The following is a 57671-nucleotide window of genomic DNA, read 5'->3' as shown; positions in this document are numbered from 1 at the left end:
CCACTCAAGGTGTATACGATAAAGTTACTTATACTCCGTTGGTTCAATTCCCTTCTAACAAAAGGTTTGCATTGCTCGATTCGAACGGACATGCGTATCTTGCAGGCATTGAGAATTGGTATGATCAATTAAATAAGATCACTCGAATCGATCTTACGATACCGCAAAAGACTACCGTTAACTTAAACACTAATTCTTATTCTATTAGAAGCGATCAACCGATAACGGATTGGACGACCACGGACAATTCTCCTTACATCTATGCCATTGTGGCAAGCACCAACGAACTTGTTGTTATTCGTAAGGACGATATGAGTGAAGTTAAGAAGATGTTCATCGGTTCTAATCCGAGAGAGATAAAAATTTTTAATAACAAGGTTTATGTCATCTTTAAAGGCGAGAACCACATTAATGTTATAGATTTGGAAAACGGGATGCCATCAGAAGCGGCCACTGCCCAAATCACCACGAAGAACTACCCGCTTAATGTCTTTCCCGATAAGAACAATCGGATATTGTACAATGGCGGGAGATCTGGTGGAGGTATTAGCGTGACATCGGCTGTCTATACCTCTGTTACGGATGCGGTTTATAATGAAAAGAGCACAGGAATCTATAGTCCAGACAACTATGTATTGAATCCGGATCAAGAGATTCTCTATGGTGGAGATGGTTCCAACCTCTATAGATACAATAGTCAAAATTTTAGTTTGCTTGAAAGAAACAACAAAGCAAATGGATATTACTATTCCAATATGTTTCTTGATGAAAACTATCTATACTATGGCAATCTTAGGTTCGATGCGAACCAACCTTCTATACTATATGGGACTTATCCAGAAAGGATTATTTATGCGCGCGGGAGTCTCGTGTTCAGTAATAGTGCCGTCTACGACAGAGATAGTTTTACAAAAACATACGAATCTTTAGTGAGTATCAAAGATGCCTATGTTGATGCAGATCATACCATTTTCATATCAACTGATAACCGTTTATATAAATTTAAAAACTTTGAAGAGATGCAAACAGTCATGAATGAGACTCACCTGCCTGCTAATGCTGTTTTCGTGGATGAAGATTTGACCTCCGGTATGATTGACGGGTATTTGTCCATTGAACCACCGGTCGATCAGGATGGGATTAAGGGATATGCCGCGTACTATCTTGATCGGTTAGGCAATAAACTTATGCAAGTTGGAATATATAAGAAGACAGAGTTATCGACAGATTCGCTCTTTGTTTATGAAATATCAAATTCGACCCTGCCCGAAGGAGCAGTCAGTATTGGGTTGTATCCGGTCATTCGTTATGACACTTACGGCAGCGAACGTACGCTGGACGTTCATCTATCGGTTCCGATTTATGATGCACCGAAATATCTGCCTGTAGACTATTCAGCGACAGATACGAATTTGGACATAAACAAATTTTCGGGTTCGGTGACATGGAAACCGGGAACAAATGAAATACCCGATGTCCGTTATTACTTGTATTTTATAGATGCACATAGTGCGATTGGAGATGAGATAGCCGTTGTGAATGGTGGGAAAGGAACGTATTCCGTTACTATTCCAGAGATGGATGTGCCGGAGAAAGCTTTTGGAATCGGCGTTTTCATGGAAAATGATGATTTCACATCGCCATTCTTTAGCAGAATACTATTCGAAGATAAACGGACTCCTGCTATCCCGGCATCATCCATTTCCGTACAAAAATTCATGGTTCAAGCGGATAAGATCATTGTGAATAACCTTGTAGCTGGAGATATAATACGTGTTTACAACGAGAATCAAGCCTTCATCAAAGGGGGCGGGATCGTTAAACCGAATCAGAGCACAATTACGATTACCATCAGTGATATTGGATTTCCAGGCAATAAAATTTTCCTTACACGAGAAACAAGTAATAGAATGGAAAGCACGGGTACTTTAGTTGTTATTCCTCCAATTACGGATGACAGAGGCAGCGGTGGAGGAACACCAGGCGGCGGAGGTGGAGGAACACCAGGCGGCGGAGGTGGAGGAACACCAGGCGGCGGAGGTGGAGGAACACCAGGCGGCGGAGGTGGAGGAACACCAGGCGGCGGCGGTGCAGGAACACCAGACGGCGGAGGTGGAGGAACACCAGGCGGCGGAGGTGGAGGAACACCAGGCGGCAGTGCTGGAGGCCCAAATGCTGAAGATTCCAAGATAGTGACCACAACCAAAGAAAACACAGATGGAACTTATTCGTCTATGACAGATGTGTCATCGGTATTTATTTCAAATGCAATTAGCGATTCCGACTTTAAGAAAAATCCAATAATTATTATTAAGGCTGATGAAAAAAATGCAACTCAAAACAGTCAATTCCAGATAGATTCAAATACAATATCAAGTATTAATAATAACTCGAAGGATGCAATACTTATTTTTGAATCAACATCTGGCAAGCTTCAGCTTTCGGTGAATTCCTTGTCCTCGTCAGGTTCACGAGTTAGTGGTTCGGAACAGAAGGTAGTCATTACGATTACCCAAGCGGCAAGCGACTACAAGACTAAATTGAGTGCTCAACTCAATAGCACTACCAATGTTCCGTTGGGAGTTCCTGTGGAATTTGAGGTTAAGTTGACAGGAAGCGGTCAGGATATCGTTCTATCAAATTTCTCTGAATATGTTGGTCATACGATGAATTTCAAATCAACAAACAAAGCAGATGCCGTTTATGCAGGCTTAACTTATGATCCGATTACTCAAACATACGTCCCGGTTCCGACCACGTGGGAGTGGAAGGATGGGATCCTGCAGGTAACATTAAAGCGTAAGGGGAATTCCGTATATACCGTTGTTCAAAATCATGTTGAATTTAATGATTTGGATAACAGTAATCCATATAAAGACAGTATCTTAGCGTTAGCAAACAGGATGGTTATTAATGGCTATCCTGACGGAAGTTTCAAGGCAAAATCGGTTGTCACGCGTGCTGAATTTGCTGCCATGCTCAATCGGGCTTTAGGTATTTTGCCTAAGGTGCAGGCTTCTAAAAGTTTTAAAGATATTACGAAAGAAGTTTGGTATGCACCTCAGATTAATGCAGCCGTCGACGCTGGTTTGATTAATGGCTATACCGACGGTACTTTCCGCCCGAAACAAGAAATTACGCATCAAGAAATGATTGTTATGTTGGTGAATGCACTGAAATATAGCGAAGCGAATGTAGTAATAAAAAAGACCTCTTCGACAGAGTATCCCGACAAATTGCCAGATTGGGCAAAACCATATTATACTGCTGCCTTGGATAATGGAATATTGCTGACAAACAGTCCATTCCATTTCCAGACTGGTAAGAACACGCAACGTCAAGAGAGTGCCCTTTTATTGTACCAATTGATGAAGGTATTGAAGCTTACCAACGCGTAGTAAAATGGAGGTGAATTGTGGATTTGCCATACCACAGTTAGCCTCTACCAAACTCATGAGAAAGAGCATCGTATTAGGTGCTCTTTTTTGCTTATTTAATGTGAATAACGGAATGTAAACGAATAATAATAGTTACTTTACTAACACAGTATCGAATGGTCTATTTATCTAAGATTCGGCTATTGCTTGTCTTGTTCGACTGGATAAAATAGAATTATATAATTAATTCCAGAAAGCAGGGCAACGGAATGAAGCTGAATCAGATTGAGGATCGTATAGATCCGATTATTCTTGAGCGTGGGAAAGCCGTTCGAGAAAACGGTCAAATCCTTTCCATTAATGAAATCGAGCCACGGGTTTATCATGCTGAAGTTGAGGGTAGTGAGCTTTACGATGTGGAAATTCAGCTTGGTTCACATGGTGAAGTGGTTTATACATTGTGCGAATGTCCTTACGATAAAGGTCCAATATGTAAGCATACAGCAGCTGTTCTTTTGGAAATCAGAGATGAGCTTTCCAGCATAGAGAAGGCTCCGTCTGCCCCTAAAAACAAGTCTGTTTCAAAAAAGAATATAGCTGACCATTTGTCTAAGCTCAGTAAGAGCGAGTTGATCACGCTGCTTGTCCAATTTCACAATGAAATCAAAGAAGTAGAGCAAGCGCTTACTTTGAAGTTTATTGATGTCGACAAAAAAGAGGGTCTAAACCAATTTAAAAAAGTGATTCGTTCCTCTATTAAGCAAAACGCTGACCGTCATGGCTTTGTTGCATATCGTAATGTTCCCTATGCTATTGCTGGTGCTGAAAAAGTAATGGAGAAAGCAGAGGAAGCATTAAATAAAGGAAATCATCTTCGTGCCGTTGAAATTAGTTTTTGCATTATGCACGAGATGGGTGATTTATTGCAGAGGTGTGATGATTCTGACGGATATGTCGGAGGTCTCATTCAGGAATGCTTGAACGGTATAGATAGTACAGTAAGCCAATTAGAAGATAGCTCCTTCAAGGATAAACCAATCCTTTTTCAACTGCTTCTAAAAGAGGTGCTTCATCCAAGCTTAGTGGGGTGGAATGAGTGGCAATTGTCTCTGATGGGAAGTGCCTCTTATTTAATTAATAATGCTGCGGAAAAGGATTTGTGGAATAATTTGTTAGACGGATTGGAAAGTAATGAACGTAATACATCATCATACAGTTCCTTTTTTACTGAGGAAGCAGCAAAGCTACGGTATCATGTTATTCAAAAGCTTGAAGGCGAAAGCCAAGCTTTGACGTTTTTACAGGAGCATCTCGACATTACGGCTTTTCGCAAAATGGCAATTGAAGATGCGATAAAGAATCTTCAATTCGACAAAGCACTGGAGCTAGCCGAGCAAGGAGAACAGATAGATGCGGCTAAAGGTTATCCTGGCCTTGTTGATAAATGGAAAAAGTGCCGCTACGAAGTTTATGAGCTTACTCATCAAGTGGAGCATCAAATACTACTGGCAGAGGAATTCGCAGCAGCTGGCGATTATAATTATTACTTGAGATTAAAGGAATTATTTAGCAAGGATGAATGGGAAGCGGCATACGAGGGGTTTTTAGACAAGTTAGAAACGAATTGCGATAGGAAATGGAACGCAGCTTCCTTATACACCAAAGTGCTTATTGAAGAAAAGGAGACGCTGAGACTGCTGAAATATGTTCAAAAGCACAAACGAACCTTAGAGGACTTCTACCCTCATCTTGTCGGCGAACATGCAGAAGATGTTTTTCTTCTGTTTACACAAGTGATATCCGAGGAAGCTGCTCGCTCATCGAATCGAAATGAGTATCGGAAAGTATGTGGAACTATTCGTCATCTCATTAAGGCAGGTGGGGGAGTCCATGCAATAAAGATCATTGAACAGCTATGTCTCACTTACCGGAATAGGCCTGCTCTTATGGACGAGCTGCAAAAAATTAAACTTATTTAAAGCTTCGGGCGGCATCAAACATTAATTTGAGTCTTGACACATTCCTAAGATCTAATCGATCTTTAGGAACGTGTCACGAAAAGAAGACGGGAAAGTTAGTTGAATTCATTGAAGCATGGAAGTGTAACAAAGAGGGTGCTGCAATGCAGCAATTCATGTTTAATCGTATACAAAACATGTGGTATGATGACGAGGTTTTAAATCGTAGTTAAGGTTAAAGCTCCAAAGCTTCGTTGGTAATTTTTTTAATATCAATCGGACAATTGGAGCTTTCATGAACGATGTCGGGTAAAATATGCTTTAGAAAATAATCTACGCAATGCAGCTTAATCTTTTTGATTTTGACAAGCGCTTCGCGGTACATAATGACAAATTCCTTCTCTCTGTTGCCTCTTTGCAATTCAGTAAGCGCCTCGTACACCTGATCAAGCTTATCGGCCACTTCAAGAATGAGACCTTCGACAGAATCGTCCTTGCCCTCGCGCAGCTGTTTGAAAAAAATAGGCTTGAGCTCCTCTGGAATATTCTCCTCTATAAAAAGCGTAATCATGCCTTCCTCTACCTGCTGCAGCATGCCGCGCAGTTCCAGCGAGTAGTGCTTAACGGGCGTTTTAATATCCCCGATAAATATTTCACCATAGTCATGGCTGCTCGTAATCTCATAGAGCTTCTTCCAATCGATCGTGACGCCGTTGCGTTCCTCAATATCTGCCAACGTTTTGGCGTATTGTACAACCTTCCAAGAATGAGCCGCTACGCTGTGCTCTTCAAACTTAAACTTACCTGGGCAGCGAATAATACGTTCGAGATCGTTTAGAGATTGAAAATAAGTATGAATTCCCATAGCATGTAATTCCTTTCCATATTTAACGTATAAATTGTTGAATTACAGTAAGTATAATGATTATTTGTTAATGGACGATTAATTTAAAATAGGTAATATATGAAAATATAAACCCCGACCGCATGGCCGAGGTTTTTACTAGCTAAGACAGGCTAGCCGCTATGATTAGCTTGATTCAATTAAGGGCTCTAATGACAGTGATTGAATAATTTCCTCTTGGGTAAAAGGTTGGTTCCTGCCTAATTGTCTGACCCTAACCATATAGGGGCTTTCAGGATTTTTCATATGGTAAAAGCCAGGTACACGCATCACTCTTGATAGATTGGTTATCATAGGATCTGAACTGAATTTTTGGGCTAAAGCTTTTTGAATAGGAACGAATTTGCTTACGGATCCGCCTTGAAGAACCCAATAGATATGATATCCGTTTTTAGTTTCGATTATCATCGTATCCTTAATTTGGCTTCCGTATTTTTTTATAAATGCAATCTTCAATTTTGTTACTCGCTGCTTGGTTCGCAAAGCTAAAAGATGGTATTGACCTTGTTTATTTTTTTTGACTGTAATGGATTGAAGCTGCTCTGCAGGGTCGGATTGAATGGATTTAATCGCTTGCTTGACTTGTTCTCTTGATGGTAAACGCAAAGAAATCTTGTTTAGATCGACGTCGATGAACTGAGCTCGGATTTTTTTGAAGTCACTAGCCTTTGTTTCCCGGTAATTGATCTCCATAAATACGGCATAACCTCTAATATTATGTCTGAGTACATGTATGCGTTTATTTCTCTTGGAAAAGAGTGTAATTTTTGGCGTGAGCTTTTCAAGTAGATTTAGAGGTTTATGCAGCGTCATCGCGGGGTGATTAGAAGAATTGCTGAAGCTCCGTTTTTTGTTTTTAGGGTCATGGACTAAAATAAAATGCAATTGCTCGTTCTGCTGACAGCCTAGTTTTTTGATGAAATGGCGTGCGTGACCGGCGTATTTTCGCAAATTTCTGGTATATTTCACTGAACTTAAACGTTGTGCCACTGAACCACATCTCCTTTAAAGCATGTGTCACCCTTCATTCTTTTCTAAACAATCATATTCGGGCGAGATGTCACAAGTGTGTATCGCAGTACCCATTTTTCAACATGAGATATGTTAATCAAACATATATGTAAAATATATGGTAAAATTCTCGCTCAAGGAAAGGAGGAGATGAGAAATGGAATTTATTATTATCATTTTAGCTGTAGGATTCATCTGCATAATAAGTTATCTTCGAGCGATACATCATTCTCTTCAGAAAATGATCGAAGTGATGTCTAGCGAAAAAGAGAATTAGAATACACCTAGAATGATAACGAACAGGACATTAAAGCAGTTGCTTTTAAAAATATTCCGGATATAAAGGGTATCGATAAATTTAAATTTTCATTTCGGTATCTTGTTAATTTCTTCATGTTCATTGTACAATTTATTTAACTAATTATTGGCTGTTGTGTTAGATAAAAGGTGCATGTCCACGTCATACAAATGGACGGTAAGGTGGCGGCGTTTGAGCATTATAAAAGACTTCTTGCTGCAGTTATCATTAGTCGTTGTGCCTGTTGGCATTTATCAAGCTTATTTGTTAAGCCATATTCGAATCAGAAAAAATATTAATCTTTTTCTAGCTATGCTTTGGGGGAGCTCCATTTTACTATGTATGTCATTTCCAATAAGCTACGGAAACGGCTTGCATCATGACTTCAGAATCGTTCCCTTGCTAATCGGTACATTGTATTGTGGTAGAAGGATTGGTGTATTTTTATCCGTATTGATCATTCTATATCGTTTATATTTAGGCGCAGATGCAGGCTTTTACAGCACACTGCTAAGCATCATCTTTGGATATTCTGTTATCCTTTATTTTCAGAAGACATTTGTAAGTGTTTCAAAAGACAAGCGAATTAAAATGGCAGTCATGCTTTCGTCGTATTATTGCTTCGTGGGTGCTGCATTCGTCGCGATACTGAGGGGCGTTACAACAGAGAGTCTAACCATACAGTTTTTTCACTTCGGATGTGCCGCTGGTTTAGCGTGGTTGATGACCGTTTTAAATGAGAACATGGCAGAGATCCATACGATGCGTAAAGAACTTCAAAATGCGGAAAGGCTGCGGTTGATTGGAAACTTAACCGGTGTATTTGCCCATGAAATCCGTAATCCCATGCAGGTAGCCCGCGGCTTTCTTCAACTGCTCGATACACCCGATCTGCCTGATAAGAAGAAACAGTATATTAAGCTGTCTATTGAAGAATTGGATCATGCAAACAATATTATTCACAATTTTTTGAACTTGGGGAAGCCGGTCTCGGAAGGTAATGAGAACGTGGACGTTGGCGATCAGCTAAGACGAGCTGTGACTCTGATGCAGAACTATGCGCTGACCAGAAATGTCACGATTCAAACCAACATTGAGAATGACTGTTTTGTTTACGGAAATGCGCAAAAAATGAGCCAGTTCCTGATCAATATTATGAAAAACGCAATTGAATCGATGCCTGTTAGAGGGACGATTTGGGCTACTTGTATATCCGTGGATGGTTCACAGGTCGAAATACGCGTGAAAGATGATGGAATAGGGATGTCGGAGGAGGAAGTAGAACGACTCGGTTCTCCCTATTATTCCTTGAAGGAAAATGGCACTGGATTAGGTATGATGGTTTGCTTCCAGATTATTAAATCCTTTAAGGGAAAATTAAAGGTGTTCAGTGAACGAAATGTTGGAACAGAGGTCGTGGCGAGGCTTCCGAAGGCTTAATGGTGCCACGGCTGCTCTGTATTACGCATTTTGTTTGCCGGGAAGAGGCTGTCGGCATGGTCGGCAGCCTTTTTTGTGTATATATCGCAACGCCGATTTAGCGGCGGGCGCATGCGGCATCCTTCGGCCTCTTCATGAGGTAGAGGGTTTTTTTCGCTTATTTGGGCTGTAGCGGTTATAGACAATTAGTTCGAATTCATGTATAGTTGAATACACAAGTAACCAACCATTCAACGTCACAATCGTTCTTAGAGAAAAGAGGTCCTTGATGAAACCGACATTGGATGAATCCCAACCCATTTTTCAACAGATTGCACAAATGATCATGGACGAGATTGTGGGGGGCGAATTGAACGAAGAGGAACAAATTCCTTCCGAAAATGAATTGTCGCGCTTCTATAACATCAATCGGGCGACAGTACGCAAGGGTCTCCAGTCTCTGGTGGATGCAGAGATTATTTATAAACAGCGAGGGATAGGCATGTTTGTAAAGAGCGGAGCGAAGCTGCAATTGTTGAAGGAACGTCAGCATCACTATCGCGAACAGTTCGTCCTTCCCTTGTTGGGAGAAGCGAAGAGAATTGGATTAAGCAAGGAGTCGGTCGTTCAGTTGATTCTGGAGGAGGAGTAATGATGATATGCGTAAACGAAGTGGCATATTCGTACGATAACGTTCCCGTTCTCGAAAAAGTATCGTTTGAGGAGAAGGAGCCGGTAATCGCGGGGCTGTGGGGGCGCAACGGGGCCGGCAAAACAACGCTGATGAGACTACTGGCCGGTCATCAACGGCCACACGGCGGAACGGTTCAAGTTATGGGCTTGGAACCTTACGGTAACCCGGCGGCAGTTCGGCATGTTTGCTACTTGCAGGAGGATCATCCTTTCAGCACGATATGGACGGTGCAGGATACACTTCGTTTCGGTAGATATTTCAATGCCAATTGGGATCAAGCTACGGCAGACCGTCTGGTCGAAACTTTCAAATTGGACCGCAAGAAGAAAGTACGCAAACTGTCCAAAGGGATGAAGTCTGCGCTTCAGTTTATTATCGGGTTATCTAGCCTCGCCGACGTAACGATACTCGATGAGCCGACGAACGGCCTGGATGCCGGAATGCGGAGAAAGCTATATGAGGCATTAAGGGAAAGCCATGAGGAATCGCCTCGACTCATTCTGATTTCGACACATCATATTGAAGAAGTCCAAACGCTCTGTGAATCGTTGATCGTTATGCACAAGGGCAAGTTGCTGCATCATCAACCGATCGACGAGTTCCGCGAGCAAGGCATATGGTTGGCTGGCGAACGGAACGCGGTGACAAGCGTTATTGACGGTCATAAAGTGCTGGAGCAAAGCGCGATAGGATCAAAAATCAGGGTGATGCTCGACGCCCCATATTCGAAGCAATGGAAAGAGCAAGCGCATGCCTATGGACTTTCCATTGAGAAAGCGGACTTGCAAAATTATTTGCTGAATATAACGGAAGATGCGGAGGTAAACGTATGAACGCACAGAGCGCGGTATTCCGATTGTTATACGAGGATGTGAGCTGGTATTTTGCCAAACTTATGCTGCTGTTCATTACCGTTCCGTTGACGATCGTATGGATCATCGTCGGCTTGGTCTTTGACCTCGATCGGGAAACGATAGCCGCGATATCCGGGCCAGCGTACTTCTTTATCGCCGGTTTCGGACTCTTAGGATTCAAGTCCCTCTTTTCAATATCGATCGGAATGGGAAGCACGCGCGAGCACTTCCTTAAAGCTTACTACGGCGTGGGCATAGGGGGCGTTATTTTCAGCGTCTTGTGTCTGAACATCTGCCAATACGCGTTAGTCACGCTCTATCAATGGAATTCGGTAGAAGCCGGCATTCTGCATGCTGCAAGGTTGTTTCTGGAAGAGTACCATTTCTTCGGCTATTTGTGGATCGATCTGATGGTGGGCATGGCATGCTTCGGTCTTACTTTTTTCGGCTATGCCATCGTGTATCGGGTAGGATTTATCCGCAGCGTTATCATGCTCATGATCGTAACGGTCGCATGCATATTTCTTTATTATGGCGGCACTATTTCCGCCTTGTTCGACTGGATTTCGAATTTCAAGATGAGTACGATGGCGACCGCTTCATGCGTCGGGGCGGTGAGTCTGGCTGCGTTATTCGCAACGTATCCGATGCTTCGCCATGCGCCATTGCATCCGATGCCGAGAAAGGGATAACGAATAAATGGATGGACCGCTATCAATAACACATAGCGTCCTGTCCGGATCGAGTGTACGAGCGGCATTCGAGAAGCGCAAACGGCAGAAATGCCGTTTTTTGCTGTTTAGGAAACTATACACATCCCGAAACTATGGATAACTCTGATGTAATTAGAGCTTGCTGAACGACATGAAAAGCAGTTCAAAACCTTGTCATAACAAGGGATTGGAGCTGTCATCGCGTTCACACCAACAATTTACCCACGCCGAGTCTCTGGCATCTTTGCTTGGCGGAGGTATATGATATGGATATAAATTGAATGGGAGGATGAAATCACTGATGAGTTATGAAACCTATTTTCAAGATTTAAGGGAACAGCAGTTGGACGAGCTGAAGCAATGGTTGTCCATCCCGAGCATATCTGCCCTGTCCGCGCATAAAGCGGATATGAACAAAGCAGCCGATTGGCTTGCGGACGCACTCACCCGCGCGGGCCTCGAGAACGTGGAAGTACATCAAACCGACGGCAATCCGATCGTGTATGCCGATCATCTTCATGCTCCCGGAAAGCCTACCGTACTTGTTTACGGCCATTATGACGTGCAGCCAGTCGATCCGCTGGACTTATGGACTACGCCGCCCTTCGAGCCCGACATCCGGGACGGCAAGCTGTACGCGCGGGGCGCGACGGACGATAAAGGCCAGGTGTTTCTGCACATCAAAGCGATAGAAGCCATATTGAAGCAGGAAGAGCGGCTTCCGGTCAATATCAAGCTGTGCATTGAGGGCGAAGAAGAGGTTTCCAGCCGGAGCCTTCCCCCTTTCTTGACGACGAATCGGGACAAGCTGGCCACTGACGTCGTCCTGATTTCGGACACGTCGCTGCTCGAGCCAGACAAGCCTGCCATCAGTACGGGACTTCGGGGACTGTGTTCGCTTGAGGTCACCGTGAACACCGCGAATACCGATTTGCACTCCGGATCATACGGCGGGGGCGTTCCGAACGCACTTCATGCCCTTGTCTCATTGCTTGCGACTTTGCACGATGATCGGGGCCGCATAAGCGTCGACGGATTCTATGAAGGCGTGCCGGAGCTTTCGCCGCTCATGAGAGAAGAGTTCGCCAAGCAGATGCTGGATGAAGATCAATTGAAGGCAGGTCTTGGTCTTGACGCGTTGTACGGCGAGGAAGGCTTCTCCTTTGTGGAACGCGTCGGAGCGAGGCCGACGCTTGAACTGAACGGCGTTTACGGCGGATTTCAGGGTGAAGGCACGAAGACGGTCATTCCGAAGGAGGCGCATGCCAAGATCACCTGCCGCCTAGTTGGAGACCAGGACCCGCAGGACATTCTGGACAAGATCAAACGGCATTTGCAGAAGCATGTTCAGCCCGGCACGAAGCTGCAAGTCAAAGACGGCGAGAAGGGCAGCGCTTTCAACATCGATCCTTCCGACCGGATGCTGCAGTTGGCTGCGGATGCTTACGAAGACGTCTACGGCACGCGAGCGCTGTTCACGAAAGATGGAGGATCGATTCCGATCGTCGCAACCTTCTCCCGCGAACTGGCGGCTCCTGTCGTTATGATGGGCTTTGGTCTTCCGGACGAGAATCTGCATGCGCCGAACGAACATTTTCATCTGTGCAATTTCGACAAGGGTCTTCTGACGATCGTATCGTTTCTGAAGCGGTTATAGGTATGAAAAATCGCGAAGCGGCCGGCTTCGCGATTTTTTTTTTGACCATCAAATCAATAGAACGAGGCCTAAATAAGAAGCGGCACCTGTACAAACGGACACAATTACACTAAACTGGAAAGCTACGGATGTAATTGGAAGTCTGTTCGGTTAGTGTATATTCCGCGTAAAGATTTTGAGTAACTCGTCGCGTTAAGGAGTTTTTATGAAGAAAAAAGTATTTTTACTTACTGGGCTTTTCGCTGGCATTTTAGCAGTAGGTGGAGTCGTTTACACTTATGTTTCGCAAGAGGAGTGTACCGAGATTCGCTCTATCCCAAGCGAAGAGCTGCATAAACATCCGGATATTTTACAATATATCGAGGAGCACGAAGAGCAGTTAAGCGTAAATAGCGGTTCTGTAGAACAAGACCATTCCGAGAAAGAAATAGACGAAGAGACCAGGAATAGATTAATGGAGTATTATGGTTTAACCGAGACTCCAAGGAGAAGCCAAACACATTTTGACGTAATCGTGGAGCAAGCTTGCCGGAAAGGCGAATAAGACCTGCTCAGCGACATAGCTAAAGGGATAAAGGAGGCAACTATGTTAACCGCGCAGCAATTACGAGATATTGAACAACTGCAAAAGGATTGCGAAACTTACGATCAATTACAATTGAAGCTGAACTGGGAAATGCTGAAAAAACGAGATTCTACTCAGCTAGACTTTCTATATTACGAAAATGGCGAGCTAGTTGCGTTTTTAGGTTTATATGCTTTTGGTTCTACAGTAGAAATATGCGGCATGGTGAAACCGAGTGATCGTAGGAAGGGACATTTCCATCGTTTGTTCCAACAAGGAATCGCAGCAGCTAAACAAAATGGGTATAGTAGAATCTTATTGAACACGCCAGCGGGATCTGATGCAGGTAAAGCTTTCTTAACAAAACAAGGCGCTGAATATGCTTTTTCAGAACATCAAATGGAGTGGCAGCAAAAAAAACTGGAAGAGATTGATGATATTATTTTGCGACAAGCAAAAGAAGAGGATTTTGACATGCGAGTCCGATTGTCTGTTACAGCGATTGGTTTGAGCGAGGAAGATGCCAGAGCGACGGAGAACAAGGTCAATGAGGACGAAGACACGGATATGTTCATGATCGAAGTGAACGAAGAAACGGTAGGGAAAATTCGTGTGGATCTACAAGATAAGCAAGCTTGGATATATGGATTTTCTATTTTGCCGGAGCACCAAGGCAAAGGAATCGGCAGAAAAGTATTGAACAGAATTATAAAAGAGCGTAGCTCAGCCGGTCATTCGGTACACCTGGAAGTGGAAACGAAAAATGACCATGCTCTGCGGTTATATGAATCAGTGGGCTTCAAAGTGGTGCATGCGCAAGATTACTATACGTATTCATATTAAATACATGAACATACATGAACATACATGAACATATAAATTCTGGGAGCGTGTGCCGATTTCAATCGGTACGCGCTCTTTTCCGTTTGCCTTGAATGCTATGGTCGTTAGCCACCCCATTTGCACGCTCATGTGATCGAAAGATTATAGAATTTGTTATATCAACTCGAAAAAAATCGAAAAATTAAACCTATATCAGGAAATTCTCATCCATGGATGTCCCGATCGAATCGAAACCCGAACGGCTAAGCCCGCGACCGGGTAAATTTACAGATGTCAAAAAACAGCTGAAACGGAATGTTGGGTTGTACATTATTATTTCTCCGGCCGTGCTCTACTTCTTGATCTGGCATTATTGGCCGATGTACGGCGTTCAAATCGCCTTCAAAGACTTTACGCCCGGCGTCGGCATATGGAACAGTCCTTGGACGGGATTCGAGCATTTCGAGAGGCTGTTCAACGCTTACTATTTTTGGACAATTCTGAAAAATACGCTTGGTATTAGTGTTTACGGACTGCTTATCGGCATTCCAGCCCCCATTCTGCTCGCGCTTCTGTTCAATAAGATCCGGAGCAAGAAGTTCCGCTCGTTCGCTCAGACGCTATCCTACGCTCCACACTTCATCTCAGTCGTCGTCGCAGTCGGCATCCTGTTCTTCTTCATCTCGCCGACAAATGGCGTCATCAACTCGGTTCTCGTTTGGCTCGGCGGCGAGCCCAAAGATTTCTTGGCAGAGCCCAAGAGCTTCTGGCATTTGTATGTTTGGTCCGGCATTTGGCAGGGAATAGGCTGGTCATCGCTCATCTACAGCGCAGCCATCTCCGGCATATCCCCAGATTTGTATGAAGCGGCTTATATGGACGGTGCCAGCAAGGTTCGCCGGATCTGGCATGTCACGCTGCCGGGCATCGTGCCGACGGATGAGGAAACGAATACGACAAGCGCGATACTGACGGACATCAATAAATATATCGAAGAGATGCGGGTGAAGTTCGTAACCGGCAAAGCAAGTCTGGATACGGATTGGGACGGCTTTGTGAAGACGCTCGACAAGATGGGCGGTTCTAAATATTTGGAAATTAAGAAAGCGCAATATGAGCGTTATATGAACGTCAAGTAAAGCCTATACATGAGATTTCGGGGCAGGCCGCTTCCGAGAGGCGGCCTGCCCTCATCCCTTGCCTAACCCAGTCGGTTTACACACAGAAGATGGAAACGCTATAATCTAGTAAACGAGAACGAGACTGGGAATAAGAAAGAAGTTGGGATAGGATGGGAACGAAGTTGACCAGAGATAATAAACCGCTGTACAGCGTAATTATGGATGAGCTTAAGGCGCAAATTTCTTCCGGCGACTACCTCCCGGAGGCTCAACTGCCGACGGAAGCGGAGCTGAGCTCCCGGTATGGCGTGAGCCGGATTACGACTCGACGAGCGTTAGAGGAGCTGGAGCGGGACGGGTATATATACCGAATCAAGGGCAGCGGCAGCTTCGTCAAGTCGAGAAGCAGAGCGCAGGCCGAGAAGCGGGAGAGCGCGGCGGGGAAGATGGTATCGCTCATTCTTCCATCGGAGGATGACCGCGGGACAATGGGCTATATTCGTGGCACTTCGGACTGGTTGAACGCCAACGGCTATTATTTGAGCCTTCACCAGAGCGACTATGATTCACAGAAGGAGCGGGATTTGCTCGAGATGCTGACCCGCGACGGCATTTCGGGCATTATTCTATATCCGAGAAATGATCAGACGAATTACGATATCCTTCACCGGTTATGCTTGGAGAATTATCCGATCGTGACGATTGACAAATATTACGACAGTCTGCCGCTCGGGGCAGTCGTGTCGGATAATCTTGATGGCTCCTATCGGGCAGTATCCCGTCTCATCGAGCTGGGGCACCGGAAAATTGCCTTTTTGACCGCCGTCAGCATCGAATCGACCTCATCGGTACGCGATCGGTACTTCGGGTACTGCAAAGCGCTTAAGGATCACGGGCTCCCGATCGACAGCCGGTATATCCGGCTGAACATGAAGGGATACAGGGAAGAGATCGGCGTAGAGCGGTTTTATAAGGAGCTGCTGGATTCGTATCAGAACGAGGGGGTTACTGCTGTTCAGACAGAGAACGATCTGATCGCCGCCAATCTGCTGAACCTTTGTCTGGACCGCGGCATTCGCATTCCGGAGGACTTCTCAATTATCGGCTTCGACAACAATCCCGTTACGGAGCATGTTATCATTCCGCTTACGACGGTCGAGCAGCAATTCTACGAGATCGGACGCAGAGCAGCCGAGATCGTCGTGCTTTGGCTGGAGCGGGGAATGCAGACGCCGGGACGGGTGCTTGTACCCGTTAAGCTGGTGGAGCGAGGAACGACGGGACCGGCTCCCAAATAAGGATGCTAAGAAAAATCGGCATCACGGCCATTCCTGGCTGCGAGAGGGTGTAATTAACCCGTCGCGGTCAGGTTTTTTTGAGGTGCAGTTTTTCACGCTCTACCGTTGCTTGGCGGCAACAATCTGTTGATTTTGAACGAGGCAGGTTATGTCCAAATGTGTAATGTTTTCTAATTTTCAAACTTTTTGTTTACCTCACAAAAGTTATTTGATAATATAATTCCAACATTCAAATGCGATGAAGAGATGAGTAAATAAAAGAATTCTTTCACAGAGAGCTCCGTTAGCTGAAAAGGAGTAAGAATTCCTTATTGAAAAAAGACTCTGAGCAGCACATCGGAGCCCAAGATAAAGGGGGATGGTGTGACAGGAGCTCCTGTTATAGAGCTAGAGTATAAGCATTACCTGGTAATGCCGTACTTGAAGAGGCTAATATGGCGACATATTGGCGAATTTGGGGTGGTACCACGAGTATACAAATCTCGTCCCTGAGACTGATTTTAGTCTTGGGGGTGGGATTTTTTTTATTGGGACAAAAGGATTGCAGCTTATTTTTAACATCATGCACACCAAATCAGACGGTATGAATAATTATTTAGGAAGATCATCCGACATTGAAAGGAATGGAATATCATATGACGGCAAAATTAAAAGTTGGTATTGTAGGCGGAACAGGCATGGTGGGCCAGCGGTTTGTAGAGCTGCTCGACCAGCATCCTTGGTTTGAGGTAGCGGCTATTGCGGCAAGCGCAAATTCGGCAGGTAAAACGTATGAAGAATCTGTGCAAGGCAGATGGAAGCTGTCTAGCCCGGTTCCGGAAAAAGTGAAAAGCATCGTCGTTCAGGATGCTTCGAAAGTAGAGGCGTTTGCCGCTCAGGTCGATTTTATTTTTTGTGCAGTGGATATGAAAAAAGGTGAAATTCAAGCCTTGGAAGAGGCTTATGCTAAGACGGGCACGCCTGTTGTTTCCAACAATTCGGCTCACCGCTGGACGCCTGATATCCCAATGGTCATCCCGGAAATCAACCCAGGGCATATTGAAGTAATTGCTGCGCAAAGAAAGCGGCTTGGAACCTCTACCGGATTTATTGCGGTTAAGCCTAACTGTTCTATTCAGAGCTATGTGCCGGCACTTCACGCCTTGCTTGATTACAAACCAACAAATGTAGTGGCATCGACGTATCAAGCGATATCTGGCGCAGGCAAAAACTTTACCGACTGGCCGGAAATGCTGGATAATGTTATCCCTTATATTGGCGGCGAGGAAGAGAAAAGCGAGCAGGAGCCTCTGCGCATTTGGGGCAGCATTGAAAATAATGAAATCATTAAAGCAAGCGCACCGTTGATTACAACGCAGTGCATTCGCGTTCCGGTATTGGATGGACATTTGGCTACCGTATTTGTATCGTTCGAGAAAAAACCTTCGAAAGAAGAAATTCTCGATCGCTGGCTGCAATTCAAAGGCCGTCCGCAGGAGCTTGGCCTGCCTAGCGCTCCAAAGCAGTTTATTACTTATTTTGAAGAAGAGAACAGACCGCAGACCAGACTCGATCGCGACATTGAGAAGGGCATGGGCGTTTCGGCGGGTAGATTGCGCGCGGATTCACTATTCGATTATAAATTTGTAGGACTATCGCATAATACATTGCGTGGAGCGGCGGGCGGTGCCGTTCTGATTGCCGAACTGCTTAAAGCGGAAGGGTACATTCAGGCAAAGTAGAAGCCTCCGCAATCATCCGATAAGCTAAACTGAGCAGCACAAAATGAAAAAAAAGGTGAGAGATTCAAATGCAAACATTTGTTATGCTCGGTAGTATATTGATGGTGCTCGCGGTCGCTATTGGTGCGTTCGGTGCACATATGCTAAAGAGTAAATTAGCGCCGGATAAGCTGAAGGTATATGAGGTAGGCGTGCAGTACCACATCGCACATGCATTAGGTTTGATTCTGATCGGACTGCTCGCAGGCCAATATCCGGATGCTCAGATTATCGTTACGGGAGGTTGGTTTTTGGCAGCGGGAATTATATTGTTCTCGGGAAGCCTTTACGTGCTAAGTGTTGCAAAAGCCCGGTTTCTTGGTCCGATTACACCGCTGGGAGGACTTTCCTTTATGATTGGCTGGGTGCTGGTCGCTGTGGGTGTTCTTTAGGATTTATAATTTTTAATACTGGCTGGAGGTTCGACATGTCTTGCCTCCAGCATGGAAATCCCCAACCTCATGAGGTTGGGGATTTTTGACTAGACTACCCAAGAGTGAAAAAATATGATATATAAATATACAGTCATATGTATAAATATACATATTTTTTTTATCATGGGAGGCCGTTATGAACGAATTGATTTAAGAAAGCTTGGCATCATTAGACACCCAGCTATCCATTATTGAAACAGCTATCAATCGCTTGTCTGAGGAGGATATTTGGAACAAGTCCAAAGAAGAAATGAATAGTATCGGGAATTTATGCTTGCATCTTGCTGGCAGCGAATATGCCTGACCGGTATTGTATATATCACAAAGCTTTTGCAAAGCAGCGGGGAACATGTATTAAAATGGCGGCATTAGGCCCAACCAAAATAGAAATAACGAACATTAAATTCTAGCCATGCTCCTAGCTGCTCTGGTATTCGCCAAGCGCTTTCTCGAATGCCATCGCGTAGTAGTATGGTTTGGGTAGAGATGGGGGAACCTAAAAGCTGGAAAAGAGGGTATCGGAGGGATCGCACTTATGGATTTTTTCAAAAGCCAAGAGTCTTTGACGACAATGGGGTGGATTTTGCGCAGTATAGTCGGGTTTTTATTTCTTCTATTTGCTGCCAAAATGATGGGCCAGCGCTCCATATCGCAGCTTAGGTTTCTTGATTTCATTATCGCTCTGACGCTTGGCAATATTATTGCTCATCCGCTCTCCGACGAGAATCTTGGGCTAAAAGGCTCGATGATTACGACTGTTTCACTTGTTGTCTTGTACATAGCTGCGATTTGGTTTAGCCTAAAGATCCCGCTGCTCAAACAATTTTTTGACCCGCCAGCGATTACGCTTATTCAGGATGGAAAGCTTGACTACCAGAACCTCTCGAAAGCGAAGCTGCCTATTGAGTTTTTGTACGTAGAGCTGCGAAAATCGAATGTAGAGGATATCTCGAAGGTTGCCTTTGCAGCGTGGGAGCCAGGCGGCACGTTATCCGTCTTCGTAAATACGGCTTATCAGCCCATAACTCCGGCGGACCTGAAGCTGCCCACGCAGCCCTTCAACCTGACCAAACCGATCATTACCGATGGACACATGGAGCATGCGCTGCTGCGCGAGATCGGCAAGGACCAGGCATGGCTGGAGACGGAAATACAACCTCTCGCACTAAAAAACATTATCTTAGCAACAGTAGACAGCAAGCTAACGGTGCAGGTACATCTGGTTCGTTAGGCAAGGCAAGCCTCAGGAGGGAATGTCGCTTGCAATGTCTGATTGCTAGAGCTAGCTAGTAACAAATAAAATCCGGTTCTTCTTGCCATAGTGCAGAAGAACCGGATTTTTTTAACCATAAAAAGGATTTTATCGAAATTTGTAGAAATATTGTTTGAACAAATGCGAATAAAGAGAGAGTCCACCACCCGTAGAAGGAAGTGTTGTATGAATTTATTTTGGTTGTCTGAGCAATTGATTCGAAGGTTGAGGTATGTGTATAAGTTTATCGTCATCGGTTTGTTGATTTTTATTCCAATGGTAGTGATGTCATATATGTATCAAGGACAATCCAGCGATCTGATTTCATTTAATGCGAAAGAGAGAATAGGCGTAGAATATATTGCTCCGTTGCAAGTGGTCATCACGAATATGCAGCATGGCCGAGGGCTGTATCATATCTATTCATCCAATAATGACGCTTCTGTAAAAGAACAGATAGACAAAAACAATGCTGAAATTGAACAAGCCTTTCAACAGGCTTTTGCAGTAGAGGACAAGCTGGGAAAAGACTTAAAGGTTGAAGGCGCTATGCGTGAAATATACGGGGATTGGCAAAAGATCAGCTCAACCGATGGTTTGGACAGCTATACCAGCTTAATAGACCGAGGCATCAAGCTCATTGCGAAGGTTGGGGACTCCTCGAATTTAATTCTTGATCCCGATCTGGACAGCTACTATTTGATGGACGGAATCATTAATAAAATCCCTTTTGCAACGGAAAAGCTGGCGCAAATCCGTGATTCAGGGGCTGAATACTTGATGGTTAAGTCCATGACACAGGAGCAGCGTGATCAGCTATTGTCTTTGATTTCGCTGCTGAGTTATTCCACGAATGATATTAGCAACGGGATCAAATCGGTCATCGAGCAAAATCCTTCTTTAAGTACGGAGCTTGAAGCATCTAGAATAAAGCTCGAGGAGGAAAGAGACAAATTCACTGAGCTCGTTAATAAAGAGCTGCTGAATGCAGCAGCACTGGAGCTTCCGGCGAGTGATTATTTTCAAATAGCTACGGCGTTTATTCAAAATAATGCAGAGCTATATCATTTGGAGTTAACGTTATTGGACGGGTTAATCAAGAATAGAGTAGATGCCTATGAAAATAAAGCAATGCTATTTAATATTGCCGTTATTATTGGATTTATCATTTTATTATACATATTTATAGGCTTTTATATTTCCGTCAAGAAGTCGATTACGTATATAAATACGTCTCTCATTCAAGTTAGCCAAGGCGACTTAACCAATCGACTTGTTCCCTATACGAACGATGAAGTTGGGGACATCATTAAGCCTATCAATACGGTTATTCATGAGTTTAGAAATATGATCAGCGCAAGTAAAGCTGCGAGCAGTAAGGTTTCTCTATCCTCATCCGAATTAACGAAGGAGATCACGAAATCGGTAGCAGAGATGGATAATATCAATAATAAGATGGTCGAGCTAAGCAGTGGAACGCAAACACAATTCGTCAATTCGGAAGAAAGCTCGATAGCCATGAATGAAATTGCGATTAATATACAGCGCATAGTTGAATCTGCCCAAGACGTTCTTAATGAATCGGCTCATTCGCATCAACAAGCTATTCAGGGCCAGCTTGCGATTGAAGATGCTTTTAACCAGATGAACAAAATTAATCATTCCGTTATAAGCTCTAGTGAATTAGTAGAATTCCTAACAAGCCAATCCGAACAGGTGCAAGGCATGGTTGCCATAATAGCAAAAATCTCAGCTCAAACGAACATCCTCGCGCTTAACGCTTCCATCGAGGCTGCGCGTGCCGGGGAACACGGGAGAGGCTTTGCAGTAGTCGCTTCAGAAATTCAAAAGCTGGCCAGTCAATCGAAGCTGTCTACAGATGATATATCTGAAAAATTAGTGGCGATTACGAATAAAATTAATAGGTTAGGCGAATCGATGAATGACGAGAAGCTAGAGGTGGATAAAGGAATCGAAACGATTAATGGCGCAAACGACATATTCTCTAAAATTTTAGCGTCATCTCAGAAATTAGTAGATCGTGTGCAGCAGGTAACGAATTTAACGGAGCAAATCTCAGCAAGCTCAGAGCAGGTCACCGCATCCGTCCATGAAGTAGCTGATATTGCCAAGCAATCAGCAGAGAATACCAATTACGCATCTGAATCGGTAACTACCCAGGCACGGATGATGAAAACGTTATTAGAGTCTGCGGATGAGTTGCTCCATATGACGAATATCTCCAGAGAGCAGCTTAGTCATTTTAGGATGTAATGCGCTCATGCTTTCGATTTGCCCATGAACCTGATGAACGGGGAGGGGGCTGTCCCAAAAGTGTTCGCACAGTATGGGGACATCCCAATTCTGCTCGTTAACTTGTTCCTAACTATATGCAATTTTTTATCCAGTTAGCTGAGAACCAAGGAGCTCCTGTCATTCGCTCCTTAACCTTACTTTCCACAGGCTTTTTCGCTTATTCCAGCGCTCATTGTTATCGCCGGGACCGATTGCCACCAATATGGCTATTATGATTGTTTATAATGAGAAGGGCTTGCTTGGAGCCCTTATTGCAATGCTTGGAACAGTTCTGCCGTCCATCATTATTATTATTTGGTGTAGGCAGTCTTATCTATAAAATTCATAAAAATGATAGGGTGAAAGCCTCCTTCAATGGCTTGCGGACGATCATTGCCGGGCTGATCATATATACGGGCATTATGTTTGCGATTAATAACGGGATGCTGTCTTCGATGTCCTGGTTTACCTTCAGCCAGATTGTTATTTTTGCGGGATCGCTTTCTGCTTTTCTTTTTTTTCGCAAGCATCCCGTTTCCGTTATTATTGTATTAGGATTAGTAGGTATTGCTTTGTATGGATAGTGCAAGTCATCGTAACGGGAGGAATATAGCGGAAAGGGAGCAAGTGCCGCTAGACGGCGGCGAGTTCTATATGGGATCTAATTCGTACGTGTTTCATTTGCTGGCATCCGAGGCAACCAAGGAGCGTGTTAGGGATGTCCCTCAGCAGGTTCCTTGGTGGCTAGTGGTGGAGGGTGCTTACTGGGCGAAGCCGGAAGGTCCGGATTCCTGCGTAACGGATAGAATGGACCATCCCGTTGTCCATATTTCCTGGCGGGATGCCGAGGCATTCTGTCAATGGTCGGGTACGAGGCTGCCTACAGAAGCGGAATGGGAGTTTGCAGCGAGGGGCGGCCTATCGCAAAAAACGTATCCTTGGGGAGATCTGCTGAAAGTAGACGGCAAGCATATGTGCAACATTTGGCAGGGCAAATTTCCGGTCAAAAACAATGCAAGCGACGGTTTTATTGGAACCGCGCCGGTTCACGCCTTCGAGGCGAATGGCTATGGCCTTTATAATATGTCAGGAAACGTATGGGAGTGGTGCGCGGATTGGTTCAGCCCCGGCTATCATAGACTTACATCGGCCAGCGATCCAATATTCGAGCAGCCCTCTGGTAAACGTTCCATGAGAGGCGGGTCCTATTTATGCCACCGTTCCTATTGCAACCGTTATCGGGTAGCGGCTAGGAGCTCAAATACACCGGACAGTTCAACGGGAAACGGCGGGTTTCGTGTAGCCGCGAGTATTGGTGAAGTATGATAGGCGATTCATCTTAAAAATCCCATGTGTCCTCGACCTTTGAGTTACTGGGTACGATATTAAACAATAAATGCGATTTCGCTAGTAAACGAGTCATTGCGAGCGAATTCTACCTTTGTTAGAGGGGCAAAGACGACATTAAAACCTAGTGTTCTACATAAATATACGTTCTGCATTTATTGCGCTTTGTACACCCTTGCTGCTGCGAAATGGTCCGCATAGAAATAAAATATACGGCTGTTGACTTCCCTCAATCAACAGCGTATTATATTTTTTACAACAATGTATACGCTTACATTCCTATATATACCGGACGTTTAATTATCGGAAGGAGAGGCGCGGATTTAATTATCAGAAAATTCTCTCTATTAAAATCAAGGACGAAATCTTTAATTGTGGGGAGTGAGCCGATTGCAGAAAAAAGAATGTGTAGCCATGCTGCTTGCAGGCGGTGAGGGTAAGAGACTAAGCCATTTGACGTCTAAGTTGGCAAAGCCTGCTGTACCCTTCGGCGGTAAGTACCGGATCATCGATTTCCCTTTAAGCAATTGCAGCAATTCAGGTATTCATACCGTTGGGGTGCTGACTCAGTATCAGCCAATGGTACTGAATGCTTACATTGGGATAGGCAGTTCATGGGATTTGGATCGGAAAAACGGCGGTGTCACCGTCCTTCCCCCTTTTATGGAACAAAGAGGAGGCAGCTGGTATAAAGGAACGGCTCATGCTATATACCAAAATATCCACTATCTTGAGCAATATGATCCCGAATATGTGCTCGTTATTTCCGGCGATCATGTTTACAAAATGGATTACGCCCTCATGCTGCAACAGCACAAGGAAACGCAAGCCGATGCGACCATCGCGGTTATAGAAGTGCCTCTGCAAGAAGCCAGTCGATTCGGCATAATGGATGTGGACAAAGAAGATCGGATTATTGAATTCGAGGAGAAGCCGAAGCTGCCGAAAAATAATCTGGCGTCCATGGGCGTTTATATTTTTACCTGGGATGTGCTCAAGAGGAAATTAATTGCTGATGCCGAGGATCCAACCTCAAGCAATGACTTCGGCAAAGACATTATTCCATCAATGCTGGATAGCAGTAATGCGCTATTTGTCTACCGTTTTAACGGGTACTGGAAAGATGTTGGAACGGTTGAAAGTTTGTGGGAAGCCCATATGGACCTGCTCAAGGAAAATCCTCCATTTACGCTTCATGACCCGAAGTGGCGAATCTATGCAAAAAATCCCAACAAGCCCCCGCATCATATCGCTTCAACTGGCAAAGTTACGGGCTCTCTAGTGAATGAAGGATGTATGGTATTTGGGGAGGTTGACCATTCTGTCCTATTTTACGGTGTACATATCGGTGAAGGAAGCCTGATAAAGGACTCGGTCATTATGCCAGATGCTCAAATCGGGGAGAACGTCACGATCCATAAGGCGATCATCGGCTCGGGTACCGTCATTCAGGATGGCGCATCTATCGGAAGCCCGGAGGATTCGGCGGAAATCACCTTAATTGGCGACAATATGGTCATCTCTTCTCAATTGATATAGGAGTGAATGCGATGAATAATGTGTTAGGAGTCATCAATCTCAGCATCAACCAGCCGCTCTTGCATGAGCTGACATATTCACGGGCTACTGCCACGGTACCTTTCGGCGGCAGATACCGACTGATAGACTTTGTTTTATCCAATATGGTGAATTCGGGGATTAACAATGTGGCGGTACTCGCCCATAACAATTACCGTTCCATCATCGACCATTTGGGCTCAGGGAAGGAATGGGACTTGGATCGAAAATACCGAGGGTTGTTCATATTGCCTCCCAACAATACCAATGTCCCAGGCTTTAATGGCGATTTGCAAAATTTTTACGGTTCCCTCGAATATTTTAACCGCAGCACGGAAGAATATGTTGTCGTTTCAAGCAGTCATATGATCTGCAATATCAACTATACCGAGGCGGTGGAAAACCACAAAAGGACAAACGCGGATATTACTGTGATCTACAAGGAAATGGACGATGGCAGCGAGGACTTCTCGAACCTCATTACGCTTGATTTAGCGGGCGATGGACGGGTCGTACGCATGATGGAGAACCGCCAAACGAAAAGAAGCAACAAAGCATACATGCGCATGATCATAATTAAGAAAGAGCTGCTCATGGATTTGGTCAAAAAAAGCGTGAATCAAAACTACTATGATCTGGTGCGGCATGTCATTATTCGAAATTTAAATGAACTAAAAGTGTATGGTTATGAGTACAAGGGGTATTTGGCCGTCATCAATTCCGTTCAAAATTATTATAAGTACAGCAAGGAGCTGTTAAATCCTGAAGTATGGAAATCCCTCTTCTACCAGCCTGGGGTGATCTACACGAAGATCAAGGACGAACCGCCCGCCAGATATGCGAATAGCGCCGTCGTAAAGAACTCACAGGTAGCTAACGGCTGCATTATTGAAGGGACGGTGGAAAACAGTATTTTGTTCCGGGGCGTTCGAATTGGTAAAGGAGCGGTTGTCAGAAACAGCATTCTGATGCAAAAATGCGTAATCGAAGAGGACTCTTGCCTGGATCACGTTATCCTCGACAAAGAGGTATACGTCACACGCGGAAATAAGCTTTCAGGAGAGGAAACGTCGCCTACGGTTTTTTCCAAGAAGAGCAGAATTTAAATACGGATAGTTAAGGAACAAGAGAGTGCCCCGTGAGGTGCTCTCTTTCTTTATGCTCCTTAGGAGTCTTACTAATGCTTTTTATTTTGTTTAAAATCAAGCACACCTTAACATAACAACAATAATATAATTTTAATCGGTAATTATATATTGTAAAACGATAAATCGTATGTTAAAGTCAATTTAACAATAAATGAGTGAGGTGCTTTTTATGGAACGAGGAACAACACTTTTTTTAAAGATAGCTGTTATTCTTATTGGAATCCCAGTTCTTGCTTTGTGCATATTTTTGGTGCCGGAGATAGGGGATTTTGCAGCAGAACTGTATCCAGATCATGCTTATCTGAAATATCTCGTTTTTATTGATTTCTATGCAGCGGCGATACCTTTTTACTTTGCTTTGTATCAAGCTTTTAAACTTTTAAGCTATATTGACAAGAACGAAGCTTTCTCCGAATTATCAGTACGAGCTTTAAAGATTATAAAATACTGTGCAATCACAATTAGCGGCTTGTTTGTGGTGGGCATGCCGCTCTTTTATCTCGTGGCGGAGAAAGACGATGCCCCAGGAGTCATCGTAATCGGACTGATCCTGATTTTTGCCTCCATGGTGATTGCCGTTTTTGCTGCTGTTCTCCAAAGGCTTTTAAAAGTGGCTATTGATATAAAATCAGAAAATGACTTAATAGTCTGAGGTGATAACATGGCGATAATAATCAATATTGATGTGATGTTGGCTAAAAGGAAAATGAGCGTAACAGAACTTTCGGAGAGGGTTGGAATAACGATGGCTAACCTTTCTATATTGAAAAACGGCAAGGCAAAAGCGATTCGATTATCAACTTTAGAAGCGATTTGTAAGGCTTTAGAATGTCAGCCTGGAGATATATTAGAATACAGAAGTGACGAAGATATCCAAGGATAATAAAGCAGGGATAAATAGCATTGTGAAGAAAAGGAATTGGATATTAGTTTTGTACCATATCACCAGAACGAGGCTGCCGGCATGGAACGGCAGCCTCGTTGAGCTAACTGGTAGTAGTGTTGAACGGCCTGGTGTCACATTTCCTTCTTATCAGTAGCATCTAATTAGTTTATTATCTAATTAGATACTTATCAAAGGAAGTGACCTGTATGATCATTAAAACACTTCCAGACTTTTGGAAATCCTCCAATCTTGAATTCAACAAAATGTTAGAGAATGAAATTGCTGAAGTGCAGCATTTATATTCAGGTAGTCGATATATGAACCAATGGGATGGTAATGAATATGACCCAAAGCATATTGAACACTGTTATTATTCTGGGGATTTACCACCTGAAGGGGACAAGGAGAAATATCGTATTTTTACAATAAGGCACAGCGAAAATAAAGAAATCATAGGGATTTTAAGCGTATACCACGGATATCCAACACTTGATTCTATTTATATTGTTTTTATGTTTATTAGTACAAAATTACAAGGACAAGGGTTTGGAAAAGAGACAGAAGCTCAATTGTGCAAAGAGATTAATAATCTAGGATTTAAGTATGTAAGAGCAAATGTTGCTGTTAAAAACTGGCAAGCGATTAGGTTCTGGACAATGGCAGGCTTCAATGGAATAAGCGGTATATATGGTGACAAAGTGCATTCAGAAAGTACATTTGCTAATATTGAATTAATCAAGACGATATAAAACGAAGTAATTATGTGGAAAAATCATAACGTTAACGGGAAACGATAGTTGAATAACACACATAGAGGAGCAGTCGCTGAGGTGGCCTGCTCATTTTATTTTTGCTTTGAAAATAAGGGTATGGAAAATAAGTGGTAAAATGATGTCTAGTATGAGGGGAAGAATTGATGGACAAAATATTAGTTTTGTTGTATGTACTAGTACTTACTTCTTGTTCAAGTATGCATCTACAAAATGTAGAAGAAGTCGATATATCTAGTGTAATAGACATACCTGATGATGACATAGTAATAATTTTGAATGCGGCCAAGGATAAGTTGCTTCCTGGATTTGCAGGTGTGTATAAGAACAGTGCTGACCAACTTATAATTGGATTGGTCGAGGGTAGTGAAGAAACTCGTCAAATGATATTGAATATGACAATGAAAGATGACAAAATTCAATTCTTTTCAGCGCAGTTCACGAAAGATGTACTAGAACTCCAGATGGAGCGTCTTAACGAAGAACTACCTAATTTACAAAAGAAAGGGTTAGTGTTTAATGATTTTGGTATTTCCACTAAGGATAACAGACTGGTAGTTAATGTACCGCGAGATGATTTAAAAAATTTCGAAATAATTACCGAGGTAATTGAAAAGAAATACATCCTTTTTAGGGTTACAGAAGAATGGAGGGAATTTTAAGCAAGACTTTTTCAATGAGTTGATTTTGTCTCGCTTTGCGATTTAAACTTCATAGTAGAGCGTCCTCCTGGATGATGGGATTTAAAGGGCTATGACCCGTTGCGTACTCCCATCGTACCAAGGCGCTCGTTTTTATGCAAAGCAGAAATTTAACGCTCTACAGAAATGCTAACGAGGAACTATAGCTTAACAATCACAAGGCTGCCGGCATAGAACGGCAGCCTCGTTAAGCTAACAGGCATAATATAAATATAGTTATTTATTCCAACAAAACACAACAAGCAGCTGTTACAATATAAATGATGTACTAGACCTTGAAGGAAGTAGAAAAGTGTTGTGATAATTGAAGCTGAGAAAGTATTATTGCACTATTCGTTCATCGAGCCGATTATTGAATTCATTAGACATAATGAAAATATTACATTTAGAGTGACAAACAAACCTGACAACAGGAAGTACTTGTTACGAATACATAAACCAATATCTGAGGGGCTTTCAGGAATACAACATACTCGAGATGGATTACAGTCAGAAATGGTTTTTCTTCGAGAATTAGATCGAAAAAACATACTGATAGTTCAGAGACCTGTAATAAATCAAGAAGGTGAATTGGTTACTGAATATACTTCTGATCAATTTGGTACCAGCTTTGCAACTCTTCTAGAATGGATCGAAGGTTTGACTCTTACCTTAAATGAAGACAGCATAGATCAAATTATCTATAGATTAGGGGAAAACCTCGCCAGTTTACATGGATTTTCACAAACGTTAAAGCCATTGGAGTTACATAGACCAGTCTACAACGCCAAAAGAATTGATGAAGCGTTAACAGAACTTCGACAGGGTACAAAGAATGCTGTCCTCAATCAGGAGGATTATGAAGTTATTAATAGCGTTCTATCCATAGTAAAAGAACAGTTAGCAGAATTGGATTCAAGGGAAAACTCCTGGGGATATATTCATGCTGATTTTCAACTGGGAAATGTCATTTTGTCAGAACAAAATCCTTCCCTAATAGATTATTGCTTATTTGGTTACGGATACTACTTGTTTGATTTGGGCAGTGCTTCTTCAATGCTTAAAAGTGAGTTAAGAAAAACGTTTTTGGAAGGTTATGCTTCTAAAACAAGCTTTTCGTTTGATGAGATTCGGTATATTGAAGGACAAATATTTATGGATATTTTCATCAGTTATGTATTTTTTATTAATGATTCTGAGAAGAACGGTTGGATAAAAGACCACGCTTCAAAAATATGTAGCACGCTGTGTCGTGATTTCCTCGAAGGAAAAGAGGTATATTATTCGTTCTAGAGAATTAGGAACATATATACTATCTATATATTAATTATACAAATCCTGTTACTAATATGTATTCCTCTATTAACGCTGTTTCAATAGAACCAAACTCTAGTAACTCGATAAGCATAAATGTTAAACCAAGACCATCAGATCAAAAAAGTGAAAAAATATTTTATATAGAGGCAAAAGAGTAATCATTAAAAAAAATTATCCTTAATGGCGAGGAGATTAACACTTCATCAATCCCTTCTATACAATAAGAAATGAAAAAAGGAGACGAAACAAACTAAACCAGCAAATGAGATTGTAATGTTAGAAGAAAGCTCAGAGTGAGAGGTGGGGTGACAGTTTGAATGAAAAGAATCTTAACTCTTGTATTAATAACATGTTTAATAGTTAGTTTTAGTGTACTAAGCCCTAATAAGGTGTTCGCATGTAGTTGTGGTCATTCAAGCATTGAACAAAAATTTGAGGGATCTAGCGTCATATTCACAGGTAAGTTGGTTAGTAAAGATAAAGAAGGCGGGAATATTTTTAATGTGGAGAAGGCCTGGAAAGGCAATCTTGCTGATGGTTATGTATTTAGTGGTTTTAATGGTATGTGTGGGACTGAATTTGAAGTAGGAAATACATATTTAGTTTATACCAACCATGTTAAAGGCAAAGAATTAACCGGTCTTTGTAGCGGCAATAAACTGATTAATGAGGCGAGCAAAGATATTCAAGCCCTAGACCGATTATCTGAACCCGAATGGAAAGATAAATATATACTGATATTACTTTTTGCATTTGCATTCGCAGCAGCAATCTCAATAATATTTTGGAGAGCTAAATTGCGGTTTAAAAAATAACGTTCACTAAATTAACGGAGATTGATAGCATTACTACATAAAAACGGCAACCGACATATGGGTTGCCGTTTTCTCGACTAACGGGCAGTAATGTGAGTGGGAAATGATAGAAGAGCAATCCATAAGAAACTTTCTTCAATAAAGCATAATATACTAAAATAAATGATAACCGTTTGGAACAAATCGTGCGATGGATATACAGAAATGAAAACAACTCCCTCTTGTAGAAGGGCTTAAGAAAAGGAGAAATAAAAATGGCAGCTTCAAATAAAACTTTAAAAACTTGCGAACATGGACACCAATTTTATAAAAGCAGCGATTGTCCTTCCTGCCCGACTTGTGAGCAAGAACGCAAACCTGACAACGGATTTCTTTCCCTTCTTTCGTCGCCGGCAAGACGCGCATTGGAACACAAAGGAATAACTTCTTTGCAAGAGCTCTCAAAATATAGTGAAAAAGAGATCTTGCAAATTCACGGTATGGGGCCCAAATCTTTACCTATACTTAGGACGACTTTAAAGGAAAATGGATTATCATTCAAAAACTAAATGATGACCATTGGATGCCAGTAATTCTACCTTCAATTCATGCCGCAGGATCTAGGTATACTCGGTGCTTGCAATTAAGAGATCTCGATCGCTGGATTCGTCGTGTACACGACTGGGAAATGATCGCCCTGAAGAATATCACCGGCCTTCACGTTCACATAATCATGCATCGGATGGTTCTCGGACGGTTCGTATCGGGTATGGCCAGGCATGTAGTGGACCGCAATTGCCCGACGATGCAATTCGGAACGGTTATGCGGGCTGCCGTGCCAAGTCATGCAGTGGTGGTAGCCGACTTGACCCTTCTTGATCTCGAATGGCACAGCCTTCACATCGGTGCCTACCGGCAGCAACTCGGGCTGCTTATGGAACGGCATGAAGTTTTTGTCGCTGGCCAAATATTTCTGATGGTTGCCCCATTTGTGGCTGCCGGGAACCATCCACATACAGCCGTTTTCGATTATGGCATCGTCCAGCGCCACCCATGCACTGACGAGATCGGCTGGTTGTATGATTGGCCACAGAGGATGATCCTGGTGCCAGCCGGTCGGTCCGCCGGATACCGGGGGCTTATATTGGACCTGGTCATGCCAGATTCGAACGGTGTCGGTGCCGGATAGCTGGGCGATTTCGAAAACCGTCCTGCTCAAACTGATTCACTTGCGCTTTCGTTAACATGTCCCAACGCACCCCCACTAAAATGAAGTTGATTTTGTATGCGCTTTAAATATACATTAGGTGCAATGAGTCGTATTTAGACAAATAACGAAGAGATTTACGTTTTTTCAAGATTTCAATTTACAGGAGGGCTGATCTGTATGCATCTGGGGTCGCTGTTTGACTGCAGCCCGACGGTGAATTTCGCCAGCCGCGACGCAGCCAATCCGAACGTGCAGTGGGGACCTCGGTTCATCCCTGACTGGCAATTTTTTTATGTCATATCTGGTGTTAAATCCGTTGCCCAGGTAGTTTTAAGTTGGCTAACACATAGAGAAGTCGTTGTAATTCCAAAGTCGGTTCGAAAAGAAAGAATTATCTTCGATTTGCTGGTTGAAAGGGTGTGTTATTTTAGAGAAGTAACGGCCAAGAGTCCTATTCAGTTCCAAAAAACAACTGAGACTTCAGGAAGCCCGTCGCCTGCTGTTAACCGAGTCAGCAGATGCCACTGATGTGGCATTCCGAGTAGGCTATGAAAGCCCCTCGCAACCGAAACCAGATAAGGGAGATATAAAAAAGATGACCCTGATGAATTCAAGGGTCATCTCCTGGCAGCATACTCCGCAGTGGTTTGTTTAAACTGTTCACAATCCGGTCAGTGTTAAGCTCTGCCGGAGGGCAACAAAAAAATAAATTGAACGCAAAATAACGCTATGATATAATCAATAGCGTTACTGACAAATTATTATAAGGAGCGTATTCAGTTTTATTCCTACTTTAATTGTACATCCGGAACTTTAATTTGTCAATGCTCTTTTTTGTCCCAGAAAAAGGAAAAAGGAGTGTGTTCAGGGAGATGGAAGCGAAGGGTTGGCGGCAGGAACAGGAGCGGCTGGAACGGGTCAGGAACAAGCTGCAGGCAAGAATCGCTGAACTGGAGCCGGAGGTTGCCGGACTGCACGATCAGGCTACGGACATCCGCAAGCGGTTTTGGGAAGAAGTTACGATCAACACAAGCACGTACGAAGATTTCGAAGAGACCTTCTACACGATTAACCAGCAGTCCGCGGTATTAGCCGAACGGGAGCGCGGCCACAAGCTGTTGACGCAGCAATGGAGTGGCATGAACCGTCTGCTCCCGTCTCCTTATTTCGGACGCATCGACTTTCATGAGGATGGCCTGGACCTCAGCGAGCAGATCTATATCGGCGTATCTTCCTTCGTCGACGAAGAAGGATTGAGCTTTCTGATCTATGACTGGCGTACGCCAATCGCCAGCCTGTACTACGACTACTCCCCCGGCCTGGCGTCATATGTCACGCCGGCCGGACGAATCGAAGGGACGATGGAGCTCAAACGGCAGTTTCAGATTCAAAACGGGCAAATCCGCAACATGTTTGATGCGAACGAAACGATCGGAGACGAATTGCTGCAGCAAGTGCTCGGCAAAGGTGCGGACTCGCAAATGAAGAGTATTGTGGCAACCATCCAGAAGGAACAAAACGCCATCATTCGCAATGACAAAAGTCGGATGCTTATCGTACAAGGGGCAGCCGGCAGTGGTAAGACTTCCGCGGCATTGCAGAGGGTGGCATACTTGCTGTACAAACACCGCCAGACGATCAGGGCGGATCAGATCGTTCTTTTTTCACCGAATCCGATGTTTAACAGTTATATCTCCACCGTCCTTCCGGAGCTCGGTGAAGAGAATATACAGCAGACGACTTTTCAAGAATATCTCGACTATTGGCTAGGTTCTTCGTTAAGGTCGGAGGATCCCTTTGATCAGATCGAATATGTACTGACCGCACAAGGAGCGCCGGGGTATGAGGCTCGTCTTCAGGGGATCGAGTATAAAGCTTCCGAGGCTTTCCTGCAAGCCCTGCAGAACTATGGAATGTGGTTGGGGCGGGAAGGCATGCGATTCAACGGTATTCGTATTCGGGACCGCGATTTGATTACCGCGGAGCGAATGAGAGCGAAATTTTACGGTTATGACCGTTCCCTGACTTTGCTCAATCGTGTCGTTCTGTTGCAGGAATGGCTGCTCAATGAACTGGCTTCGCTGGAACGCATGGAACGGAAAGCGCCTTGGGTAGAGGAAGAGTTGAATTATCTCGACACCGAGCAGTATGCGGAAGTCTTCGGAATGCTGCATAAAGAGAGGGAAGTATTCGACGTTGCGGAACAATTCGCCACCGTTCGCGAGAAAATGAACAACAAGCGCCGGGAAGATGAAGGCGACTTTAACTTCTCCCGGAGGGAGGAAGATCTGCTCCGCCGAAGGATCGTGAAGGAAAGCTTTAAACCGCTAAGGAAAAGTGTGAAGAAACTCTCGTTTGTAGATGTCATAGGCATATATGGCCAATTGTTTGTCGATGAAGCTGCTTATCGGGAGAAAACGAATGGGGCTGTCATCCCCCCGCAGTGGCCTGAAATATGCAGGCAAACCAAGGAAACGCTGCTCCGGAACGAGTTGTTCCACGAGGATGCAACTCCGTATTTGTATGTAAAAGAACTGATTGAAGGCGTCCGGACGAACACGGAAATCCGGTATGTCTTCGTTGATGAGGGTCAGGATTATTCGTCGTTTCAATATGAATATCTAAAAAAGCTGTTTCCCCGTGCCCGGATGACGGTGCTCGGCGATTTCGGGCAAGCGATCTTCATGCAGGCTACAAGTTTGGACGCATCCGATTCGCCGCTGCTCCGCCTTTTCGGCGAAGCCGAAACAAGCCTTGTCTGCCTGGTACGCAGTTATCGTTCAACCAGGGAGATTGTTGCATTTACGAAATCGATGCTTCCAGGCGGAGAAGAAATTGTACCGTTTGAAAGGGGAGGCCAAAAGCCCATTCTGAAGAGACAGGACAGCAGGGAGAAGCGTGATGCGCAGATTCTGGCAGACATCGCGGCGCTCATGGCCGAGGGCTTCGATTCCATCGCCGTCATTACGAAGACCGCAGCCGAAAGCCGTGAGGTCCATGAATCGTTACGGATTCATGGAGGTGAAGCTCTGCAGCTCATTACGAAGGAGACGCTGGGTTTTGAAAAAGGAGTGATGGTCATTCCTGTCTATCTCGCCAAGGGTGTCGAGTTCGATGCAGTCCTGGTCTATGACGCTTCGCTCGAAGCTTACGGCCGGGACAACGAACGCAAGCTTCTTTATACGGCGTGTACGCGGGCCATGCACCGGCTTCATCTTTACACGACAGGCGATTGGTCGCCGTTCGTGCAGGCATTGCCTGCGAATTTGTACGAGAAAGCGCCAAATTGACGGATCGGGATGACGTCGGCCGTGATCAGCTGCTGCTCATGATTCAGCAAATCTTCGGAGCCGTCATCAAGGGCGGCTGTAAGCAAGAATCCCGCGACGACTCCTTTTTCTGCGTGCCTGTGTCCACCTGCGACCAGATCAATTTGTTCCAAGACCATTATTTTTATCCATAAAACGCTCGATGAGCAGAAAGCAGGGACATATGTCAGCCCCTATGCAAACAAAACCGATTCCAGTCGGCGGTGACGACTTCTCGCTAAAAGCCATTCTGCCGCAGCTCATGGCGATTATTGTCGCCATGATCATGGTTATTCTGGACAGCACCGTCGTCAATAATGCCATTCCGAAACTTGTTGAATACTTCGACACCGATCTGAAGACGATCCAATGGACCGTTACGGGCTATACGCTGGCCTTATCCGCCGTTATCCCGCTTGCAGGCTGGATGACCGATAAATTCGGCTCCAAGCAAATTTTCATGATTACAATCGTCCTGTTCACAATCGGCTCCGTGCTGTGCGGCATCGCGCAAACGCCGGAACAGCTGATCATTTACCGCATCATTCAAGGCTTGGGCGGCGGCATGGTGGGTCCGATCGGGATGGCCATGGTGTTCAAGCTCGCGCCACCAGGGCGCCTCGGATCCATCATGGGGGTACTCGGCATCCCAATGCTGATGGCGCCGGCATTCGGTCCGGTGCTATCCGGCTGGCTGGTCGATTCTGTCAGCTGGCACTGGATTTTCATCATCAATCTGCCGATCGGCATTATCGCCTTCATTCTCGGATATAAATATTTGCCGAAATCCGATCGCCATGCGGCGCCGCATCTGGACGTCATCGGCATGTGCCTCGCGCCGATCGCCTTCTCCATGCTGGCGTACGGTGTAAGCGAAGGCGGTACCAGCTGGTCCAGTGCTTCGACGATCACGGGCTTGACCGTCGGCGGCATTGCACTCATCCTCTTCATCTTCGTGGAACTGTCACAGAAGCAGCCGCTGCTGGAGCTGAAAGTGTTCAAGTCGTCCGACTTTACACGCAGCATCATCTTGACGTGGATCGTACAGCTCGCGCTGTTCGGCGCAATGCTGATCGTGCCGCTGTACCTGCAAAGCGTCATGCACTACACCGCGCTTGAAACGGGTTGGATCCTGATGCCTTATGCGCTATGCGCGGCAATCGGCATGCCGATCAGCGGCCGGTTGTTCGACAAGATCGGCGCGCGTCCGCTCGCCTTCGCCGGTCTTGCCGTCGTATCCATTTCCCTGTTCATCTTATCAGGCATATCGGTGGATACCTCGCTGTGGGTTGTCATCCTGTGCATCAGCATCATGGGTCTTGGCATGGGCTTCTCCATGATGCCGCTCAACACGCATGTCCTGAACTCTGCGCCTCGCCGTCTGGTGAGCCGCGTTACACCGCTGACAACAGCAGCTCAGCAAGTCGTCGTCTCGTTCGCGGTTGCGGGCCTGACGGGTTATCTGACGACGCAAATCACTTCCCACGCCGCAGGCGCGGGAGCGGACGCAAATCCGCTGAACGCAGTCGTCGCGGGTTACGGCGACACGTTCTTCTTGTCCGCCTGCCTCACGACTGCGGGCGTCGCACTGACGCTCCTTCTGCGCAAACCGAAGCAGCAGAAAGAAGATGTAACCGCCAGCGGGGACAATCCGGACCCGGCGACGATGCTGGGTCACTAGGCGTCTCCGTTTGGTTGACGAAATACCAGATAACTAGAAAGTAAGCTCTTCAGCCCTTTCACTTCCCAATTGGAAGTTGGAAGGGTGTTTTTGTGTTTCGGGACTTTTCCCATTTGAAGATTATTATGAATGCATTTGTTTATTTTTTGTAAATAGGATTGAATGAGAATGAAAGATAAAGATAGAATAAAATCAACTTTCGATATCATATTCAAATTCATATCCTACACCATGCCAGCGGTGATGCTTTATTTGGATCTTGGAGCGCTTAGAAACCTGTTTCAGAATGTGAAGAAGGAAAAGGAGCAATCAGTCTAAATGGATCCTAATCAAAAAGAGGCACAAAGAGATGTGAAAAAGGGGAAAGTTGTAGATCTTCTAGAAGTGTTACGTGTATCCACAAAACTGGGGCTCACCTCATTTGGGGGACCGATCGCACATCTTGGTTATTTCCATAACGAGTACATACGCCGTCGAAAATGGATGGATGAACGAAGTTACGCCGATTTAGTTGCACTTTGTCAATTTCTCCCGGGACCGGCCAGCAGCCAGATTGGAATCGGTATCGGTATTGTAAGGGCAGGACTGCTGGGGGGGATAATAGCATGGTTAGGCTTTACACTGCCCTCAGTCATCGCATTAGTAGCGTTTGCTTTCCTGATTCAAGGCTACGATATTGGCAGTGCAGGTTGGATTCACGGACTAAAGATTGTAGCTGTTGCGATTGTAGCCCATGCTATTTTAGGAATGGGGCAGAAGCTTACACCGGATCGAGACAGAGTCACAATAGCTGTAATCGCTGCAGCGATTACATTGTTATGGCAAACCGTCTACAGCCAAGTGTTTATCATTATTGCTGCAGGTGTTATAGGGTTGATGCTATATCGGAAGAAAGCAGCGGAGGGGACTCCTGAGCTTCAAATTGCAATCAGTCGAGTTATTGCCGTCATATGTCTAGTTTTATTTTTTGGTCTCCTAGTTGCACTTCCGCTTCTTAGACAATCGGTTGAAAACGGCTGGCTGGCGATGTTTGACAGCTTCTACCGCTCTGGCTCTTTGGTGTTCGGTGGAGGTCATGTCGTGCTTCCGCTTTTAGAGCGTGAAGTCGTTCCTACGGGTTGGGTTAGCCAGGAGGATTTTTTGGCAGGGTACGGGGCCACGCAGGCTGTCCCAGGTCCAATGTTCACATTCGCAGCCTACCTTGGGGCGATGGCTGGAGGCATATCAGGAACGGTCGTTGCGACGGTAGCCATATTTTTGCCAGCATTTCTTCTTGTTGTCGGTACGCTCCCGTTTTGGAATGGACTAAGGAACAGTCCGAAAGTACAAGGAGCATTAGTGGGAATTAATGCCGCTGTGGTTGGTATTTTATTAGCTGCTTTATACGATCCGCTATGGACTACCGCGATCTTGGATCCAATGGATTTTGTACTAGCAAGCGTTTTGTTTGTAATGCTGGTTTTTTGGAAGCTCCCCCCATGGATAATAGTGCTGACAGGTGCTGCAGGGGGAATGTTGATGGGGCTCTTGTAGCAAAAGAACGGGTAATGGAACGGGCAACTGTTCATTATCCGTTTTTTATTTTGTACGGACTAAAGCTTTAGAGAAGTGAAATCGGACTGATACCGTTTCTAGCAGACGGACATACTGAAAAGAATCGCTGTGCTCCCCTTTTTAAGCAATTGTCCCAAACTTATTTTTTGCAGCGTGAAAAATAACGGGCTCCTCAATTGTATTACTAATGAAAGGGGGACATCAGGTGAACGATTCATATGAGCTCAATGAATCCGTCCGCAAAGCAGTGGTCAACTAAAGCTGCTAGCAGACCAACCGCATTCTCATAGGGATGCGGTTTTTATAAAAATGTCCACAGAATGTTCACTTATGTGGAGGTTTCCATTATCGCTATAATAGCAGGGGTAATTAGAAAGGATGATGGAAAATGCCAACAACTAAGAAAGAAGATTTTTATTTTGGGCTAATGATGTGCTGTGGGATGGTTGTATTCATGACTTTTTATAATTTATTTACACACGGCTTGATTGGTACGGTATCCTTGAAAGAAATACTTACTCAACTTGTTCTAGTCTTTATTATTGCGTTCGTACTGGAATTATTTATTGTCGGCCCAGTGGCCAAAAAAATCGCTTTTTCATTACCATATGACAAGTCTAAGAAGGTATTTGTAATTCTATCCCTTGCCTTTTTTATGGTGAGTGGAATGGTACTTTGTATGTCTCTTTATGGATTGGGGAGTGCTTACTTTTCCGACAGTCTGATTGGAGAATCCTTGCTTGCCAGTTACTTTTCTTTAGTGTTAAGAAATTTTATTTTTGCTTTTCCTCTTCAGCTCATCGTTGTGGGCCCGATTGTTCGGTATTTATTTGTTAAATTCGTTAAAGATAAAGGCGTTTCGGGAACTAAAATACAAAAGACATCCGGGCAGATTAGATGAGTAAGCACGATTATAAGGAGGACTTCCATATGCCTTCGAAGAAATTTAAATATAAAATATTTCGTTGGGAAGTCGGGGTGTTAGTATGGAATTAATGTATAAAGGTTTTTTAATAAGCGATGATAAATCAAAGCTTAAAATCGAAACGATTTGTGGTTTCTTGTCCAGGAGCTACTGGGCGAATAAAAGACCAGCTGAAATAACAGAAAAAGCCATAAACAACTCGGTTTGCTATGGAATATATCATGAAGATAAGCAGGTCGGTTTTGCCCGTGTAGTCACGGACTGGACAACGATTTATTATTTATGTGATGTTTTCATTGATGAAGAATATAGGGGTTCGGGTTTAGGGAAGAAATTGATAGAAGTAATAACAAAAGAATATGAAGGAATGATGGGCTTGCTCGGTACGTTAGATGGTCATGGACTCTACGAAAAGTATGGATTTATGAGAAATGCTGAACGTTTTATGAATAGAAGACCTAACTAGCGGATAACTAGAGCTTAAAAACCATCCCAATTGTTTCGAATAAAATTCCGAAGAAGCAGCAGCCAAAATCATGGATAAAATAAATGCAGGCATGTGAGCAATCTAGCTTATGAAATCGTATATAGATTGAACTAAACATTGAGAGAGCACCCTGATAGATGCTCTTTTTTATTTTGCCCAAAACATGCCCTGCTAATAGCGTATAGATGAAGCTTCCCCTGAGTTTTTGAATCGCGAACGCGAAAATTTACCACATTCATACATTGTTTTAACAAATATGCTTATTTTAGATAACCTAGAGAAAATAATGACGATCTATACTTTAAAAGGGTAAAACAACAAGAATTCATAACAACCCACATTATTCCACATGGGAGTGAAAGAGAGATTATGAAACTTTGGTTAAAGAAAGAGTTAGTTGTAGGCCTTGTTCTATCTGTGTTCGTTCTATTGCTTGCTGCATGTGGGGGTAATAACAAAGAAGAAGCAGTTAATGAGAGTGCTGTAGTTGAAGAAGTCTCGCTAGCTGATCTGGAGAAAAACGCGAAGGAAGAAGGCACTGTCGTAAGTGTCGGAATGCCGGATACTTGGGCGAACTGGAAGGACACTTGGGTTGATTTGCAAACGAAGTACTCGCTATCGCACACAGATACGGATATGTCGAGCGCGGAGGAAATCGCCAAGTTTGAGGCTGAGAAAGACAAGCCGACTGCGGATATCGGCGATGTAGGTATTGCATTCGGATCGGTTGCGATAGATAAAGGTGTAACGCAAGCTTATAAAACTTCCTATTGGGATGAAATTCCCGATTGGGCTAAAGATACAGACGGGCATTGGATCGTAGGATACCAAGGTTCGATTTCGTTCCTAACCAATACAAAGCTTGTCCAAACGCCGCCCCAAAGCTGGGAAGATCTTAAAAACGGCACTTACAAAATCATTGTTGGCGACGTAACGAAAGCCGCGCAAGCACAAATGGCTGTATTGGCTGCTGCGATTGCTTTTGGCGGAGACGAGTCCAATATTGAACCGGGAATTGCTTATTTCGAGGAACTTGCGAAGAATGGCCGCCTATCCAATGCGGAAGCAAGCCTGGCAAATATCGAAAAAGGTGAAGTTGAGGTTACGCTTCTATGGGACTTTAACGCCCTGAACAATAGAGATCAGTTGGGTAAGGATCAATTCAATGTAGCTATTCCTAAAGAAGGCAGCGTTGTGAGTGGTTACGCCACAATCATCAACAAATACGCTCCGCATCCAAATGCGGCGAAGCTGGCTCGCGAATATATTTTGAGCGATGCAGGTCAGATCAACTTGGCTAAGGGTTATGCAAGACCGATCCGCGAAAGCGTTAAGCTTCCTGATGACGTAGCGGCAAAGCTGCTGCCTGCTGATGCGTATGCTAACGTTAAGCCAGTTGGCGATTTCAAGGTTTGGGAAGAAACGGCTAAAAAATTGCCGCAGCTTTGGCAGGAACGTGTTCTTGTACACATGAACTAATTGCTGAAAGCTTCAAGCTTAAACAGGATAGCCTATAATGGAGCGTCTTCGTCTTCTTGTCGAAGACGCCCCCTTTTATTTATTAGGAGGAGAGTATGCAGGCATGAGGCGTAGAAATCGGTGGATATTTCTGGGACTAGTCCCTTTTGTAGTGATGATTGTCGCGTTTCAATTCGCTCCGATCATGTCTATGCTGACCGGGAGCTTAAAACAGGAAGATGGTTCGGGCTTTACGTTCAGCTTTTACGCTAGAATTGTTCAAAGTGAGTACTATTTAAAGGCGATTACGAACAGCCTGCTCATTTCTTTATCCGCAAGTGTGGTCGGTATCGTTATCGGACTCATTTGCGCTTACTCCATCACGCGATTCTCGCCAAAGATGCGTGATCGGCTACTTATGCTCTCCAATATGACCTCGAATTTTGCAGGTGTTCCGCTCGCCTTTGCTTATATTATCCTGCTGGGCAGCAATGGGGTATTTACGCTCCTTTTTAAGCAGTGGGGCTGGGATGTATTTACCGAATTTGATTTGTATAGCTGGACAGGACTTATTTTGGTTTATGTTTACTTTCAGGTTCCGCTTGCCTTGCTGCTGCTGTATCCCTCCTTCTATGGGATTCGCGATCAATGGAAAGAGGCGGCATCTCTGCTCGGAGCGAGCAATTGGAAATTTTGGGCCACAATCGGCATACCAGTTCTGACGCCAGCCGTCTTCGGAACGTTAGGCATTCTCTTCGCGAACGCGATGGGCGCTTATTCAACGGCTTATGCTTTGGTCGGGGGAAATTATAATTTGCTTGCGATCAGGATTGGCTCCCTCGTAACAGGTGATGTAGTGAACGAGCCGCAGCTTGGCAATGCCCTTGCGGTTATTCTAGCGTTGTCTACCTTATTGGCCGTTTTTCTTAATCATAAAATGGTCCAGCGTTCCCAATTGTTTCAATCGAATTCATCCACAGTAAAAGTCCGTAAGCGCCGGCAATCAATGCGACAATTGGCAACCGTTGTGAAGGAGGAGCTGTGATGGCGAACACCGTGAAGAAGACGGGCTTGACGCATCGGCTGCTGATGCTGGCGCTCATGATTTATTTGCTGCTTCCCTTACTAGGTACTCTCATCTATGCGTTCGCCAAAGAATGGCAGACGACCATCCTTCCTACACGCTGGACGACGGAATGGTTCAGCGAGATGTTTCAAGATATTCGGTTTCTGGATGCGCTGTGGACCTCTCTATATTTATGTGCTATAAGCGTAGCGCTTAGCTTGGTCATTATGCTGCCTGCCGTATTTATCATTACGGTTTACTTGCCAAAGTGGGAGACGTTTATGAAGGGGATCGTTGTTCTTCCATACGCTGTACCTGGCGTCGTGGCAGCGGTCGGACTCATTCGTGCTTACTCCTCCGGTCCAATTGATATTGCTGGAACAGCTTATATTTTAATAGGGGCCTACTTTGTCGTCATTCTTCCCTATATGTATCAAGGTATTCGCAACAGCCTGCTTACCGTGTCAGCGGTTGATCTGCTTAACTCAGCAGAAATGCTTGGTGCTAGTCGAACAAAAGCGTTCGTTAACGTAATCCTGCCGAACATCTGGCCGGGCGTTATTACCTCAATATTATTATCTTTTTCCGTGCTATTCGGCGAGTTTGTCCTGACCAATATGCTGGTCGGCGGACATATTCATACGATACAGGTTTACCTTTATCAACGGCTCGGAGAAAGCGGACACATGGCCAGTGCAATCGCGATTTCCTATTTCATATTTATTTTAGTGCTATCTATGATCCTAATGAAGCTTGGCCAAAAAATGAATAAGGGGATTCAAGGATGAACGCGTATTTGGAACTGCAGGGCATTCATAAGCAATTTGGCAGCACAAATGTGTTGAACAGTGTTGATTTGCAAATCCGCGAGGGAGAGCTCGTGACGCTGCTCGGGCCATCGGGCTGCGGGAAGAGCACGCTGCTTCGCTGTATTGCAGGCCTGACGGAAATAGATGGCGGGCAAATTATTTTAGATAAAAAAAATATCGTGAATCTTCCGCCTCGCAACCGGGAAATCGGAATGGTCTTTCAATCCTATGCCTTGTTCCCCAATCTAACCGTCAGTGAAAATATCCAATACGGGATGAAAATGAGAGGGGTCGCCAAAGCAGAAAGAACAAAACGGTCGGAGGAATTGCTTGCTATTATTGATCTTGAAGATAAGCGCAATGCCTACCCCCAGCATCTCTCGGGCGGCCAACAGCAGCGTGTAGCGCTTGCTCGTTCACTTGCCGTTCAGCCTAAGGTACTTCTGCTCGATGAGCCGCTGAGCGCGTTGGATGCCAAAATCCGTAAAAATTTGCGGACTGAAATCCGCGATATTCAGAAACGTTTTAATATGACAACGATATTTGTAACGCATGATCAAGAAGAAGCGTTAATTTTATCCGATCGGGTATGTCTCATGAATAAGGGCAGCATTGTGCAAGAGGGAGCCCCGGAAGAGATCTACTCCGCGCCAAAAACGGAGTTTGTTGCTCGTTTCATGGGAAGCTACAACGTATTGACCAAACCTGAGGCATTAAGACTGTTTGAGCAGTTGGACAGTTCAGCGGAAAGCTTCGCTATTCGGCCTGAATCGGTTATTCTCTTGAGTGAGGAAGCACGTAATGAAGCGCTAAGCGAGGGTAAACGTATTGTCGATGGGACGATCTATTCGGTCTCCATACTCGGCAATATTATCCGATATGCGATAGATGCAGAAGGTGTAAGGCTGACTATCGATGCGCTTAACGACGGCCGTTCGCTGCGATTAGGGGAAAATAGTCGTGTAAGCTTGGCCTTGGATCATTCCCAGCTCTTGCATCTGGAGAGGGAGGGAGCATGATCGATACCTCACAAAGGCTGATTGTCGTTGTCCTTGATGGATTAAGATATGATTCCGCACGAAAATATTTAGGTTACATGGAGCATCTTGTTGAGCAAGGACAGGTCAATTGTTATCAGGTTCAATCTGAGCTTCCGAGTCTTTCGCGTCCGCTGTACGAAGTATTGCTAACGGGGACGCCAGCTGCGAGAAACGGCATCACAGCTAATCATATTGTGAGATTAAGCCAGGAGCAGAGCGTGTTCCATCTCGCATCCAACGCAGGTTTAAGAACGGCTGCTGCAGCTTATCACTGGGTTAGCGAGCTGTATAATTCAGCGCCATACAACATCATCGCAGATCGCCATCAGCATGACGAGAGCAAGCCGATTCAACATGGTATTTTCTATTTCGAGGATCACTATCCGGACAGTCATTTGTTCGTTGACGCCGAATATTTGCGTACAACCTATGACCCTCATTTCTTATACATCCACACGATGAATATAGATGACGTGGGACACAAATACGGCGGGGAAAGCAAGCAATATGAAGCAGCGGTTCGTGCAATTGATGGCATGCTTGCAACTTTGGTTCCATTATGGCTATCGCAAGGCTACCGAATTATCGTGACTGCCGATCATGGGATGAATGCGACTGGTTATCATGGCGGGACGGAAGACGAGGAGCGGCATGTACCGCTCTATATTTGCGGTGAACCTCCTCAATGGCCAATGAAAAAAAATAGCAAAACTGTACCACAGCTTCTGCTTGCTCCGTTAATGTGCCACTACCTTGGACTGAAACAATCTGAGGCGATGATCAACTGGAAAGTTCAAAGCAGCAAGGGATAGCCACACCAAGAAAGTACAGTTTGCAGAAAAAAGGAAGGAGGCTCAGCCTCCTTCCTCTTTCTGTTGTTCTTTAAGCAACCTAAACCTAAAAAACCGACTAAATCCGAGGAATATAGTGTCCACTAAACTGTAAATAGATGTATATTATAGTGCCTAAGCATCTAGTGAAATGGTGGAATTATATTTATAATATAAAAAAAGGTAGTGTAGGAGGTGTTTTACACGTTTTAAAGTTTAAGCGCTTTAATTTTATTGTAAGGAAGTATCAAAAAAATCTAATTTTATGAGGAGCTGTTTCGTTATGAACAAAAAAATTCGTAAAGCTTTAACGTTTGTTACTTCGGTAGGGGTGCTGCTATCCCTCTACTCCATTCCGGTGCAAGCGGCTACGACGATTAATGTGAGTACGGCTGCAGGTCTGAAAACTGCTTTGGCTAATGCCAAACCGGGGCATGAAATTGTACTCGCACCAGGAACGTACACAGGAATCTTTTCTGCCAAATCAAATGGAACCGCATCCAATCGGATCGTATTAAGAAGCCAAAGTACTACAAACCCTGCCATATTGTCTGGTCCGAGCATTAATAGCGATTATGAATTACATCTCACTGGGGATTACTGGACGGTGAAAAATGTTAAAATAAGAAATTCGGCAAAAGGAATCGTACTCGACAATTCGAACAATACGATACTCGATGGCGTTGAAGTCTACGATATTGGAGCGGAAGGGGTTCATTTCCGCGATGGCAGCTCAAACGGAACTATTCAAAACTCCTATATTCATGATACGGGTAAAACGGCGCCAGGCTACGGGGAAGGCGTCTATATTGGAACGGCAGAAAAGGATTGGGGAAAATACAATAAAGCTACAAATAACAACACGATCCGCAATGTGAAAATCGGGCCGAACGTAAGAGGCGAGAGCATCGATATCAAAGAGGGAACAACAGGAACCTTAATTGAAAACAATACGTTTAATGGCACTGGCATCAGCAATGTGCATGTGGATGACAGCTTTATCGATGTAAAGGGTAAAAATGTCATTATCCGCAACAACACGGGTTACCGCAACAATAACAGTAAAGTCGTTGACGCCATTCAAATTCATAAGATCGTTAACGGCTACGGCGTCAATATTCAGATCACAAACAATACGTTCCATCTAGATAACAGCAGCGCATATGTGGTCAATGCAAGCGGCGGAACTTCGGCAACGGCTTCAGGAAATAAGCGCTTGCCTGCTGGCAATATGTATAAAGGAAGTGTTACGGTTAAATAAGATTTATCAATTAAGCAAGTGTGGAATGGGGAAGGAGGCCGAAGCCTCCTTCCTTTTTTTGCATGCCGCCTTCCTTAATAATAGTAAGATTGTATTAGATGTGAAGAGGACAATATTAGAATCGCGGTAGAACCTCGTCTATAATACAGGGTATAAAACGATAGAAGTGAGGCGGCAACATGACGGCTGAAGCAGTTTGGAAGGGAAATACCAACCAGGCAATCTGCGCATTTACCTTTGATGACGGTCCTTCCCAGCTCCCACTGGAACTGTGGCTAGATGTTCTAGAGGAGGAAGATGCCATTGGTACCTTTTTCTTCACCGGAGAATGGATCGACAGGTACCCGAATAAGGCGAGAGAAATTCTTTCCCGAGGACATGTGCTTGCCCCCCATACGTATCATCATCGCCGGATGGCGCAGGTGCCAAAGTCTGTCTTTCTAGAGGAGCTGAAGCTGACTGAGCTGGCTTATCAGGATGCAACAGGTCTACCGTGTCCAACCTTTATGCGTTTTCCTTATTGCTCGTACCGGGAGGAAAATCTAGAATGGCTGGCTGAGTGGAACGGATATCTGGATATTGAAGGAATCGACTCCGGAGATTGGGCAGGCGTACCTGCTGAGAATATCGTTGCAAAGGTTGAGCCCGGCCTTGTTAACGGGGCGATTGTCGTTATGCACAGCAATGATATTGCGAAGCACTCTCCAGAGGCCTTAAGAGAGTTAATTCGGATTGCAAAGCAAAGAGGTCTGAAAGCCGTAGGCGTACCTGAATTGCTAGACTCTCTTGGACTAGCAGCGGGTCATAAGTCTTGGAAAGTTACAGTCGAGGTTCCTGCTGAGCTGGATCTTCCCGCGGAAAATTGGGTTCCGCTGAAAAACCGTGAGGAGCTTGTAAAGCTGGCAGCCCAAAGTATAGATTGGCATATTCGGCAATATACGCTGTATTTCAAATCCGAATGTGAATGGCTTAAGCATCTGGAAAATTCTCTTCATGAGTTTCGCATTATTGAGGATCGTCAATTGTTTCATTTGTGGGAATTTAGCGGTTCTTATTGGGGTTATGTTCGCGCAGGCGTCATGAAAGACACGCTTGTATTACTCGATTTCGCGGCTAAGGAGGCGCAGGCTGATACGTTGGTCTATTTGCTGCGCTGGGCTGCGGAGACTGCGGCAAAACTTGGCTTGACACGAATTGAGGCAAGGCATGATATTCGTAGAATAAACCAAATGTGCAGGCAGCTAGGCTGGCAATCTGAGATTTTGGAAGATCAATAAAGTAAAGGGGCAGCCAATTTATAGGCGGCCCCTTCTGTCTTACATTTCAGTCGGATAGCTGCGATCAATAACGAAGCTTGCAGCGTCGCTGCGGATGTAACCAATACTGTATTCAACGGGAGCGTCCTTTTTGGTGAAAGCGACGGTTTTCATACGGAAAATGGGGGAGCCTGCTTTTATTTGCAGCAATGCGGCGATATCCGGTTCAACGATAATGGGCTCAATCGTTTCCACAGAACGAAGGATTGGCTTGCCATACTTCTCCTTCAGAAGCTTAAACAAGGAGCCGGTGCAATCTTCATTGGTGAGGGCTGGAGCCACATGCCAAGGAATGTAAGACATTTCATAGACAACCGGCTCATCATCGGCGAGACGCAGGCGATTAACTTTAGTAATGGGGGACTGGGCAGGTACTTGAAGCAAATGGTCAAAGGGCGGTTCTGCGGGAATAACGCCGGTCTCGAGCACCTTGCTCGCTGACCGTTTTCCAAGCTCCTGCATATGATCCGCGAAGCTATGCAATGGAGCAAGCGTGCGATGAGTAATTTTATTATTTGTGACAAACGTGCCTCGGCCCTGTACTTTGCGTATATGCCCTTCCAAGTACAACTGCTGCATAGCTAACCGAATGGTCGTTCGACTGACTCCATACATGCTGCAGAGGTCGGGCTCGGTGGGCAGCTTGTCGCCGGTTTGATATACGCCAGCACGGATATCCTCCAACAGCTTGCTCTTGACTTGTGCATATAGAGATGAATGTTTTGGCTCAGACATCCGAATCCCTCCCAGCTTAATCTAGTTATTGCCATTGTAGGGTGAGTTGTTCTGAAATGCAATAACCATGTTCAGTATGAGGTTGAAGATAATAACAAATGTTTTTCATTTACAAAAGGTAATGATGAATATTATAATTTAATCAGTTGTTACTACAAATGGGTGAATAGCTAACACATAAGTCAGTTTGCTGTGGAAAAGAGGAGAAGCTCAGGTGAAGTCATTAGCAAGCTATTATTTTTTATTTTTTCTGTCCATGTCTGTTGTTATGCCGTATACGAGCCTTTATTTTAGCGACAGAGGCTTTAGCCACACCACCGTTGGTCTCATTTTGTCGTTATGGGCTTTGGTAAGTATCGTTGCCCAGCCCGTTATGGGTATGATCAATGATCGTATTAACAATCCGCGGAAAATCATGATGGTTTGCGCCATAGCGGCTCCTGTACTGAGTTTGGGATTCTATTTTATGAATGGACTCGCGGCTATACTCGTTTTATCCGTTTTTTTCGCTTGGTTTCAATCCTCTGGAGGACCGATTGGCGATGCCATGGCGGTGGAGATTGCCAGCCAAAAAGGGTTTTCATTCGGTAGCGTTAGGCTGTGGGGCGCGTTAAGCTTTGCGATAGGGACCTTCGCTTCAAGCATTCTATATGAAAAGTTCGGCTACAACGATATTTTCATTTACTATATCGTCTTAAATATAACGGTCTGCTTGGCGATTATGCTGCTTCCTTCAGCCCAGATTACTCGTAAAAGAGTGACGATATTCGGACAAATGGGCGAGGTTGTTCGCAATAAGCGCTTTATGATATTTGTAATCACAAGCATGCTCATGATGATGTCCGCATCCATTAATATGAACTTCTTGCCGTTATACTTTAAGGAATTGGGCTTTAATAAGAGCTGGATCGGAAGTGCATATGCGATCGCTGCCTTAATTGAGGTGCCTATGTTCTGGGTAGCGACCAAGCTTAGCAAAAGAATAGGCAGATATCAGCTGCTATGCATAGCAGCTCTGATTTATAGTATTCAATTTTTCACTATGTTTAGTTTCGCTAACGTCTCATTGACACTAGCGGCTCAACTGTTGAATGGAATTGCGTTTGCCTTCGTGGCTGGCACATCTGTAGAAATTGTACATAGCTATGCGACAGAGGGAACGAAAGCGACAATGCAAACGGTTTATGCAGCAGTAGCATGGGGCCTTGGAGGCATTGTCGGCAATGCGATGGGAGGAATGGTTGTCGATCGCTTTGGGGCACAGTCTCTATATTTAATTTTGTTCGGTTTATGTATGGCGGCTTCCTTGCTCTTTATAGTGAACAAGAATCACCAGAAATCTGTCGCGCCGGCTCTTGAAGCTTAATGGCGAGCGGATGCTAGAAAGTTGAATGACAAAGGTCGTCTCTTGCGAGAGCGGCCTTTTTTCTTGTCAACCATTCGAACATCAACGTTGCATTGCGTTTGCATCCATAATCTCTCAGCATTATTAAATTACAATATTATACTTATATTATATTTTTTATTTGTTTTATTTGCTGGAAAATGATTTTGTTAAGAAATTGTATGGTTTGCTCCAAACATATAGACATAGAAGGGGAAAATCTATTACTTTAGACATGTATCAAAAAAAAACAGAATTGGAGGTCAGCACTAGTAGCATAGCATGCTATAGGCAAATGTACGAACAACATTATAACGGAGGTTTATAACATGTTATCTAGTAAGTGGGCCAAGCTGGCAACAGCTGTCATCCTGTCTGCAAGCATTTTAGGACAAAATTTCACATCGACAACCGCATATGCAGCAACTGATATACAAGATGTAAAGACCGTAGGCGCAGGCAGCAACGGAAAATGGATGACGGGTGAATATCATGCCCATACGTTCAATTCTAATGATGCGCAGCTATCGCTTAAACAAACGTTAGATGCTGCTTTTGAGACTTATGGCTTGGACTGGCTTGCAATAGCTGACCACCTAAGAACTTCGGATCGGGATGATGAAGGTGTCAATATACCAACTGGACCGGTTCCGCTCTCACAAGCCATCGTCGATTATCAGACTAAGAAAATTAACCAATTGAAAGCCTCTGGTAAATATCCAGGCAAAATTACGTTTACAGGCTTTGAGTGGGATATGCCGACTTATGATCATATGGGAGTAGGCATATTGGATGATAGCATGAAGGCGTCGAGCCAGTTTGAATATTTGTTTTCGAATCGTGATGCAAATATGTTTAAGCTAGAGGATAGAATTGTATGGGATCAGAAGGATAACCGGGCGTTTTCAAATGCTGCGGATGCTCGGACTGCTGTGCAGTGGCTGAAAACGAATTATGAAAATACAAGCTACATGTTTGTAAATCACCCATCAAGAAAATTAAGAGATGGGAAAACAATATTTCAAATTTCTGATCTTCGCGATTTCAATAATATCGCTCCAAACATCGTTTTCGGGATGGAGGGCATGCCAGGAAATCAGATGGAGCCAGACCGAGGCGGGCTGAATCAAAACAATCCGAAAAACAAGACCTATGGCGGCACTGACTATATGGTTGCGAAGGTTGGCGGCGTATGGGATTCTCTGCTTGGTGAAGGACGCAAGTTCTGGAATTTTGCCAACTCGGATTCACATTTTAAAGTAGCAAATGGTAAGTATTCCAGCGGTTACTTGCCGGGTGAGTATACGAAAAACTATACCTGGATAGAAGGCAATAATATGGCAGCGGTGCTAGAAGGCATGCGTTCAGGTAAATCGTTCTCCGTACATGGCGATTTGATCAATGCATTAGATTTCAATATTACAAACGAAACAAGCAAAGGCGAGATGGGACAAGACCTTAAAGTGAAAGAAGGCGACTCTCTCAAGCTTACGATTCGTTTTAAAAGCCCTAATACAAACAACTATGCTGTCATTAAAAGTGATGATCCAAGCGTAAATGCAAAATATACTCATACAAGTAGTGTTACTAATGCCGTTTATGTAGATCATGTTGATTTGATTGCAGGCGATGTTACAGGCATGACTACGCCAGGAACAGTTGGCTACAACAAAGATACGAATGATTCGACGAAGGTCATTAAAAGATTCACGAGCAAAGACTGGACAACGGATGCAGAAGGCTATAATGTCATTACGTATAATCTAGGCTCTGCAAGCAAGAACCAGTATTTCAGACTTAGAGGAACAAATCTTGACGTCAATGTAGCTGGGGAAACAGAAAACGGCGAACCGCTTATTGATAACCCAACACTTGATGATAACAATATTACCGATGAATTTGCACGGCATTTGAAACGGTTTAACGAAGTTAATGATCGGAACTATAAGGATCTGTGGTTCTATTCGAATCCAATCTTCGTTACAAGCGTGCCGAACGACAATAGTGAAGCAGTTAGCAAAACGCTGAGTGCAATTGATTTGGGAAATACGAACGCACTTGAATCGGATATTAAGCTGCCGCAAACTGGGAAGTTTAATGCGAGTCTTTCATGGAAAAGCTCGAACAATCTGGTGCTCGGCGATGATGGTAAGATTGTATTCCGTCCGAAAAAAGATACATTAGTTACCTTGACTGCAACGTCAACTCGCGGCAATGTCACTAATACCAAAGTATTTAATGCGACGGTGAAGGGTGCGGAAAACGCTGCAGGATTAACGCTTAAAGGTTCGCTAAAGACAGTCGATGACCAAATTTACAAAAGTGGCGATTGGACGAACAAAAACGTGATTGCAAGCGTATATGCTTCCGTCAACGCGCCGGTTACCATTGCAGAATTGTCTTTGTCGAAGGATGGCGGTAAAACTTATTTGCCTTACACAAACGACACCAAGATAACCGTGTCGCAGGAAGGCGAGAACACACTGTTGTTCAAAGCAACAGATACGATCGGCAACGACATCTCGTGGACTGTTAAAGCGAATATTGACCGCACAAAACCAGTCATTACTCTTGTTGGAGAAAAGACGATCGATTTACCTTTTGGGGATAAGTATCATGAACAGGGTTCGACAGTAACGGATAATTTGGATCCACTCGTTAAGGTAACCGTTACAGGATCGGTTTACTTTACGATAGCCGGTAAGTATGAAGTGAAGTATAACGTAACAGATCGCGCAGGGAACGCTGCGGATGTAGTTACTCGTACTGTAAATGTGAAAGAAGAAGCAGGTGGAGGTTCTACGCCACCTTCGAAAGTTGATCCAAAGCCAGATCCAAAACCAGAGCCAAAGCCAGAGCCAAAGCCAGAGCCGAAGCCAGAGAAGCCTGTTACTGCGGTAGAGGTAGATTTGGATGCTTCTAAAGGTACAGAAGGTTCAGTTAAAGATGTTGTAGTCTTCAAAGTACCAGCCGACGCGCTTTCTGCTGACGGAAAAATCAGCGTGAAGGTAGTAGAAGAAAGCAAAGTCCCTTCGGCCGGCAAGCTTGAATCGCTTAGCCAAACGGTTGAGTTCATAAGCACGTCAGGCAGCAAGTTCAACAAGCCTGTCGAAATCAGCTTCAATTACAAGCCGGAGCAAGTTCAATCGGGCAAGAAACCGGCTATCTATTACTACCACGAGCAGCAAAAACGTTGGATTTATGTCGGCGGAGAAGTAAAAGCAGATGGTACAATCGCAGTCAGCGTTAATCATTTTACAAAATTTGCGGTTTTCCAAGCTGAGCCGAAAGTGCTCTCCGATATGAAGACGAACTGGGCTGCTCCATATACGGATCGTTTGATTGGCATGAATGTTATTCAAGGTTATGAGGACAACACATTCCGTCCTGCAGCGACCGTAACACGCGCAGCATTCGCGAAAATGATTGTAGGGGCACTGGGTCTTCCGGTTGCTTCAGGAAATACAAGCTTTGCGGATAACAGCGACATTCCTGCATGGGCTAGAGCTGAAGTAGCCGCTGCTGTAAAAGCAGGCATTTTGAAAGGCTACGAACAAAATGGCAAAATGTTCTTCAAAGCGAGCCAAACGATTACACGCGCAGAAATGTCTGTGATGATCGCGAACGCTTTGAATGCCAAAGAGGCAAGCGCGAAGCATTCGTTTAAAGATGCTGCAGCAATTCCAGCTTGGGCGAAAGCCTCCATTAATACGGCTGTAGCTGCGGGCATTTTGAAAGGGAATGACGATCATTCGTTCCAACCAAATCGCGTAGCAACCAGAGCAGAAGCTGCTGCAATGATTTACAGATTGCTTGATAGCTTGCATATCTAAACTTACGTTTCATCGGTTCAATTGGGCTTCTTCAAAAGAGTAAGTCAATTGAATCAATCCTATCAGATGTGAAAAAAGAACCTTCAAGCCACTCAAAAAGTGAGCTGAAGGTTCTTTTATTGTTCATTATCAACTAAACGTCAGTCAATACCGTATTATCGGTCAAATATTTTTCAGTCAATATGGACAGCAATTGAATGCCGACCTCATTGTGCCCGCCTTCGGGGATGATCAGGTCGGCATATTTTTTGGACGGCTCGATAAAGGCCTCGTGCATCGGCTTAACGGTCTTCAAGTATTGGTCGTGAACGGACTGAATCGTACGGCCGCGTTCCTCGATATCCCGAAGCACCCGCCGGAGAATACGGACATCGGGGTCTGTATCAACAAATACTTTGATGTCGAGGATCTTTCGGATACTCTCTTCATACAGCACATGAAGTCCTTCAAGAATGACGATGCTGTTCGGTTTAAGCTCTACCGACTCGCCCGAGACACGTGCGAAAAGGGAAAAGTCATAGACCGGCGCGTAGACAGTTTTGCCTTCCCTAAGAAGAAGAAGGTCGTGGGTCAACAGCTCGATGTCAAAGGATAAGGGATGATCGTAATTGATCATCTTGCGTTCTTCCAGGCTAAGATGTATAGGGTTATTATAGTAGTTATCCTGGGAAATGAAAGTGACTTTCTCCGATCCAAGACGATCGATTACAGAGCGCGCAACCGTTGTTTTGCCGGATCCGGTGCCGCCGGCGATTCCAATAATAAGCATGGCGATTAAATAAACCTCCCTAAAAGTGTTGCCGGTGCTATTTCAGCAATTTTAGTATTGTAGCACAGCATTCACTTTTTTTCATCTCGATCGTACAATCAAGCGTATGGAGGGCAAAAAATGAACCATTCGGACAATCAGGCTAACCATATCGAACCATCGTTTTTGCATTATAAAGGACGGCAATATAAGTCGCTGTTGTTTTATACGAGCGGACAGCAGCAAGAAGCGATTCAGCGTGCTTTGAAAAACAGAGTAGATCGGGGCAAAAGCTTGCCCGATACGGAGATTGCTCCCTATTCAAATTTTCACCTCGCCGAGGATAGGCATCAAAAATATTATTTGAAGAGGTTCCCGAATGCCGTTGAGAAGCTCAGTGAATGGTATCCCACTCATGAAGAGTTGACCAATTCCACCGTTGCGGCCCGTTTGAATGGCTTGGCTTAAGGGTATACAAGCTTGGAGCGCATCGTGAACGAGATCGAGAAATGGCAGCTTCAACTGGAATTTAAGAAGAGAATGGTGGAGCTAATCAAGCAAATAAGGTGGTAGGAAATGCTTATTTTTCGCAGATAGGCTGACCAAGCTATTTCTTACGTATGGATTAAAATGGTAAGATGAATGAGACAGGCATTAGATCAAATCGAAGGAGTGGTGATCTTGAAGTATAGAAGACTGGGAAGCACAGGGTTAAATGTATCCGTCATTGGTATTGGAACCTGGCAGTTTGGAGGAGAATGGGGCCGTGAATATTCGCAAAAGGAAGCGGATATGATTCTCGATAAAGGACATGAGCTTGGCATTAATCTCATTGATACCGCAGAATGCTATGGCGATCATCTCTCGGAGTCTTTGATCGGTGATTATATCAGCCGCCGCAATCGCGAGGATTGGATCATTGCGACAAAGTTCGGTCATCACTTCCACGAGCGATTTACTCGCACCGATTCGTTTAATGCTGAGGGAGTAATTGCTCAACTGGATGCATCGCTTAAGGCGCTGCAGCTTGAATACATTGATCTGTACCAATTCCATTCCGGACCGGATCAGCCCTTCGACAACGATGAGCTGTGGACTGGGCTGGATAAGCAAATAGCAGCTGGGAAAATCCGTTTTCTAGGTACGTCGATTGGAAGCAATGACAACCTTCATCAAACGGAGGCTTCCTCCAAAGTGAACTCACGCGTCATACAGGTCGTCTATAACAGGCTTGACCGCAAGCCGGAAGAGCGCGTTTTCCCGACCTGCCAGCAGCAGGATTTGGGTGTGCTTGCACGTGTTCCACTCGCGAGCGGTTATTTGAGCGGCAAATATAAGCCTGGCGCCGTCTTTGGCGAAACAGATGTCCGCCACAGGCATGATGCAGAAAACACACGGCTGAAGCTGCTCGAAGTGGAGCATATTCAGCGTGAAGAGGTTCCGCAAGGCGTAACGATGGCTAGCTGGGCGCTTGCCTGGTGCTTGAAGCATCCTGCGGTTACTGCCGTTATTCCGGGCTGCAAGGATGCTGAGCAGGTTGAAGCCAACGCCAAAGCCGCGGAGCTAATTACCGAGGCGCATCCACAGGATGTCAGCATCTAGCTTCTAGCTGTATTCACGGTACGAGCAGATCGTTTTTGTGAAAATGGTTCTTATTCATGTACTCATGGACAGGAACAGTTGATCCATCGAATATGAAATGAAAAAAAGAAACCGTTTCTTTGGTATGTGGCTGGGTTGAACCTCCACTTTACTAATGAACGGTTTCTTTTTATTTGTTTCAATGAAAACAAGAGCTTGAAACCACGAATGACCGCTATAAGCACGTATGTGCTCTTACAGCCAACAAATCGGGTGTGTTCAGGAGCTGTAAGCACGCATATGCGCTTATAGCATGCTTTTGACGTATGAGCCACCACGATTTACCGCTATAAGCACGTATGTGCTCTTAAAGCCAACAAATCGTGTTTGTTCAGGAGCTGTAAGCACACATATGCGCTTACAGCCTGGTTTTGACGTATTAGTCACCACGATTTACCGCTATAAGCACGTATGTGCTCTTAAAGCCAACAAATCGTGTGTGTTCAGGAGCTGTAAGCACGCATATGCGCTTACAGCCTGGTTTTGACGTATGAGTCACCACGAATGACCGCTATAAGCACGTATATGCTCTTAAAGCCAACAAGTCGTGTGTGTTCCGGTGCAATAAGCACACATATGCGCTTAAATCTTGGTTTTGAGGAATGAGTCACCACGAATGACCGCTATAAGCACGTATATGCTCTTAAAGCCAACAAACCGGCTGTGTTCCCGAGCAATAAGCACACATATGCGCTTATAGCATGACTTCGACGCAAGAAACAAGCCATTCTAGCTGTTAAAGCACGGTTACTTCATTCCGATATCTTTCGAAATCGGAAACGCGGCATTCCAGCTTCATACGCGTTCCTTCCGGTTCGTAGTCTGTGGATTGCACATGGGCATGCTCATTGAAGTATGCGACCAATTTCCCTTGGCTGAAAGGAATCAAGATCTCGCATTCCATGTAGTCATCGAAGACATGGTCACGAATGAGCGAGATCAGCTCATCCAGTCCGCTCTTTTTCTTCGCGGAGATGTACACCTTATTGTCTTGCACTGCCGGGTAGGCATGCTCCGTCAAATCGCATTTATTGTAAGCGTAGATCGTCGGAATATGAAGAGCGCCCAGCTCCTTCAGCGTATCATTGGTGACGGAGACCAGTTGCTCGTAGTCTTCATGGGAGTAGTCGACAACATGCACCAGCAAGTCGGCCTCGGCTACTTCCTCCAAGGTCGAGCGGAATGCTTTCACTAGGTGATGGGGGAGCTGGCTGACGAAGCCGACCGTATCCGTCAGCAAAAATGATTTGTTGTCATGAAGCTCAATGCTTCTCACCGATGTTTCCAATGTGGCGAACAGCATATCCTGCGCAAAAACCAGCTTATTGGTGCCGGGATTGCAGTTCTCAAGGAGAGCATTCATCAAGCTGGATTTTCCCGTATTCGTATAGCCGACGAGACAGACGACAGGCACCTCGTTCTTCTGGCGCTGCTTCCGCTGAATTTGACGCCTT

49 protein-coding genes, 3 pseudogenes and 1 other annotated feature (2 of these 53 cut by a window edge) are annotated in these 57671 nt (G+C 44.5%); of the genes and pseudogenes, 46 read left to right on the top strand and 6 right to left on the bottom strand.

From position 1 onward, the window contains the following. Both AC1TPC_RS16750 and AC1TPC_RS16745 read left to right on the top strand, forming a co-directional pair. On the top strand, positions 1-3398 hold the 3' portion of the coding sequence (locus AC1TPC_RS16750; RefSeq protein ID WP_482067963.1) for an S-layer homology domain-containing protein. The gene continues 811 nt to the left of window position 1, outside the view; the window shows 3398 of its 4209 coding nt (coding positions 812-4209); its start codon lies off the left edge, out of view; its stop codon occupies positions 3396-3398. 248 nt (positions 3399-3646) lie between these two features. Further along, entirely contained in the window at positions 3647-5356 is a 1710-nt protein-coding gene (locus AC1TPC_RS16745; protein ID WP_482067962.1) for an SWIM zinc finger family protein, read from the top strand. A 214-nt stretch (positions 5357-5570) separates the two neighbouring features. Here AC1TPC_RS16745 and AC1TPC_RS16740 read toward each other — a convergent pair whose 3' ends face one another. Together AC1TPC_RS16740 and AC1TPC_RS16735 are read right to left on the bottom strand one after the other, a co-directional pair. Beyond that, entirely contained in the window at positions 5571-6200 is a 630-nt protein-coding gene (locus AC1TPC_RS16740; protein ID WP_482067961.1) for a YfbR-like 5'-deoxynucleotidase, read from the bottom strand. A gap of 165 nt (positions 6201-6365) precedes the next feature. Continuing rightward, positions 6366-7229, bottom strand: coding sequence for a DNA-primase RepB domain-containing protein (locus tag AC1TPC_RS16735; protein WP_482067960.1), 864 nt, complete (start codon positions 7227-7229; stop codon positions 6366-6368). Between the two features lie 511 nt (positions 7230-7740). Here AC1TPC_RS16735 and AC1TPC_RS16730 point away from each other — a divergent pair. The 24 genes and pseudogenes from AC1TPC_RS16730 (at position 7741) to AC1TPC_RS16615 (ending at position 31500) form a co-directional block, all read left to right on the top strand. Beyond that, positions 7741-8988 carry an ATP-binding protein gene (locus AC1TPC_RS16730; RefSeq protein ID WP_482067959.1) on the top strand — a complete coding sequence of 416 codons (1248 nt, stop codon included), beginning with the start codon at positions 7741-7743 and terminating at the stop codon, positions 8986-8988. Positions 8989-9256: 268 nt separating this feature from the next. Next, positions 9257-9619, top strand: coding sequence for a GntR family transcriptional regulator (locus AC1TPC_RS16725; RefSeq protein ID WP_482067958.1), 363 nt, complete (start codon positions 9257-9259; stop codon positions 9617-9619). Beyond that, positions 9619-10494: an ABC transporter ATP-binding protein gene (locus AC1TPC_RS16720; protein WP_482067957.1), complete on the top strand. Its 876-nt coding sequence runs from the start codon at positions 9619-9621 to the stop codon at positions 10492-10494. The genes AC1TPC_RS16725 and AC1TPC_RS16720 overlap by 1 nt, the downstream gene beginning before the upstream one ends. Continuing rightward, positions 10491-11207, top strand: coding sequence for a hypothetical protein (locus AC1TPC_RS16715; protein ID WP_482067956.1), 717 nt, complete (start codon positions 10491-10493; stop codon positions 11205-11207). Before AC1TPC_RS16720 ends, AC1TPC_RS16715 begins: the two co-directional genes overlap by 4 nt. Positions 11208-11529: 322 nt before the next feature. Then, the gene (locus tag AC1TPC_RS16710) at positions 11530-12885 is read left to right on the top strand and encodes a dipeptidase (RefSeq protein ID WP_482067955.1); all 1356 of its coding nucleotides are present in this window, start codon (positions 11530-11532) and stop codon (positions 12883-12885) included. A gap of 205 nt (positions 12886-13090) precedes the next feature. Further along, on the top strand, positions 13091-13429 hold the full coding sequence (locus tag AC1TPC_RS16705; RefSeq protein ID WP_482067954.1) for a hypothetical protein: 339 nt from the start codon (positions 13091-13093) through the stop codon (positions 13427-13429). A gap of 42 nt (positions 13430-13471) precedes the next feature. Then, the gene (locus AC1TPC_RS16700) at positions 13472-14293 is read left to right on the top strand and encodes a GNAT family N-acetyltransferase (protein WP_482067953.1); all 822 of its coding nucleotides are present in this window, start codon (positions 13472-13474) and stop codon (positions 14291-14293) included. Between the two features lie 209 nt (positions 14294-14502). Then, positions 14503-15411 carry an ABC transporter permease gene (locus AC1TPC_RS16695; RefSeq protein ID WP_482067952.1) on the top strand — a complete coding sequence of 303 codons (909 nt, stop codon included), beginning with the start codon at positions 14503-14505 and terminating at the stop codon, positions 15409-15411. A gap of 164 nt (positions 15412-15575) precedes the next feature. Continuing rightward, the gene (locus AC1TPC_RS16690; RefSeq protein WP_482067951.1) at positions 15576-16691 is read left to right on the top strand and encodes a GntR family transcriptional regulator; all 1116 of its coding nucleotides are present in this window, start codon (positions 15576-15578) and stop codon (positions 16689-16691) included. A 229-nt stretch (positions 16692-16920) separates the two neighbouring features. Beyond that, positions 16921-17184: a binding site (T-box leader), on the top strand. Between the two features lie 142 nt (positions 17185-17326). Further along, positions 17327-18412: an aspartate-semialdehyde dehydrogenase gene (gene asd, locus AC1TPC_RS16685; RefSeq protein WP_482067950.1), complete on the top strand. Its 1086-nt coding sequence runs from the start codon at positions 17327-17329 to the stop codon at positions 18410-18412. Positions 18413-18480: 68 nt separating this feature from the next. Beyond that, on the top strand, positions 18481-18843 hold the full coding sequence (locus AC1TPC_RS16680) for a DUF423 domain-containing protein (protein ID WP_482067949.1): 363 nt from the start codon (positions 18481-18483) through the stop codon (positions 18841-18843). Positions 18844-19420: 577 nt separating this feature from the next. Further along, positions 19421-20116 (top strand): DUF421 domain-containing protein, encoded by a 696-nt coding sequence (locus AC1TPC_RS16675; protein WP_482067948.1) that lies wholly within the window; start codon positions 19421-19423, stop codon positions 20114-20116. A 207-nt stretch (positions 20117-20323) separates the two neighbouring features. After that, on the top strand, positions 20324-22411 hold the full coding sequence (locus AC1TPC_RS16670; protein WP_482067947.1) for a methyl-accepting chemotaxis protein: 2088 nt from the start codon (positions 20324-20326) through the stop codon (positions 22409-22411). A 281-nt stretch (positions 22412-22692) separates the two neighbouring features. Then, a complete protein-coding gene (locus tag AC1TPC_RS16665; protein ID WP_482067946.1) occupies positions 22693-23016 on the top strand; it encodes a chromate transporter in 324 nt (107 codons plus the stop codon). 82 nt (positions 23017-23098) lie between these two features. Further along, positions 23099-23758 (top strand): annotated as a pseudogene (locus AC1TPC_RS16660) (formylglycine-generating enzyme family protein); the annotation flags it as partial. Between the two features lie 411 nt (positions 23759-24169). Further along, complete coding sequence (locus AC1TPC_RS16655) at positions 24170-25318, top strand: glucose-1-phosphate adenylyltransferase (protein ID WP_482067945.1); 1149 nt, start codon at positions 24170-24172, stop codon at positions 25316-25318. A gap of 11 nt (positions 25319-25329) precedes the next feature. Next, the gene (gene glgD, locus AC1TPC_RS16650) at positions 25330-26442 is read left to right on the top strand and encodes a glucose-1-phosphate adenylyltransferase subunit GlgD (protein WP_482067944.1); all 1113 of its coding nucleotides are present in this window, start codon (positions 25330-25332) and stop codon (positions 26440-26442) included. A 211-nt stretch (positions 26443-26653) separates the two neighbouring features. Further along, a complete protein-coding gene (locus AC1TPC_RS16645) occupies positions 26654-27136 on the top strand; it encodes a DUF2975 domain-containing protein (RefSeq protein WP_482067943.1) in 483 nt (160 codons plus the stop codon). 9 nt (positions 27137-27145) lie between these two features. Continuing rightward, a complete protein-coding gene (locus AC1TPC_RS16640) occupies positions 27146-27367 on the top strand; it encodes a helix-turn-helix domain-containing protein (protein ID WP_482067942.1) in 222 nt (73 codons plus the stop codon). Positions 27368-27576: 209 nt separating this feature from the next. Continuing rightward, entirely contained in the window at positions 27577-28119 is a 543-nt protein-coding gene (locus AC1TPC_RS16635; RefSeq protein ID WP_482067941.1) for a GNAT family N-acetyltransferase, read from the top strand. A 167-nt stretch (positions 28120-28286) separates the two neighbouring features. After that, a complete protein-coding gene (locus AC1TPC_RS16630) occupies positions 28287-28802 on the top strand; it encodes a hypothetical protein (protein WP_482067940.1) in 516 nt (171 codons plus the stop codon). Positions 28803-29138: 336 nt separating this feature from the next. Further along, on the top strand, positions 29139-30113 hold the full coding sequence (locus AC1TPC_RS16625; RefSeq protein WP_482067939.1) for a phosphotransferase enzyme family protein: 975 nt from the start codon (positions 29139-29141) through the stop codon (positions 30111-30113). Positions 30114-30454: 341 nt separating this feature from the next. After that, a complete protein-coding gene (locus tag AC1TPC_RS16620) occupies positions 30455-30952 on the top strand; it encodes a hypothetical protein (protein ID WP_482067938.1) in 498 nt (165 codons plus the stop codon). A 254-nt stretch (positions 30953-31206) separates the two neighbouring features. Then, a complete protein-coding gene (locus AC1TPC_RS16615) occupies positions 31207-31500 on the top strand; it encodes an RNA polymerase alpha subunit C-terminal domain-containing protein (protein WP_482067937.1) in 294 nt (97 codons plus the stop codon). A 74-nt stretch (positions 31501-31574) separates the two neighbouring features. On the opposite strand, the gene AC1TPC_RS16610 is transcribed toward AC1TPC_RS16615, so the two are convergent. Next, entirely contained in the window at positions 31575-32150 is a 576-nt protein-coding gene (locus tag AC1TPC_RS16610) for a phytanoyl-CoA dioxygenase family protein (protein WP_482067936.1), read from the bottom strand. 300 nt (positions 32151-32450) lie between these two features. On the opposite strand from AC1TPC_RS16610, the pseudogene AC1TPC_RS16605 reads away from it, so the two are divergent. From AC1TPC_RS16605 to AC1TPC_RS16530, 16 genes and pseudogenes are all read left to right on the top strand, one after another. Next, a pseudogene (locus AC1TPC_RS16605) lies at positions 32451-32546 on the top strand (aldo/keto reductase); the annotation flags it as partial. 18 nt (positions 32547-32564) lie between these two features. After that, positions 32565-32796, top strand: a pseudogene (locus AC1TPC_RS16600) (helix-turn-helix domain-containing protein); the annotation flags it as partial. 217 nt (positions 32797-33013) lie between these two features. Beyond that, positions 33014-35431, top strand: coding sequence for an RNA polymerase recycling motor HelD (gene helD, locus AC1TPC_RS16595; protein WP_482067935.1), 2418 nt, complete (start codon positions 33014-33016; stop codon positions 35429-35431). After that, the gene (locus AC1TPC_RS16590; protein ID WP_482067934.1) at positions 35428-35604 is read left to right on the top strand and encodes a hypothetical protein; all 177 of its coding nucleotides are present in this window, start codon (positions 35428-35430) and stop codon (positions 35602-35604) included. Before helD ends, AC1TPC_RS16590 begins: the two co-directional genes overlap by 4 nt. 29 nt (positions 35605-35633) lie before the next feature. Continuing rightward, positions 35634-37130 (top strand): MDR family MFS transporter, encoded by a 1497-nt coding sequence (locus AC1TPC_RS16585; protein ID WP_482067933.1) that lies wholly within the window; start codon positions 35634-35636, stop codon positions 37128-37130. Between the two features lie 168 nt (positions 37131-37298). Beyond that, the gene (locus AC1TPC_RS16580; protein ID WP_482067932.1) at positions 37299-37448 is read left to right on the top strand and encodes a hypothetical protein; all 150 of its coding nucleotides are present in this window, start codon (positions 37299-37301) and stop codon (positions 37446-37448) included. Further along, a complete protein-coding gene (locus AC1TPC_RS16575; RefSeq protein ID WP_482067931.1) occupies positions 37449-38663 on the top strand; it encodes a chromate transporter in 1215 nt (404 codons plus the stop codon). It abuts the gene before it with no gap. Between the two features lie 409 nt (positions 38664-39072). Further along, positions 39073-39585, top strand: coding sequence for a DUF2798 domain-containing protein (locus AC1TPC_RS16570; RefSeq protein WP_482067930.1), 513 nt, complete (start codon positions 39073-39075; stop codon positions 39583-39585). 85 nt (positions 39586-39670) lie between these two features. Beyond that, entirely contained in the window at positions 39671-40075 is a 405-nt protein-coding gene (locus AC1TPC_RS16565; RefSeq protein WP_482067929.1) for a GNAT family N-acetyltransferase, read from the top strand. A gap of 390 nt (positions 40076-40465) precedes the next feature. Further along, positions 40466-41575: an ABC transporter substrate-binding protein gene (locus AC1TPC_RS16560; RefSeq protein WP_482067928.1), complete on the top strand. Its 1110-nt coding sequence runs from the start codon at positions 40466-40468 to the stop codon at positions 41573-41575. A 103-nt stretch (positions 41576-41678) separates the two neighbouring features. Beyond that, positions 41679-42599 (top strand): ABC transporter permease, encoded by a 921-nt coding sequence (locus AC1TPC_RS16555; protein ID WP_482067927.1) that lies wholly within the window; start codon positions 41679-41681, stop codon positions 42597-42599. Next, entirely contained in the window at positions 42599-43408 is an 810-nt protein-coding gene (locus tag AC1TPC_RS16550; RefSeq protein WP_482067926.1) for an ABC transporter permease, read from the top strand. Before AC1TPC_RS16555 ends, AC1TPC_RS16550 begins: the two co-directional genes overlap by 1 nt. Then, the gene (locus AC1TPC_RS16545; protein WP_482067925.1) at positions 43405-44448 is read left to right on the top strand and encodes an ABC transporter ATP-binding protein; all 1044 of its coding nucleotides are present in this window, start codon (positions 43405-43407) and stop codon (positions 44446-44448) included. Before AC1TPC_RS16550 ends, AC1TPC_RS16545 begins: the two co-directional genes overlap by 4 nt. Then, positions 44445-45281, top strand: coding sequence for an alkaline phosphatase family protein (locus tag AC1TPC_RS16540; protein WP_482067924.1), 837 nt, complete (start codon positions 44445-44447; stop codon positions 45279-45281). The genes AC1TPC_RS16545 and AC1TPC_RS16540 overlap by 4 nt, the downstream gene beginning before the upstream one ends. A 301-nt stretch (positions 45282-45582) precedes the next feature. After that, a complete protein-coding gene (locus tag AC1TPC_RS16535) occupies positions 45583-46560 on the top strand; it encodes a right-handed parallel beta-helix repeat-containing protein (protein WP_482067923.1) in 978 nt (325 codons plus the stop codon). Between the two features lie 179 nt (positions 46561-46739). Beyond that, positions 46740-47837, top strand: a complete 1098-nt coding sequence (locus tag AC1TPC_RS16530; protein ID WP_482067922.1) for a polysaccharide deacetylase family protein — start codon at positions 46740-46742, stop codon at positions 47835-47837. A 39-nt stretch (positions 47838-47876) separates the two neighbouring features. Here AC1TPC_RS16530 and AC1TPC_RS16525 read toward each other — a convergent pair whose 3' ends face one another. Beyond that, on the bottom strand, positions 47877-48611 hold the full coding sequence (locus AC1TPC_RS16525; RefSeq protein WP_482067921.1) for a GntR family transcriptional regulator: 735 nt from the start codon (positions 48609-48611) through the stop codon (positions 47877-47879). A 214-nt stretch (positions 48612-48825) separates the two neighbouring features. Between AC1TPC_RS16525 and AC1TPC_RS16520 the strand changes: the two genes are divergently transcribed. After that, positions 48826-49977 (top strand): MFS transporter, encoded by a 1152-nt coding sequence (locus AC1TPC_RS16520; protein WP_482067920.1) that lies wholly within the window; start codon positions 48826-48828, stop codon positions 49975-49977. A gap of 347 nt (positions 49978-50324) precedes the next feature. Beyond that, a complete protein-coding gene (locus tag AC1TPC_RS16515) occupies positions 50325-53828 on the top strand; it encodes an S-layer homology domain-containing protein (protein WP_482067919.1) in 3504 nt (1167 codons plus the stop codon). Between the two features lie 133 nt (positions 53829-53961). Here AC1TPC_RS16515 and udk read toward each other — a convergent pair whose 3' ends face one another. Next, positions 53962-54597, bottom strand: coding sequence for a uridine kinase (gene udk / locus AC1TPC_RS16510; RefSeq protein ID WP_482067918.1), 636 nt, complete (start codon positions 54595-54597; stop codon positions 53962-53964). Positions 54598-54717: 120 nt separating this feature from the next. Here udk and AC1TPC_RS16505 point away from each other — a divergent pair, with 120 nt between their 5' ends. Then, positions 54718-55044, top strand: a complete 327-nt coding sequence (locus AC1TPC_RS16505; RefSeq protein ID WP_482067917.1) for a peptide-methionine (S)-S-oxide reductase — start codon at positions 54718-54720, stop codon at positions 55042-55044. Positions 55045-55257: 213 nt separating this feature from the next. Then, positions 55258-56178: an aldo/keto reductase gene (locus AC1TPC_RS16500; RefSeq protein WP_482067916.1), complete on the top strand. Its 921-nt coding sequence runs from the start codon at positions 55258-55260 to the stop codon at positions 56176-56178. Between the two features lie 775 nt (positions 56179-56953). Here the strand turns inward: AC1TPC_RS16500 and hflX are convergent. Continuing rightward, positions 56954-57671, bottom strand: partial view of a GTPase HflX gene (gene hflX / locus AC1TPC_RS16495; RefSeq protein WP_482067915.1) — the 3' portion only. It continues 548 nt past the right edge of the window; the window shows 718 of its 1266 coding nt (coding positions 549-1266); the start codon falls outside the window, past its right edge; the stop codon is at positions 56954-56956.

It is taken from the genome of Paenibacillus sp. Y280 (assembly GCF_056786335.1).
The sequence above is the reverse complement of the archived record's forward strand: the minus strand, read 5'-3'. Positions and strand labels throughout refer to the sequence as shown.

Bases quoted from the DNA above. Each gene is read 5' to 3' on its own strand.
- AC1TPC_RS16670 (WP_482067947.1), top strand. From the start codon at position 20,324: ATGAATTTATTTTGGTTGTCTGAGCAATTGATTCGAAGGTTGAGGTAT.
- AC1TPC_RS16710 (WP_482067955.1), top strand. From the start codon at position 11,530: ATGAGTTATGAAACCTATTTTCAAGATTTAAGGGAACAGCAGTTGGAC.
- AC1TPC_RS16580 (WP_482067932.1), top strand. From the start codon at position 37,299: ATGAAAGATAAAGATAGAATAAAATCAACTTTCGATATCATATTCAAA.
- AC1TPC_RS16645 (WP_482067943.1), top strand. From the start codon at position 26,654: ATGGAACGAGGAACAACACTTTTTTTAAAGATAGCTGTTATTCTTATT.
- AC1TPC_RS16715 (WP_482067956.1), top strand. From the start codon at position 10,491: ATGAACGCACAGAGCGCGGTATTCCGATTGTTATACGAGGATGTGAGC.
- AC1TPC_RS16535 (WP_482067923.1), top strand. From the start codon at position 45,583: ATGAACAAAAAAATTCGTAAAGCTTTAACGTTTGTTACTTCGGTAGGG.
- glgD (WP_482067944.1), top strand. From the start codon at position 25,330: ATGAATAATGTGTTAGGAGTCATCAATCTCAGCATCAACCAGCCGCTC.
- AC1TPC_RS16550 (WP_482067926.1), top strand. From the start codon at position 42,599: ATGGCGAACACCGTGAAGAAGACGGGCTTGACGCATCGGCTGCTGATG.
- AC1TPC_RS16515 (WP_482067919.1), top strand. From the start codon at position 50,325: ATGTTATCTAGTAAGTGGGCCAAGCTGGCAACAGCTGTCATCCTGTCT.
- asd (WP_482067950.1), top strand. From the start codon at position 17,327: ATGACGGCAAAATTAAAAGTTGGTATTGTAGGCGGAACAGGCATGGTG.
- udk (WP_482067918.1), bottom strand. From the start codon at position 54,597: ATGCTTATTATTGGAATCGCCGGCGGCACCGGATCCGGCAAAACAACG.
- AC1TPC_RS16545 (WP_482067925.1), top strand. From the start codon at position 43,405: ATGAACGCGTATTTGGAACTGCAGGGCATTCATAAGCAATTTGGCAGC.
- AC1TPC_RS16525 (WP_482067921.1), bottom strand. From the start codon at position 48,611: ATGTCTGAGCCAAAACATTCATCTCTATATGCACAAGTCAAGAGCAAG.
- AC1TPC_RS16695 (WP_482067952.1), top strand. From the start codon at position 14,503: ATGGATGTCCCGATCGAATCGAAACCCGAACGGCTAAGCCCGCGACCG.
- AC1TPC_RS16560 (WP_482067928.1), top strand. From the start codon at position 40,466: ATGAAACTTTGGTTAAAGAAAGAGTTAGTTGTAGGCCTTGTTCTATCT.
- AC1TPC_RS16635 (WP_482067941.1), top strand. From the start codon at position 27,577: ATGATCATTAAAACACTTCCAGACTTTTGGAAATCCTCCAATCTTGAA.
- AC1TPC_RS16570 (WP_482067930.1), top strand. From the start codon at position 39,073: ATGCCAACAACTAAGAAAGAAGATTTTTATTTTGGGCTAATGATGTGC.
- AC1TPC_RS16725 (WP_482067958.1), top strand. From the start codon at position 9,257: ATGAAACCGACATTGGATGAATCCCAACCCATTTTTCAACAGATTGCA.
- AC1TPC_RS16585 (WP_482067933.1), top strand. From the start codon at position 35,634: ATGTCAGCCCCTATGCAAACAAAACCGATTCCAGTCGGCGGTGACGAC.
- AC1TPC_RS16620 (WP_482067938.1), top strand. From the start codon at position 30,455: ATGAAAAGAATCTTAACTCTTGTATTAATAACATGTTTAATAGTTAGT.
- AC1TPC_RS16540 (WP_482067924.1), top strand. From the start codon at position 44,445: ATGATCGATACCTCACAAAGGCTGATTGTCGTTGTCCTTGATGGATTA.
- AC1TPC_RS16505 (WP_482067917.1), top strand. From the start codon at position 54,718: ATGAACCATTCGGACAATCAGGCTAACCATATCGAACCATCGTTTTTG.
- AC1TPC_RS16615 (WP_482067937.1), top strand. From the start codon at position 31,207: ATGGCAGCTTCAAATAAAACTTTAAAAACTTGCGAACATGGACACCAA.
- AC1TPC_RS16555 (WP_482067927.1), top strand. From the start codon at position 41,679: ATGAGGCGTAGAAATCGGTGGATATTTCTGGGACTAGTCCCTTTTGTA.
- AC1TPC_RS16575 (WP_482067931.1), top strand. From the start codon at position 37,449: ATGGATCCTAATCAAAAAGAGGCACAAAGAGATGTGAAAAAGGGGAAA.
- helD (WP_482067935.1), top strand. From the start codon at position 33,014: ATGGAAGCGAAGGGTTGGCGGCAGGAACAGGAGCGGCTGGAACGGGTC.
- AC1TPC_RS16680 (WP_482067949.1), top strand. From the start codon at position 18,481: ATGCAAACATTTGTTATGCTCGGTAGTATATTGATGGTGCTCGCGGTC.
- AC1TPC_RS16705 (WP_482067954.1), top strand. From the start codon at position 13,091: ATGAAGAAAAAAGTATTTTTACTTACTGGGCTTTTCGCTGGCATTTTA.
- AC1TPC_RS16565 (WP_482067929.1), top strand. From the start codon at position 39,671: ATGGAATTAATGTATAAAGGTTTTTTAATAAGCGATGATAAATCAAAG.
- AC1TPC_RS16720 (WP_482067957.1), top strand. From the start codon at position 9,619: ATGATGATATGCGTAAACGAAGTGGCATATTCGTACGATAACGTTCCC.
- AC1TPC_RS16745 (WP_482067962.1), top strand. From the start codon at position 3,647: ATGAAGCTGAATCAGATTGAGGATCGTATAGATCCGATTATTCTTGAG.
- AC1TPC_RS16640 (WP_482067942.1), top strand. From the start codon at position 27,146: ATGGCGATAATAATCAATATTGATGTGATGTTGGCTAAAAGGAAAATG.
- AC1TPC_RS16700 (WP_482067953.1), top strand. From the start codon at position 13,472: ATGTTAACCGCGCAGCAATTACGAGATATTGAACAACTGCAAAAGGAT.
- AC1TPC_RS16740 (WP_482067961.1), bottom strand. From the start codon at position 6,200: ATGGGAATTCATACTTATTTTCAATCTCTAAACGATCTCGAACGTATT.
- AC1TPC_RS16630 (WP_482067940.1), top strand. From the start codon at position 28,287: ATGGACAAAATATTAGTTTTGTTGTATGTACTAGTACTTACTTCTTGT.
- AC1TPC_RS16675 (WP_482067948.1), top strand. From the start codon at position 19,421: ATGGATTTTTTCAAAAGCCAAGAGTCTTTGACGACAATGGGGTGGATT.
- AC1TPC_RS16530 (WP_482067922.1), top strand. From the start codon at position 46,740: ATGACGGCTGAAGCAGTTTGGAAGGGAAATACCAACCAGGCAATCTGC.